This window comes from Geodermatophilus sp. SYSU D00705, from assembly GCF_054050135.1.
In genome coordinates this window covers 1-54,715 of sequence record NZ_JBJGYT010000029.1, presented here as the reverse complement: position 1 = coordinate 54,715, position 54,715 = coordinate 1, and the positions used below count along the sequence as shown (strand labels likewise).

Below are 54,715 nucleotides of genomic sequence, written 5' to 3'. Positions count from 1 at the left end.
GGGGGCAGGTGGCGGGGAGCGGGGGTGCCGGACGGGGCCCCCTACCCCTGCGTAAGCTGGGGCACGCCCCAGGGGGGGGGGCAGACCACGAGCTCCCCGGAGGACACGTCCGCCACGCGGCGGGTCCCCGCGGAGGGCGGGAGATCAGGCGGTGCCGGACTCCGCGAGGAAGGCGGGGTTCTCGCACGGCGCCCCGGGCTCCGGCGTGGTCTCCGGGTTGCCCGCGAGCAGGGCGGCGAACTCCGCCAGGCGCGGGTCGTCGACGTCGTCCAGGCGCAGGGCGTGGTTCCAGGCCTGCAGCGACACCGTCGTCCCCAGGCCCGGGTAGGGGGACAGCATCAGCCCGTACGTGCCCCGCACCAGCGCGGTGAGGGTCGAGACGTCGTCGGCGCCGGCCACCGCCGGGTCGTAGGTGATCCACACCGCGCCGTGCTCGAGGGCGTGCACGGCGTTCTCCGGAGGGACGGCGGCGGCGTAGACGCTGCCGGTGCAGTCGGCCCAGGCGGCCGCGTGCGGGCCGCCGACCGGTGGGTCCTCCGCGTAGTCGACCGGGCCGGTGAGGTGCGGCTGGCCCGCGGAGTAGGCGGCCACCCGGGTGTCGTCGAGCGTGACCGGCTCCGGCGCCGGGGACCCGGAGCCCGGAACGGTGCCGGTGCACCCGGCGACCAGCGCCGAGGTCAGGACGGCGACCGGCCCGCGGACGCGGTTCACGCCACGCTGATCGACTCGATGGTGACCGGCACGCGGGGGGCGCCGCCGCCCGGGCTGGGGTCCATCGAGCCGTCGTTGCCGTTGGCCGCCACGACGTCGAGCACCGCCAGGCCGGCGTCGTCCACGGTGCCGACGACGGTGTAGTCGGGGGAGAGCTGGCTGTCGCCCCACACGAGGAAGAACTGGCTGCCGTCGACGCCCTGCCCGCTGTTGGCCATCGCGACGGTGCCGCGCGGGTAGGTCTCCTCTCCCGTGACCTCGGTGGGGGAGGTGTAGGTGGGGCCGCCCGCGCCGGTTCCGGTCGGGTCGCCGCACTGGAGCACCTTCAGGCCGGGGCTGTCGACCTCCCGGTGGCAGGGGGAGTCGTCGAAGAACCCGGTCTGCGCGAGGTGCGCCAGGCTGGCCGCCGCGCACGGCGTCGCCGACTGGTCGAGGGTGAGCCGCAGCTCGCCCAGGTTGGTGGTGACGACCAGGTCGGTGGTGCCCTCGGCGGGGACCTCCTCCGGCGGGGTGTCGACCTCGATCAGGTAGGGGTTGGCCGTGGAGCCGGCGCCCCAGTCGCAGGTCGTCGTCCCGGAGGCGGACGCCGACCCGCCCGAGCCGCCACCGGAGCCGGAGCCGCCCGACGACGCCCCGCTGGAGTCGTCGCCGGAGCAGGCGGCCAGTGCCACCAGCGCACAGGCCAGGGCGCCTGCGGCGCGCAGCCGAGCGGTCACGCGACCACGGTCATCGACTCGATGGTCACCGGGACGTTCGGGGCGCCGCCGCCGGGGCTGGGCTCCATCGAGCCGTCGTTGCCCGCGGCCGCGATCTGGTCGAGGACGGCGAGGCCGGCCTCGTCGACGGTGCCCACGACGGTGTAGTCGGGGGACAGCTGCGAGTCGGTGAACACGAGGAAGAACTGGCTGCCGGTCGAGCCGGGGGTGCCGCTGTTGGCCATGGCGATCGTGCCGCGGGGGTAGGTCGTCTCCGGCGTGACCTCCTCGGCGAACCGGTAGGTCGGGCCGCCCTGGCCGGTGCCGGACGGGTCACCGCACTGCAGGACCCCGAACGCGTCGCCGTTGACCATGCGGTGGCACGGGCTGCCGTCGAAGAACTTCTGCTGCGCCAGGTAGCTGAAGCTGGCCGCGGCGCACGGGGCCTTGGCGCGGTCCAGGGTGAGGGTGAGGTCGCCCTGCGAGGTGGTCATCATGAGGGTGCCGGTGCCCTGGGTCGGGGTGGCTTCAGGGGTGGGCGGGGTGCCGACGTCGACGAGGTTGGTGTTGCCCGAGTCGTCCGGGGCGTAGGTGCAGCTCACGGTGCCGTCGGGGTTCGTCGTGGCGGCCGCGGCGCTGCTGGTGGGGGCGGCCGTCGTCGGGTCGGCGGCGGCGTCGTCGCTGTCGTCGCCGCTGATCCCGGTGATCAGCCAGATGGCGCCGAGCACCAGCAGCACGGCGACCGTGGTCACCCCGATCAGCAGGTTGCGGCGGCGCCTGCGGGCCAGCTCGGCGCGACGCTCGAGTTGGCGCTGCAGCCGCCGCTGGGCGGCCTGCCGCCGCTGCTTGTTGCTCGGCACGGGTCGGACTCCTCGGAACGGGTGCTGCGGCGGGGCGCGGGGGCTCGGCCGCGCGCGCCCACGCACCGCTGGTCGATCCGCGAGTCTAGGCGGCGTTCCTGGGCGATCCCTGGCACCGGGAAGCGACGGAGCGCCGCGCGGGCCCCGCGTAACCTGCACGGGTGCTCATCCGCTCGTTCCCGGCCGGCGCGTTCGGCACCAACTGCTACGCGGTCGCCTCCGGGCCCCGGCAGGAGTGCGTGGTGGTCGACCCCGGCATGGACGCCGTCGAGCCGCTGGCCCGCATGCTGGCCGACGACGGCCTCAAGCCGGTCGCCGTCGTCCTCACCCACGGCCACCTCGACCACACCTTCTCCGTGCTGCCGGTCTGCGACGGCTACGACATCCCGGCCTACCTGCACCCCGAGGACAGCGGGATGCTCGCCGACCCGATCGCCTGGCACGGGCCGCAGCTGGCCCCGCTGATCAGCGGCGTCCGGCTGCCCGACCCCGCCGACGTGCTGCCCCTGGACGACGGCGCGGTCCTGTCCCTGGCCGGGGTGGAGCTGACCGTCCGCCACGCGCCGGGCCACACCCGGGGCTCGGTGGTGTTCTCCCTGGACCTGGGCGAGGCCCCGGGCCTGCTGGCCGGCGACGTCCTGTTCGCCGGCTCGGTGGGCCGGGTCGACCTGCCCGGCGGGTCGTGGGAGGCGATGCTGGGCTCGCTGCGCGACGTCGTCCTGCCCCTGGACGACGCGACGGTGGTGCTGCCCGGCCACGGCCCGGCGACGACGATCGGCCGGGAGCGGGCCACCAACCCGTACCTGGCCGAGGCCGCCGCAGGCGTGGGGCCGGCACCGAAGGGCCGGGGCCTGTGAGCGGGCTGACCGCGCCGAAGGGGACGTTCGACACCCTGCCGCCGGAGTCGGCGCGCTTCCTCGCCGTCCGCGACACGCTGACCGCGCCGCTGCGGCGGGCCGGTTACGGCTACGTCGAGACGCCGGTGTTCGAGGAGACCGCCGTCTTCTCCCGCGGGGTCGGTGAGTCCACCGACGTCGTGACCAAGGAGATGTACACCTTCGAGGACCGCGGCGGCCGCTCCCTGACCCTGCGCCCCGAGCTGACCGCCGGGCTCATGCGGGCGTTCATCGAGCACCGCCTGCACACCGGCGCGCTGCCGGTGAAGCTGTGGACCGTCGGCTCGGCGTTCCGCTACGAGCGCCCGCAGGCCGGCCGCTACCGGCACTTCACCCAGGTGGACATGGAGGCCCTCGGCACCGACGACCCGGCGCTGGACGCCGAGGTGGTGGCGCTCGGCGTGCAGGGCTTCCGCGACCTCGGGCTGACCGACTTCGAGCTGCTGCTGACCTCGCTGGGCGACGCGACGTGCCGGCCCCAGTACCGCGAGCTGCTGGTGGCCTACCTGGACAAGCTGGACCTGGACGACGACACCCGCCGCCGGGCGGAGATCAACCCGCTGCGGGTGCTCGACGACAAGCGGCCCGAGGTGCAGGCGCAGCTCGACGACGCCCCGCTGATGGTCGACCACCTCTCGGACTCCACCAGGGCGCACTACGACGCCGTCCGCCAGCACCTGACCGACCTCGGCGTCACCTGGACCGAGGCCCCCAAGCTGGTGCGCGGGCTGGACTACTACACGAAGACCACCTTCGAGTTCGTGCACAACGGCCTCGGCGCGCAGTCGGCGATCGGCGGCGGCGGGCGCTACGACGGGCTGTCGGCGGCGCTCGGCGGTCCCGACGTCTCGGGCATCGGCTACGCCGTCGGCGTGGACCGGACGCTGCTCGCGGTGGAGGCCGAGGGCCTGGACATCGGCGCCGCCCCGGGGGTGCAGGCGTTCGTCGTCCCCCTCGGCGCGGAGGCCAAGCGGCTCGCGGTGCGGCTGGTCGGGCAGCTGCGGGGCGCGGGCGTCTCCGCGGACACCGTCTACGGCGACCGCGGGCTCAAGGGCGCGATGAAGGCCGCCGACCGGTCGGGCGCCTCGCACGCGGTCGTCATCGGGGAGCGCGACCTCGCCGACGGCGTGGGCCAGCTCAAGGACCTGCGCACCGGCGAGCAGACCGCCGTCCCGGTGGCCGAGCTGTTCGAGCGGCTGCGTGCGAGTGTGGACCGATGAGCATGGAACAGCGGCCGCTGGGCCGGACGGGGGCCGACGTCAGCGTCGTCGGCCTGGGCACCTGGCAGCTGGGCGGTGACTGGGGGGACGTCGACGACGACACCGCCGCCGACGTCCTCGACGCCGCGCTCGACGCGGGGGTCACGCTGCTCGACACCGCCGACGTCTACGGCGACGGGCGCTCGGAGGAGCGGATCCGCCGGGCGCTGGTCGCCCGCTCGGAGCGGCCGTTCGTCGCCACCAAGGCCGGCCGCCGCGCGGACCCGTTCGAGGCCGCCACGTACACCCCCGAGAACCTGCGCGCCTGGGTCGACCGGTCGCGGCGCAACCTCGGCGTGGAGACCCTCGACCTGGTGCAGCTGCACTGCCCGCCGACCGCGGTCTACTCCGACCAGCGGGTCTACGACACCCTCGACGGCTTCGTGGCCGACGGGTCGATCGCCGCCTACGGCGTGTCCGTGGAGACCGTCGCCGAGGGGCTGACCGCGCTGGAGCACCCCGGCGTCGCGACCGTCCAGGTGATCCTCAACGTCTTCCGGCGCAAGCCGCTGGAGGAGCTGCTGCCGGCCGCGGCCAAGGCGCAGGTCGGCATCCTGGCCCGGGTCCCGCTGGCCAGCGGCCTGCTGTCGGGCCGGTTCACCGAGTCGACGACGTTCGCGCCCGACGACCACCGGAACTTCAACCGGCACGGCGAGGCCTTCGACGTGGGGGAGACCTTCGCCGGGGTGCCCTACGAGGTCGGCGTCGCCGCCGCCCGCGAGTTCGTCGAGATCTGCGGCGACCGGGTGCCCAGCGCCGTCGCCCTGCGCTGGGTCGTCCAGCAGCCGGGCGTCACGTCGGTGATCCCGGGCGCGCGCACCGTCGCGCAGGCACGCAGCAACGCGGAGGCGGCCGACCTGCCCCCGCTGACAGACTCCGACCTCACCGACCTCGAGCGGCTCTACGACGAGCGCATCCGCGCCCACGTCCACGGCCGCTGGTGACGACGACTCCCCGAAAGGCTCTCCAGTGCTCCGCACCCACGACGCCGGCACGCTGCGCGCGTCCGACGCCGGTTCCACCGTCACCCTCGCCGGCTGGGTCGCCCGCCGCCGCGACCACGGCGGCGTCGTCTTCGTCGACCTGCGGGACGCCTCCGGCTACGTGCAGGTCGTCGTCCGCGAGGAGGAGGCGCACGCCCTCCGCAACGAGTTCTGCGTGCTGGTGACCGGTGAGGTGCGCCGGCGGCCGGAGGGCAACGAGAACCCGGAGCTGCCCACCGGCGAGATCGAGGTGGCCGCGGCCGAGCTGCGGGTGCTGTCGGCGTCCGCGCCGCTGCCGTTCCCGATCGAGACCGACCAGGCGGCGTCCGACGACGTCCGCTACCGGTACCGCTACCTGGACCTGCGGCGCCAGGGCCCGGCCCGCACCATCCGGCTGCGCAGCGAGATCAGCCGGATCGCCCGCGGCGTCATGGCGCAGCACGGCTTCGTCGAGGTCGAGACGCCCAACCTCACCCGCTCGACGCCGGAGGGGGCTCGCGACTTCGTCGTCCCGGTGCGGCTGCAGCCGGGCAACTGGTACGCGCTGCCGCAGTCGCCGCAGCTGTTCAAGCAGCTGCTGATGATCGGCGGGCTGGAGCGCTACTACCAGATCGCCCGCTGCTTCCGGGACGAGGACTTCCGCGCCGACCGGCAGCCGGAGTTCACCCAGCTGGACTTCGAGATGAGCTTCGTCGAGCGCGACGACGTCCTGGCCGTCGCCGAGGACGTCGTCCGGGCGCTGTGGCGGGAGCTGGCCGGCTACGAGGTGCCGGAGATCCCGCGGATGAGCTACCGCGAGGCGATGGACCGGTTCGGCTCGGACAAGCCCGACCTGCGGTTCGACATCGAGCTCACCGAGCTGACGTCGTACTTCGCGCAGACGCCGTTCCGCGTCTTCCAGGCGCCGTACGTGGGAGCCGTGGTCATGCCCGGTGGCGGGTCGCAGCCGCGGCGGGCGTTCGACGCCTGGCAGGACTGGGCGAAGTCCCGCGGTGCCCGTGGGCTCGCCTACGTGACCATCGCCGAGGACGGCACCCTCGGCGGCCCGGTGGCCAAGAACATCTCCGACGCCGAGCGCGAGGGCCTCGTGGCGGCCGTGGGCGCGCAGCCCGGGGACTGCGTCTTCTTCGCCGCCGGCGCCCGCCGCCCCTCGCAGGAACTGCTGGGTGCGGCCCGCAACGAGATCGCCCGCCGGCTGGAGCTCATCGAGCCGGGCTCCTGGTCGTTCCTGTTCGTCGTCGACTTCCCGATGTTCGAGGAGACCGAGGACGGCGAGTGGACGTTCATGCACCACCCGTTCACCTCGCCCACGCCGGAGTGGCGGGAGCGGTTCGCCGAGGACAAGGCGAACGCGCTGTCCGACGCCTACGACCTGGTGGTCAACGGCAACGAGCTGGCCAGCGGGTCGGTGCGTATCCACGACGCCGAGCTGCAGGAGCGGGTGTTCGAGACCCTCGGCATGTCCCGCGAGGAGGCCCGCGAGCGCTTCGGCTTCTTCCTCGAGGCCTTCGCCTACGGCCCGCCGCCGCACGCCGGGGCCGCGCTCGGCTGGGACCGGCTGACCGCGCTGCTGGCCGGCGTCGACTCGATCCGCGAGGTGATCGCCTTCCCAAAGACCGGTGCCGGGTTCGACCCGCTCACCGGCGCGCCGACGCCGATCACCGAGGCGCAGCGCAAGGAGGCCGGCATCGACGCCGTGCCGGAGGAGTCGGCGCTGCCCGCCGAGCCGGGTGCCCCGGGGCCGACGTCGACCGGGGTCGCCATCCGGCCGTAACGCAGGTCACGGCCCGCCGGTAGGTTGCGGGCATGCCGCTGCGTGCCCGCACCCTGCTCGGTCCCGGCCCCTCCAACCCGTACCCGGAGGCGACGGTCGCCCTGGCCCAGCCGTTGCTGGGGCACCTCGACCCGGTCTTCCTGGGCATCCTCGACGAGACCTCCGACCGGCTGCGGCAGGTCTTCGGGACGACGAACCGGCGGACCCTGCCGCTGTCGGCGACCGGGTCTGCGGGCATGGAGGCCTCGTTCGTCAACACCGTGGGCCCGGGCGACGTCGTCGTCGTGGCGGTCAACGGCCTGTTCGGCGAGCGGATGGTCGACGTCGCCGCGCGGTGCGGCGCCGAGGTGGTGCGGGTGGACCACGAGTGGGGGCAGCCGGTCGACGTCGACCGGGTGCTGGCCGCCCACCCGTCGCCGAAGCTGATCGCCGCCGTCCACGCCGAGACCTCCACCGGGGTGCGCTCGGACCTGGCGCCCCTGGCCGCGGGCAAGGGTGACGCGCTGCTGCTGGCCGACTGCGTCACGTCGCTGGGCGGCATCCCCGTGCAGCTGGACGAGTGGGGCGTCGACCTCGCCTACTCCGGCTCGCAGAAGTGCCTGGGCGTCGCGCCGGGCCTGGCCCCGTTCACCATCAACGACCGCGCCTGGGAGCGGCGCATCGAGAAGCCGCGCAGCTGGTACCTCGACCTCGGCATGCTCGGCGGCTACGCGGGGGAGGCGGCCGGCTCCGGCGGGCGCACCTACCACCACACCGCGCCGACCGGCATGGTCGTGTCGCTGCACGCCGGCCTGGGCCGCATCCTCGAGGAGGGGCTGGACGCCGTCCACGCCCGGCACGCCGAGGCCGGCCGGCTGCTGCACGCGGGTCTGCAGGAGATGGGCCTGGAGCTCTTCGCCGCCGAGGGGTACCGGCTGCCAGAGCTGACCACCGTCCGCGCGCCCGAGGGCGTGGACTCCGCGGCGGTGCGCAAGGAGCTGCTGGAGCGCTACGACCTGGAGATCGGCGGCGGCGTCGGCGCCTACGCGGCATCGGTCTGGCGGATCGGCCTCATGGGCCAGAACGCCCGGCCCGACACGGTGGCCCTGGTGCTGGCCGCGCTCCGCGAGGTCCTCGGCCGCTGACGTCGGCGCCTCGCCCGCGCCCGTCCGCGGGCTGCGGCCTGCTCGCGCCGCCGAGTGAGCAGTTGTGGTCGCCCGCCGCGGCGGGTCGTCGCGGGTCGGCGACCACAACTGCTCACTCGGACTCACCACCGGGCGCCGCGGCTGCGCAGGGCGCGGGCGGCGCGGTCCACCACCACGTCCCGCTGCCGCAGGTGGAGCGCGCCGAACCGGACCACGAGCCAGCCGTCGGCGGCCATGAGCGAGTACCGGTCGATGTCGCTGCCGAACCGTCCCGGCTCGGCGTGCTGCCGGCCCTCGTACTCGACGGCGACCTTCCACTCCGGCCAGCCGAGGTCCGCGTGGGCGACGACCCGGCCGAAGTGATCCTCGATCTCCACCTGAGGTAGAGGGTGTGGGAGGCCGGCCTCGATGAACCAGCAGCGGACGAGGCTCTCGGGGGGCGACATCGCGAGGGGCGACAGGAACGGCGCCCACTCCCGGGCCCGCACGACCCCACGGACCCCGTCCGCGCGCTCGAGCCGCTGCCGCAGCGACCCGTCGTCGAGGTGCCCGGCCCGGTAGAGGGCGTCGCCCGCCGCGACGAGCCGGTCGGGCGGCAGGACCGCGGCGAGATCGAGCCACGTCTGCGGCCCACTGGTGACCGGCAGTCCGAGGTGGCGGATGACGTCTCCGGGCGCCAGGTCGCGGACGTGCACCCGCAGTCGCCGGCGGCGGGGCCGGTACGAGCCCACGGGCACGACCACCTCGAGGGGCCAGTCGGCCGGCACCGGCGCACCGAGCAGCGCTGCCGCCGTGCGGTGCGACACGGCCGTGCCCGCGGGCAGCAGGGGCAGGACGGCGGTCGATGCGGTGTACACCGACAGCCGGACGGACCGGGAGACGTACGCGCCCCGCGAGACCCGGACGCCGTCGTCCCTGAGCTGCGCGCGGGTCATTCCTGCCTCGCGGGCCTGGGTGCGGGTGTACGTCGGCGGGAGGTCGTGGTCGGCCACCCGGCCACGGTCGGGTCGTCGTCCGGCTGCGCGTGGGCGCCGGCGGCATCCGTGGACAGCCGGGTCCGCTGTGGATCCGGCCGAGTGAGCAGTCGTGGTCGCTCGGTGCGGCGTGTCTCCGCGGGTCGGCGACCACAACTGCTCACTCGGCCCGGAGCGGGAGGGAGGAGAGCGGGCGGGCAGCCGAGAGCGGTCGGAGGAAGGAGGGCGGTCGGAGGAAGGAGAGCGGGCGGAGGAAGGAGGGCGGGCGGAGGGCGGTCGGTCGGTCGGTCGGCGTAGCGGTGGCAGCCGGGGTCAGGCGTCCAGGCGGGCCAGCTGGTCGGCGGTCAACCGGAGGTCGGCGGCCGCCGCGGAGTCGACGATGGACGCCGGCCGCGACGCGCCCGGGATCGGGATGACCGCCTCGGACTGCGCGAGGTGCCACGCCACGGTCACGCGGTACACCGAGACGCCCAGCTCCTCGGCGACCTCGGCGAACGCCGGCGCGGTGGCGTCGAGCGAGCCGGCCGCCGACACCCCGCCGAAGGGGCTCCACGGCAGGAAGGCCAGCCCGTGGGCCGCGCAGTGCGCCAGCTCGTCGGCGGAGTGGCGCCAGCCGGGGGAGAACTGGTTCTGCACGCTCACCAGCGCCGGCCCGATGATCGAGCGGGCGACGTCGATCTGCGCGATGTCGGCGTTGGAGATGCCCACCATCCGCACCAGGCCGTCGTCGGCCAGCGACCGCAGCGCCCCCATCGTCTCCTCCCACGGCGTCGCCGGGTCGGGACGGTGGAACTGGTACAGCCCGATCGCGTCCACCCCCAGCCGCCGCAGCGACCCCTCGCAGGCCTTGCGCAGGTACCCCGGCGTCCCGTCGAGTTCCCAGTCGGTGCCACGGCGGGTGTGGCCGCCCTTGGTGGCCACGAGGACGTCCCCGGCGCCAGGCCCGTAGGAGGCCAGCGCCGCGGCGACCAGCGACTCGTTGTGGCCGAACTCCGCCTCGTCGCGGGCGTAGGCGTCGGCGGTGTCGATGAGGGTCACCCCGGCGTCGAGCGCGGCGTGCACCACCGCCTCCGCGTCCTCCGGTGAGGGCCGGCCCTCCTTGGTCGACAGGGGCATCGCCCCGAGCCCGATGGCGCCGACGGTGGTGTCCCCGATGCGTCGTTGCTGCACGGGGGTGTCGTGCCCCGCGGGTAGCGTTCGCAAGCGTGAGCGGACAGGGGCGGAAGCCCGAGAGGGAGCGCCGGCGACCGAGGAGCGGAGCGACCCGCGGGAGCGAACCGAGGACGCCGTGAGTTCGCTGTTCGACGAGCCCGAGGTCGAGGGTGCGGCGGCGGTCGACCCCGGTGCCCCGCTGGCGGTCCGGATGCGGCCGCGCTCGTTGGACGAGGTCGTCGGCCAGCAGCACCTGCTGGGCCCGCGCTCGCCGCTGCGCCGGCTGGTCGAGGCCGACGAGCCGATGTCGCTGGTCCTCTACGGCCCGCCCGGCACCGGCAAGACCACCCTGGCGCACGTCATCTCGCTGGCCACCAAGCGGCAGTTCGTGCAGCTGTCGGCGCTGGACGCCGGGGTCAAGGAGGTCCGCGCGGTCATCGCCGGCGCCAAGCGGGAGCTCACCTACGCCGGACGGCGCACCGTGCTGTTCATCGACGAGGTGCACCGCTTCTCCAAGACCCAGCAGGACAGCCTGCTGTCGGCCGTCGAGGACCGGATCGTCAGCCTCATCGCCGCCACCACGGAGAACCCGTTCTTCTCCGTGGTGAGCCCGCTGCTGTCCCGCTCCCTGGTCCTCGCCCTGCAGCCGCTGTCCGACGACGACGTCCGCACGCTGCTGCGCCGGGCGCTGACCAGCGACCGCGGGCTGGACGGCGCCGTCACGCTGAGCCAGGAGGCCGAGGAGCACCTGGTCCGCATCGCCGGCGGGGACGGGCGCAAGGCGCTCACCGCGCTGGAGTCCGGCGCCGGCGCCGCGGTGGCGGCGGGCGCGGCCGAGATCGACCTGCAGACGCTGGAGACGGCGGTCGCGCAGGCCGCGGTCCGCTACGACCGGCAGGGTGACCAGCACTACGACGTCGCCAGCGCGCTGATCAAGTCGATCCGCGGCAGCGACGTCGACGCCGCGATGCACTACCTGGCGCGCATGGTCGAGGCGGGGGAGGACCCCCGCTTCATCGCCCGCCGGCTGGTCATCTCCGCCAGCGAGGACATCGGCATGGCCGACCCCACGGCGCTGCTCACCGCGGTCGCCGCCGCCGACGCGGTGGCCTTCATCGGCATGCCCGAGGGGCACTTCCCGCTCTCGCAGGCCGTCGCACACCTGGCCACCGCGCCGAAGTCCAACGCCCTGACCGTCGCGATCGGCGAGTCCACGGCCGACGTGCGGGCGGGGCTGGCCGGGCCGGTGCCGCCCGGGCTGCGCGACGCCCACTACGCCGGGGCCAAGAAGCTGGGGCACGGCTCGACCTACCGCTACCCGCACGACGCGCCCGACGGGATCGTCCCGCAGCAGTACCCCCCCGACGCGCTGGTCGGCCGCGACTACTACCGCCCGACCAACCGTGGCGCCGAGGGCCCGATCGCGGCGCGGCTGGCCAAGCTGCGGGCGATCGTCCGTCGCGGCCGCTGAGGTCCCGGCGGGGGACGGACGGGCGTCGGCGCCCGCGACTACTGTGACCACGCCGGGCCGACGCCCACCGGTGCGTACCGGCGGGTGGGGGCAGGAGCCGACGAGGAACAGGAGATCCCGCGTGTCCGCAGGAGAGTGGGCCGGATTGATCGCAGCGCTGGCCCTGGTGCTGCTGGTGGTGCTGCTCGCCGTCCCGATCCTCAAGCTGGGTCGCACGCTGGACGAGGCGACGCTGACCATCCGCCAGACGCGGGAGCAGAGCGGGCCGATCCTGAGCCAGGCCTCGACCACGGTCGCGCACGTCAACAGCAACCTCGAGCGGGTCGACGACATCACCGGCAACGCCGCGAACGTCTCCAGCAACGTGGCGGCGCTGAGCAGCGTGGTCGCCGCCACCCTGGGCAGCCCGCTGATCAAGGTCGCCGCCTTCAGCTACGGCGTCCGCAGCGCCGCCAAGAAGAAGCGGGAGGGGCAGGCCCTGGCCGACGCCGCCCGCCGCGACAAGGACGAGCGCCGCGCCCGCCGCGCCGCCCGGCGGGCCGCCTGATGCGCCGGTTGTTCTGGCTGGCCATGGGCATCACCATCGGTGCGCTCGTCGTCCGCAAGCTGTCCCGGGCCGCCGAGAAGATGACCCCGCAGGGCATCGCCGGCGCGCTCGTGGAGGGGCTGCGCGACCTCGCCGACGCGATCGGCGAGTTCGGGGCCGACGTGCGCGCCGCCGCCGCCGAGCGGGAGCAGGAGCTGCGCACCGGCACCGGTCTGGACGCCCCGCTCCCCACCGGGGAGCAGGTGCAGCTGCCCGGCCGGCACGCCGTCCGCCCGACCGACCGCTGACCCCTCACCACCCGCGGGAGGACGCCGCTCCGCCCGCCTCCAGACCCACGAGTAGGACCATGCAGACCGCCGAGATCCGCCGCCGCTTCCTGGAGCACTTCGCCTCCCGCGGCCACACCGTCGTGCCCAGCGCCTCGCTGGTCTCGCCCGACCCGTCGCTGCTGTTCACGGTGGCCGGCATGGTGCCGTTCATCCCGTACCTGACCGGCCGGGAGCCCGCGCCCTACCCGCGGGCCACCAGCGTGCAGAAGTGCGTGCGCACCCTCGACATCGAGGAGGTGGGCAAGACCACCCGCCACGGCACGTTCTTCCAGATGAACGGCAACTTCTCCTTCGGCGACTACTTCAAGGAAGGGGCCATCCAGCACGCCTGGGAGCTGGTCACCGGGTCAGTGGACGCCGGTGGGCTCGGCTTCGACCCGGAGCGGATCTGGGTCACCGTCTTCCACGACGACGACGAGGCCGCCGACGCATGGCGGCGCATCGCGGGCCTGCCCGAGGAGCGGATCCAGCGCCGCGGCTACAAGGACAACTACTGGCACACCGGCCAGCCGGGTCCCGGCGGTCCGTGCAGCGAGATCTACTACGACCGCGGGCCGGAGCACGGCCAGGACGGCGGTCCGGTCGTCGACGAGGACAGGTTCCTCGAGATCTGGAACCTCGTGTTCATGCAGTACGAGCTCGCCGACGTCCGGAGCAAGGAGGAGTTCCGGATCGTCGGCGACCTGCCGCGCAAGAACATCGACACCGGCATGGGCCTGGAGCGGGTGGCCTACCTGCTCCAGGGCGTGAACAACCTGTACGAGATCGACGAGGTGTCCCCGGTGCTGCGCCGCGCCGCCGACCTCGCCGGGGTCGACTACGGGCGCGCGCACGAGGACGACGTCCGGCTGCGCGTGGTCGCCGACCACGTGCGCAGCGGCCTGATGCTCATCGGCGACGGCGTCACGCCCGGCAACGAGGGTCGCGGGTACATCCTGCGCCGCCTGCTGCGCCGCGCCGTCCGCTCGATGAAGCTGCTCGGCGTCGACGAGGCCACCCTGCCCGAGCTGCTGCCGGTCTCCCGGGACGCGATGAAGGCCAGCTACCCGGAGCTGGAGACCGACTTCGCCCGCATCTCCAGCGTCGCCTACGCCGAGGAGGAGGCGTTCCGGCGCACCCTCACCGCCGGCACCACGCTGTTCGACACCGCCGTGGCCGGCGCCAAGCGGGCCGGGGCCGCCACGCTCTCGGGTGAGCAGGCCTTCTCCCTGCACGACACCTACGGGTTCCCCATCGACGTCACCCTCGAGATGGCCGCCGAGCAGGGCGTGACCGTCGACGAGGACGGCTTCCGCGCGCTCATGCAGCAGCAGCGGGACCGCGCCCGCGCCGACGCCCGCGCCAAGAAGACCGGCTCGGTCGACGTCCTGGCCTACCGCCGGCTGCTCGCCGACCACGGCCCCACCGACTGGCGGGCCTACGACACCCTGCGGACCGACTCCCGCGTGCTCGGGGTGGTCTCCGAGCTCGCCGACGACGAGGCGGGGGAGAGCGCCCCGGCCGGGCCGGGCGAGATCACCCGCGTCGTCCTCGACCGCACGCCGTTCTACGCCGAGTCCGGCGGCCAGGTCGCCGACGCGGGCACCCTGACCTGGGACGGCGGCCGCGCCGAGGTGCTCGACGTGCAGCGCCCGGTCAAGGGCCTGGTCGCCCACCAGGTGCGGGTGCTGGAGGGCCAGCTGCGCGAGGGCGCCGAGATCGTGGCCGAGGTGGACCGCGAGTGGCGGCTGTCGGCCTGCCAGGCGCACTCGGGCACGCACGTGGTGCACGCCGCGCTGCGCCAGGTGCTCGGCCCGCAGGCGCTGCAGTCCGGCTCGTACAACCGGCCCGGCTACCTGCGGCTGGACTTCGCCTGGCAGGGCGCGCTCACCGCGCAGCAGCGGCACGACATCGAGGACGTCGCCAACGCCGCGGTGCGCGCCGACCACAAGGTGAGCGCGAACTTCATGACGCTGCCCGAGGCCCGCGCCATCGGCGCCCTGGCCCTGTTCGGGGAGACCTACGGCGAACAGGTCCGCGTGGTGGAGATCGGCGGCCCGTGGTCACGGGAGCTGTGCGGTGGCACGCACGTGCAGGGCAGCGCCCAGATCGGCACGCTCGCCCTGACCGGCGAGTCGTCGGTCGGCTCCGGCTCCCGGCGCGTGGAGGCGGTCGTGGGCCTGGAGGGCTTCCGCTACCTGGCCCGCGAGCGGGACCTCGTCCGCCAGCTCGCCGACCTGCTCAAGACCCCCACCGACGGCCTGACCGAGCGGGTCAGCGGCATGCTGGCCCGGCTGCGCGACGTCGACAAGGAGCTCGCCGAGCTGCGCGCCCAGCAGACCCTCGCCGCGGCCGGGGAGCTGGCCGCCGGTGCGCGGGACGTCGGCGGGATCGCGGTGGTCACCGGCTCGCCGGCGGGCCTGGGCGGCGGGGACCTGCGCACGCTGGCCCTCGACGTCCGTGGCCGGCTGCCCGGCGACAGGCCGGCCGTGGTGTTGCTCGCGTCGGAGTCGGGGGGCAAGGTGGCTCTCGTGGCGGCCCTCAACCCGGCCGCACAGGAGCGCGGGCTGTCGGCGAACGACGTGCTGCGCGCGGCGGCGGCCCCGGTCGGTGGCCGGGGCGGCGGCAAGACAGACGTGGCCCAGGGGGGCGGGACCGAGCCCGCCGGCATCCCCGCGGCCCTCCAGACCGGCGAACAGGCGGTCGCGACCGCCGCAGGGAGGTGACCGAGGTGCCTGAGCAGCGCCCCGACGAGACCGGTCCGGTGGGCGAGCGCCGGGTGAGCCGCCCGGCGGTGCCGCCGCCCACCCGGCAGCGCCCCGCCGCCCCGCCCCCGCCGGTCCAGCACCGCACCGAGGCGATCGACCTGTCCGCCGGGTTCCCGCCGGTGCGGCACGAGACCAGCCAGATCGACCTCTCCGGCGGCCTGCCCGGTGGGCTGCCGATCCCGCCGCGGCGCCCGAAGCAGGGCCGCCGGCTGGGCATCGACGTCGGCTCGGTGCGGGTCGGCGTGGCGCTGTCGGACCCCACCGGCACGCTGGCCAGCCCCCTGGAGACGGTGCGGCGGGCCCGCGACGAGTCCGACCTGGACCACATCGCGGCCCTCGTGGCGGAACACGAGGTGACAGAGGTGATCGTGGGGGAGCCGAGACACCTCTCGGGTGCGTCGGGCGCCTCGGCGAAGGAGGCGCGCGCCTACTCTCGGGCACTCGCCGGGCGCATCGGGCCCGTGCCCGTGCACCTCGTCGACGAAAGGCTCTCCACCGTGACTGCAGCCAGTTCCCTCCGGGCGAACGGCCTCGACAGCCGGCAGCAGCGCCCGGTGATCGACCAGGCCGCCGCCGTGGTCATCCTCCAGGCCTATCTGGACGCCCAGCGGGAGCGCCCGTGAGCGATCCGACCCCGTCCGCGCGGCGGGGTCGGCACTCGGCGGACCACCCCAGCGGGGTCCCGGCCACCGCGTGGATGGCCTCCATGCCCCGTCAGGCGACCGACCAGCACCCGGCCGGCACGCCCGCGCCGGACCCGTACCGCGTCGACGCCCGGCTCGGGTCCGCCGGCGCCGCCCCCTACGCGGGCGCCCGCGGACGCCGCGCCGACGACGGCCGCAGCACCGGGCCGCTGATGCCCCGCGCCGAGGCCGGCGGCCTCCCCACCCCGCCCGCCGGCGGCTCCCAGGGCGGCACGCACCCGTCGGCGCCGCTGCCCGGCCTCCCGCCGCGGCCCGCCGGCACCTGGTCCCGCCTCCAGCGGCGCACCGACGTCCACCCCGACGACGCCCAGACCGTGGCCCAGCCCGTGGGCAGCCAGCCCGGCGTCCCCGGTGAGCGCCCCGACGTCGACCGCGACGCCGACGCGTTCGCCTGGGACGACGACCCCGACGACAGCGAAGCCACCGGCGGCCTGGAGGTGCTCGGCGCCTCCGGTGAGGAGCCGCGCGGTTCCCGGCGCCGTGCCGACGGCGGTGACGAACCGTCCAGGCGCAGGCGTCGCCGGCGCAGCCCGGTGGCCGTCGTCCTCTCCCTGGTGGTGCTCGCCGGCCTGGTCGGCGGGATCGTCCTCGGCGGCAAGGCGCTGATCAACCTGGTGAACCCGCCCAGCGAGGACTTCGTCGGCCAGGGCAGCGGCGAGGTGCAGATCCGCATCGCCGTCGGCGACACCCTCAGCGACATCGGCCGCACGCTCGAGTCCGCGGGCGTCATCGCCTCCGTCGGGCCGTTCGTCGACGCCGCCGAGCTGGAGCCGGCCGCCACCGGGATCCAGCCCGGCGTGTACGCGATGCGCCAGCAGATGAGCGGCCAGGCCGCCCTGGACCTGCTGCTCGACCCGGCCACCCGGCTGTTCGCCCGGGTCACCATCCCCGAGGGCTTCACCGTGCAGCAGATCCTGCAGCGGCTCTCCGAGGGCACCCAGAAGCCGGTCGAGGAGCTGCAGGCCGCGGCCGCCGACCCCGCCGCGCTCGGCCTGCCGGCCTACGCCAACGGCCAGCTCGAGGGCTTCCTCTTCCCGGCCACCTACGACTTCCAGCCCGACGACACCCCGGTCACCATGCTCCGGGCCATGGTCTCGCGCTTCACCGAGACCGCCACCGCGATCCAGCTGGAGCAGCGGGCCGCCGCGGCCGGCCGGTCGGTGTACGACGTCGTCACGGTGGCCTCCATGGTGCAGTCGGAGACCCGGCTCGACCAGGAGCGGCCCGACGTGGCCCAGGTGGTCTACAACCGCCTCGGCCAGGGCATCCCGCTCGGCATCGACGCCACCTTGGCCTACGGCCTGGGCAAGAACGGCAACGACCTCACCGTCACCGACCTGCAGACCGACAGCCCGTACAACACGCGCACGCGGGCCGGGCTGCCGGCCACGGCGATCAGCTCGCCCGGCGAGGCCAGCCTCGAGGCGGCGCTGGCGCCGACCACCGGCGACCTCCTGTACTACGTGCTGGAGTCCGACGACGGACGGCACTTCTTCACCGCCGACTACTCGGAGTTCATGGCCGCCCGGGAGCGGTGCGCCGCGGCCGGCCTCGGCTGCGGTGGCTGACGGGCCCGACGCGGGCACGGCGGTCGGTCTGCGGCGGGCGGCCGTGCTCGGCCGTCCGGTGGGGCACTCGTTGTCCCCGCTGCTGCACCGGGCGGCCTACGCCGCGCTGGGCCTGACCGACTGGACCTACGACGCCCTGGACGTCGGCGCCGAGGACCTCCCGGTGCTGCTGGCCGGCCTCGGTGAGGAGTGGCGCGGCTTCTCGGTGACCATGCCGTGCAAGCAGGCCGCGGTCGAGGTCGCCGACGTCGTCGAGCCGCTGCCGCGGCTGCTGCACGCGGCCAACACGCTCGTCCGCACCGACCAGGGGTGGCGCGCGGAGAACACCGACGTCACCGGCATCGGGATGGCCCTGCAGCTGGCCGGGGTCGACGAGGTGGACCGGGCGGCGATCCTCGGCGCGGGTGGCACGGCCGCGGCCGCCGCGGTCGCGCTGTCCTCTCTCGGCGCCCGGCACGTGGACGTCGTCGTCCGCGACCCCTCCCGTGCCGCGGACCTGCTGCGGGTGCTGGACACCCTCGCCGTGCCGACGACGGTGGTGTCGCTGCGGGAGGCGGTGGTGGACGCGACCACGGTGGTGAGCACCGTCCCGGTGGGCGGGCAGCCGGACGTGGCCGCGCTGCCGTGGCAGGCCGACCAGACCGTCCTCGACGTGCTCTACGACCCGTGGCCGACGCCGCTGGCCACCGCGGTCACCGACGCCGGGGGCACCGTCGTCGGCGGCCTGGACGTCCTGTTCTGGCAGGCCACCGTGCAGGTCGAGCTGATGACCGGGCAGCCGGCGCCGATCGAGGCCATGCGCGCGGCCCTGCACGCCCGCTGACGCCGGTGCCGGCACCGCTCCCCCCGGCCGCGGTCGCCGGTGTCGCGGTCGTGGCCGCCGTCCTGCTGGGGCCGTGGCTGGCCCGCGTGTCGGTCCGGCTGGCCCGGCGCGACGATCCGGCCCCGGCGTCCGCGGCGCGGGCGCTCACGACCACCGCCGTGCTCGCGGTCGCGCTGTCCGGCGCACTGGCCCTCGGCGGGCTGCGCCCGGCCACCGTGGCGTTCGGGTGGGCCGCGGCGGCCGGGGTGGTGCTGGCCGCGGTCGACCTCGCCGTGCACCGGCTGCCCGACCGGGTCACCTTCCCGGCCGGGGTCGCCGTCGCCGGGGCACTCCTGGTGGACGCCGCGGTGCTGGGGACCTGGCCGGAGCTGCTGCGGGCGGTGCTCGCCGCCGGGGCGGCGTTCGGGCTGGCGGCGCTGGGCGCCCTGGTCTCCCCGCAGGGGCTCGGCTACGGCGACGTGAAGCTGCTGGGCCTGCTCGGGCTGGTGCTCGGCTGGGTGGGCTGGGGTGCGCTGCTGGCCGGTGTGTTCCTCGGGCTGCTCACCGGGGCGGTCCTCTCCCTCGTCCTGCTGGCCACCGGCCGGGCCGGGTGGCGCACCGCCCTGCCGTTCGGCCCGCCGTTGCTCGTGGGTGCGGTGCTCGCGCTGGCTCTGGAGGGCCCACTCCCGGTGGCGTGACGGGCCCGGGACCGGAGGCTGGCAGAATCCGGGGCATGTTGCGCTGGCTGACCGCCGGTGAGTCGCACGGCCAGCAGCTCACCGCCATCCTCGAGGGCCTGCCCGCCGGCGTGCGGGTGCAGACCTCCGACCTCGACGTCGACCTGGCCCGGCGTCGGCTCGGCCACGGCCGCGGCGCCCGGATGTCCTTCGAGCAGGACGTCGTCACCCTGACCGGCGGGGTCCGGCACGGGATCACCCAGGGCGGCCCGATCGCCGTCCAGGTGGGCAACACCGAGTGGCCGAAGTGGACGACGGTCATGTCCGCCGACCCGGTCGACCCCGAGGTGCTGGCCGGCCAGGCCCGCAACGCGCCGCTCACCCGGCCGCGCCCCGGGCACGCCGACCTCGCCGGCATGCAGAAGTACGGCTTCGACGACGCCCGCCCCGTCCTGGAGCGCGCCAGCGCCCGGGAGACCGCGGCCCGGGTCGCGCTCGGCGCCGTCGCCCGCGCGTTCCTCCGTCAGGTGCTGGACGTCGAGGTGGTCAGCCACGTCGTGGGCATCGGGCCGGTCACCGTGCCCGACGGCATCGTCCCCGGCCCGCAGGACAACCCGCGCATCGACGAGGACCCGGTGCGCTGCGCCGACCCGGCGACCAGCGAGCTCATGGTCGCCGAGGTCGACGACGCCCGGAAGAACGGCGACACCCTGGGCGGGGTCATCGAGGTCGTCGTCCACGGGCTGCCGCCGGGCCTGGGCAGCCACGTGCACTGGGACCGCCGGCTGGACTCCCGGCTGGCCGGCGCCCTCATGGGCGTGCAGTCGGTCAAGGCCGTCGAGGTCGGCGACGGGCTGGAGACCGCCCGCCGCCGCGGGTCGGTGGCCCACGACGAGATCGTCCTGGCCGACGGCCGCGTGCAGCGGACGACCGACCGCGCCGGCGGCATCGAGGGCGGCATGACCAACGGCGAGGTGCTGCGCGTCCGCGCGGCGATGAAGCCGATCTCCACGGTGCCGCGCGCGCTGGCCACCGTCGACGTCGCCACCGGCGAGCCCGCGGTCGCCATCAACCAGCGCAGCGACGCGTGCGCGGTGCCCCGCGGGGCCGTCGTCATGGAGGCGATGGTCGCCCTCGTGCTGGCCGACGCGGCCCTGGAGAAGTTCGGCGGCGACTCGGTGCCCGAGACCCGCCGCAACGCGCAGGCCTACCTCGAGAACCTGGCCATCCGATGAGCCGGCCGGTCCTGGTCCTGGTCGGGCCGCCGTCGTCGGGCAAGACGACGGTCGGCACCGCCGTCGCGGAGCTGCTCGGCGTCCCGTTCCGCGACACCGACGCCGACATCGAGGACGTCACCGGTCAGACCGTGGCCGACCTGTTCGTCGAGCGCGGCGAGCCGTTCTTCCGCTCCCTGGAGGAGCAGGCGGTGGCCCGTGCGCTGGGCGCCCACTCCGGTGTCCTGGCCCTCGGTGGCGGCGCCGTGCTCAGCGCCGCCACGCGGGCGCTGCTGGTCGACTACACCCGCTCCGGCGGCACCGTCGTCTGGCTCGACATCGACCTGGCCTCGGCCGCCCAGCGCGTCGGGCTCGGGCGCGACCGGCCGGTGCTCGGCATGAACCCGAGGGCCACGCTGCGCAACCTCCTGCTGGCGCGTGCCCCGCTGTACGCCGAGGTCGCCACGCTCACGGTGCCCACCGGCGGCCGCGAGCCCGGTGACGTGATCGCCGACGTGGCGGCGGCCCTGCGCGCCGGGACGACGCCGTGAGCGGGCACGGGCGTCGGCACCGCAGCGAGGAACGGGCGAGGAGCGGAGCGCCCCGCAGGAGCGAACGGAGGGCAACGTGAGGCGGGTGACCGTCCCCGGCGGCAAGCCCTACGAGGTGGTCATCGGGCCGGGTGCCCAGGCCGAGCTCGCCCTGGTGCTCGCCGGCACGCCGCGGGTCGCCGTCGTCCACGCCCCGCCGCTGGCCGCCCTGGCCGGTGCCGCGGTGGAGACGCTGCAGACCGCCGGCGTGGCCGCGGAGGCGGTCGTCGTCCCCGACGGGGAGGCCGCCAAGACCGCCGAGGTCGCGGCCGGGGCCTGGGAGGAGTTCGGCCGGCTGGGGCTGACCCGGTCCGACGCGGTCGTCGGCGTCGGCGGGGGAGCGGTCACCGACCTGGCCGGCTTCCTGGCCGCGACGTGGGTCCGCGGCGTGCGGGTGGTCCACCTGCCCACCAGCCTGCTCGGCATGGTCGACGCCGCGGTCGGCGGCAAGACCGGCATCAACACGGGGGCCGGCAAGAACCTCGTCGGCGCCTTCCACCCGCCGTCCGCGGTGCTGGCCGACACCGACGTCCTCGCCGGACTCCCCGACGCGGAGTTCCGCTCCGGCCTCGCCGAGGTGGTCAAGTGCGGCTTCATCGCCGACGGGAGCATCCTCGACCTGCTCGAGGCCGACCCCACCGGCCGCCGTGACACCGCCGAGCTCATCGAGCGGGCGGTGCAGGTCAAGGCGGACGCGGTGGGCGAGGACCTCTTCGACACCGGGCGCCGCGAGTTCCTCAACTACGGGCACACGCTGGGGCACGCCATCGAGCGGGTGGAGGACTTCGGCTGGCGGCACGGCGAGGCGGTCGCCGTCGGCCTGGTCTTCGCCGCCGAGCTCGCCGGTCAGGCCGGCCTGCTCACCCGCGCCGAGGTCGACCGGCACCGCGAGCTGGTCGCTGCGATGGGCCTGCCCACCCGGTACGACGGCGACTGGACGCAGCTCCAGTCGGTCATGCGGGTGGACAAGAAGGCCCGCGGTGCCTCGCTGCGGTTCGTCGTCCTCGACGGGCTGGGCGACCCGCGGATCCTGGCCGACCCGGACCAGGCGTGGCTGGACGCGGCGTGGGCCGCGGTGTCGTCCACCCGGCCCACCGACGCGACGAACGGGGAGAACGCGTGACGATCCAGGTGCTCAACGGGGCCAACCTCGGCCGGCTCGGGCTGCGCGAGCCGGAGAAGTACGGCACGACGACGTACGCCGAGCTCGTGGAGCTGCTGGAGGCCACCGGCCGGGAGCTGGGCGCCGAGGTGCGGGTGCGCCAGACCGACTCCGAGGGCGAGCTGCTCGGCTGGGTGCACGCCGCGGCCGACGCCGGTGACCCGGTGGTGATCAACCCCGGCGGCTGGTCGCACACCTCGGTCGTGCTGCACGACGCGCTGGCCACCCTCAACGGCCCGCTGGTCGAGGTGCACATCACCAACATCCACCGGCGCGAGGAGTTCCGGCACTTCTCCTACGTCTCCCGGGTGGCCGACGGCGTGATCGCCGGGCTGGGCGTGCAGGGCTACGTGCTGGCGCTGCAGTGGCTGGTCGCCCGGGGCCACCGGTGAGGCGACAGGGAGTGAGCATCGCAGCGAGCTCTGCGAGCGAGGAGCGGAGCGACCGCGGAGCCGAACGGAAGGCGCGGTGAGGCACGGGGAGCGCCGGGAGCGGCTCCGGGCGACGGCGGCCGAGCAGGGGCTGGACGCCGTCCTGGTCACCGACCTGCTCAACGTGCGGTACCTGACCGGCTTCACCGGCTCCAACGGCGCCCTGCTGCTGCGCACCGACGGCGGGGACCTGTTCGGCACCGACGGCCGCTACACCACCCAGGCCGGCACCCAGGTGCCCGACGTCGAGCTGCTGGTCGACCGCGCCACCGTGCCGGCCCTGGCGCGGGAGGCGGTCCGGCGCGGTGCGGGGCGGATCGGCTACGAGAGCCACCACCTCACCGTCGACGGGCTGCGCGCGCTGGAGTCGGTGCTGGCCGACGCCGCGGCGGGCGGCACCGTGCCCGAGCTGGCCAGCGTGCGACGGGCGGTGGAGGCGCAGCGGGCGGTCAAGGACGACGACGAGGTCGACGCGCTGCGCCGGGCGTGCGCCGTGGCCGACGCCGCGCTGGCCGAGCTGGCGGCGGAGGGCGCGCTGCGCCCGGGCCGGACCGAGCTGCAGGTCGGCCGCGAGCTGGACGCGCGGATGCTCGCCATGGGCGCCGAGGCCCCGTCGTTCGAGACGATCGTGGCCACCGGCGCCAACTCCGCCATCCCGCACCACCGCCCCGACACCACCGAGCTGCGCTCCGGGGACTTCCTCAAGCTCGACTTCGGGGCGACCGTCGACGGGTACCACTCCGACATGACCCGCACGCTGGTCCTCGGGCACGCGGCCGACTGGCAGCACGAGGTCTACGAGCTGGTCGCGGCGGCGCAGGCGGCCGGGCGGGCGGCGCTCGCCGTCGGCGCCGACGTGGTCGCGGTCGACGCGGCGGCCCGCGACGTCATCGCCGCGGCCGGCCACGGCGAGCACTTCCCCCACGGCCTCGGCCACGGGGTGGGGCTGGAGATCCACGAGGCGCCGGGCATCGGGCAGCTCGGCGCGGGTACGCTGGCCGCCGGCATGGCCGTCACCGTGGAGCCGGGCGTCTACCTGCCCGGCCACGGCGGGGTCCGGATCGAGGACACCCTGATCGTCACGGATGACACGCCCGAGTTGTTGACCCTCACGAGCAAGGAACTGCTGGTCCTCTAGATGGCTACCACCAACGACCTCAAGAACGGCATGGTCCTCAACCTCGACGGCCAGCTCTGGACCGTCACCGAGTTCCAGCACGTCAAGCCGGGCAAGGGCGGCGCGTTCGTCCGCACCACGCTGAAGAACGTGCTCTCGGGCAAGGTCGTCGACAAGACGTTCAACGCCGGCACCAAGGTCGAGACCGCCAACGTCGACAAGCGGTCGATGACCTACCTGTACAAGGACGGCGCCGACTACGTCTTCATGGACGGCGACACCTACGACCAGATCCACGTGCCGGCCGAGACCGTCGGCGGCGGCGCGGACTACCTGCTGGAGAACACCGAGGTCGTCGTCGCGGTGCACGACGGCAGCCCGCTGTACGTGGAGCTCCCGGTGACCCTCGAGCTCGTGGTCCAGCACACCGACCCGGGCCTGCAGGGCGACCGCTCCACCGGCGGCACCAAGCCGGCCACCCTGGAGACCGGCGCGCAGATCCAGGTGCCGCTGTTCGTCAACACCGGCGACAAGCTCAAGGTCGACACCCGCGACGGCCGGTACCTCGGCCGCGCCAACTGACGACCCGTCCGGCGATGGCTGCCCGGTCCAAGGCGCGCAAGCGCGCCGTCGACGTCCTCTACGAGGCCGACCTCCGCGGGTCGGACCCGCTCGCGCTGCTGCGCGAGCGGGTGGCCGACGCCCAGCCGCCGGTGCCCGACCACGCCGTCCGGCTGGTGGAGGGGGCGGTCGAGCACTCCGGCCGCATCGACGAGCTGATCGACCGGCACGCCAAGGGCTGGTCGATCGACCGGCTGCCCGACGTCGACCGCGCGATCCTGCGGATGTCGGTGTTCGAGCTGCTGTGGGCCGACGACGTGCCCGACGCCGTGGTCATCGACGAGGCGGTGGAGCTGGCCCGGGCGCTGTCGACCGACGACTCGCCGGCCTACGTCAACGGGGTGCTGGGCGCGATCCTCGACGCCGAGGTGCCCACCAGCTGACCTGCGGAGCCGGCCGGGTCACACCGGCGGGCCGGCGGCGGCCAGCATCGCGCTGATCCGGGCCGTGGCCTGCCGGCGCTGCACCCGGCGCAGGGCCGCCCGGCGGCGGGCAGCCCGTTCGAGGTGCCCGTCCAGGACGACGGTGGCCGGCTCGGTCGGCTCCATGGGGGCTCCTCGGGTGGTCGGTGCGACGGCGCCGACGCTAGGACCCCCTGCTGACAGTTCTCATCCCCCAATGCGGGGCCCCGACCGGGCCCGGACACGCGAGAGGCCCCTGACCGCACCGGTCAGGGGCCTCTCGCGTACCCGGGCCGTCCCGAGGCCGCCCGCGAGCGGTGAGGAGGGTGGGGTGCAGCCTCAGCGGGGCGTGCGGCGGCGCTCCCAGTTGGGGTTGACCTCGTCCTCGTCCTCGTCGCCGCCGAAGCCCACGACGCTCTCCATGCCGGGGGAGAGGACGCCCCACTCGATGAGCCGGGAGGTCAGCTCGTCGGGGCTCATGTCGTAGATGATCGCCAGCGACTTGAGGTCCTCGGCGCGGATGGAGAGGACCTTGCCGTTGTAGTCGTGCCGCTGGGCCTGGATGGTCGAGGCGTAGCGCGCCAGCGGGCCGGCCTCGTCGGCGGGCAGCGAGCCCAGCGACTCGAGGTTCAGCACGATCTTCGTCGTCGAGGTGACCGCGGAGCTCGGGCGGGGGTCGGGCAGCAGCTCGGAGACCGGCACGCCGTAGAAGACCGCCAGCTCGGAGAGCCGCTGCACGGTCACCGCACGGTCGCCGCGCTCGTAGGAACCGACGACGACGGCCTTCCAGCGGCCGTGCGACTTGTCCTCGACTCCCTGGAGGCTGAGACCCTGCTGGTTGCGGATGGCGCGGAGCCGGGCACCGAGGGCCCGTGAGTAGTCGGTGCTCATCGCTTCCTGCTCACTGTCCGTCGTCGTGGGCGTTCTGTCGTCACGGAGCGTACTGGTCTCGCGGGGTCGGCGACACCAGGACAGCCCTCCGGGGTGACGAGGCCCCACATCGTGGCCCCTCGGGCCGCGGTGCGGGTCACATCCGGTCGTGCAGTACCGTCGCTCCCGGTCCGACCACTCCTTTAACGACCCGTCCAGTGAGGCGGGGAAGGAGGCCTCATGGCCGATTCGCCCGAGCCTGCCCTGGACGCCGCACCGGCCCCTGCCGGTCCGTCCGCCGCAGCACTCCTCTCCGCCGCCGACGTGGCCCGCGTCCTCGACCGGATGGCCCACCAGGTCATCGAGCGCGCCGCGGCCGCGAGCCCCGAGTCCTCTGACGGCGGCCTCTCGGACGTCGTCCTCATCGGCATCCCGACCCGCGGCGCCCCGCTGGCCCGCCGGCTGGCCGCCCGGATCGAGGCCTTCTCCGGGACGCCGGTCGACGTCGGCACCGTCGACATCACCCTCTACCGCGACGACCTGCGGAGACGCGGCGTCCGCGCGCTGGAGCCGACGACGCTGCCCGAAGCCGGCGTCGACGACCGCCTCGTCGTCCTCGTCGACGACGTCCTGTACTCCGGCCGCTCGGTGCGGGCCGCGCTCGACGCGCTGCGCGACCTGGGGCGGCCGCGCGCGGTGCGGCTGGCCGTCCTCGTCGACCGCGGCCACCGCGAGCTGCCGATCCGCGCCGACTACGTGGGCAAGAACGTGCCCACCTCGCGCACCCAGCAGGTGCGCGTCCACCTGACCGAGGTGGACGGCGCCGACGAGGTGCTGCTCATCGACGAGGAGGGCGAGCAGTGAAGCGCCACCTCCTGGAGGCCGCCGACCTCGACCGCGCCGACGCGACGCTGGTGCTGGACACCGCCGCGCAGATCGAGCAGGCGCTGGCCGGCCGCGAGGTCAAGAAGCTGCCGACCCTGCGCGGCCGCACGGTGGTGAACCTCTTCTACGAGGACTCCACCCGCACCCGCATCTCCTTCGAGCTGGCGGCCAAGCGCCTGTCGGCCGACGTCATCAACTTCTCCGCCAAGGGCAGCAGCGTCTCCAAGGGCGAGAGCCTCAAGGACACCGCGCTGACCCTGGAGGCGATGGGGTCGGACGCCGTCGTCGTCCGGCACAGCGCCTCCGGGGCGCCGCACCGGCTGGCGAACTGGGTGCGCGGCAGCGTGGTCAACGCCGGCGACGGCACCCACGAGCACCCCACCCAGGCCCTGCTGGACGCCTACACGATCCGGCACCGGCTGGGCCGGCTCGAGGGCGTGCGGGTGGCCGTCGTGGGCGACGTCCTGCACAGCCGGGTGGCCCGCTCCAACGTCCGGCTGCTGTCCACCCTCGGCGCGGAGGTCACCCTGGTGGCCCCACCGACGCTGCTGCCGGTCGGCGTGGGCAGCTGGCCGGCGGAGGTCTCCTACGACCTGGACGCCGTGCTGCCGAAGTCCGACGTGGTGATGATGCTGCGGGTCCAGGCGGAGCGGATGAACGCCTCGTTCTTCCCCAGCGCCCGCGAGTACAGCCGCCGCTACGGCCTGGACGGCCGGCGGATGGCGGCCCTGGCCGACGACGCGATCGTCATGCACCCGGGCCCGATGAACCGCGGGATGGAGATCGCCGCCGAGGTGGCCGACTCCGCCCGCTCCACGATCGTCGAGCAGGTCGGCAACGGGGTCTCCGTGCGCATGGCCGTCCTGTACCTGCTGCTGGGAGGCGCCCCCTCATGACCGTTCTCATCCGCGGGGCCCGGCCCTACGGCGAGGACGCCGCCGACATCCTGGTGCAGGACGGCCGCATCGCCGCGATCGGGCAGTCGCTGTCGGTGCCCGGCGCGGACGTCGTGGAGGCGGCCGGCCTGGTCGCCCTGCCCGGCCTGGTGGACCTGCACACCCACCTGCGCGAGCCGGGCCGGGAGGACGCCGAGACCGTGGAGACCGGCAGCCGCGCCGCCGCGCTCGGCGGGTACACCGCGGTGCACGCCATGGCCAACACCGACCCGGTCGCCGACACCGCGGGCGTCGTCGAGCAGGTGTGGCGGCTGGGCCAGGAGGCCGGGCTGGTCGACGTCGTCCCGGTGGGGGCGGTGACCGTCGGGCTGGCCGGCGAGCGGCTGGCCGAGCTCGGCGCGATGGCCGACTCCGCCGCCCGCGTGCGCGTGTTCTCCGACGACGGGCACTGCGTGGCCGACCCCGCGCTCATGCGGCGCGCGCTGGAGTACGTCAAGGCGCTGGACGGCGTCGTCGCCCAGCACGCCGAGGAGCCGCGGCTGACCGCCGGCGCGCAGATGCACGAGGGCGACCGGTCGGCGCGGCTGGGCCTGACCGGCTGGCCGGCCGCCGCCGAGGAGGCGATCATCGCCCGCGACGTGCTGCTGGCCGGCCACGTCGGCGCCCGGCTGCACGTGTGCCACGTCTCCACGGCCGGGTCGGTGGAGATCATCCGCTGGGCGAAGTCCCGCGGCGTCGAGGTGACCGCGGAGGTGACCCCGCACCACCTGCTGCTCACCGACGCCTGCGCCGAGAGCTACGACCCGGTGTTCAAGGTCAACCCGCCGCTGCGCACCGACGCCGACGTCGAGGCGCTGCGGGCCGGGCTGGCCGACGGGACGATCGACGCGGTCGCCACCGACCACGCGCCGCACGCGATGGAGGACAAGGAGACCGAGTGGGCCAGCGCCCGGCCCGGCATGCTCGGACTGGAACAGGCGCTGGCGGTGGTCGTGCAGACCATGGTCGAGACCGGCCGCCTGGACTGGCGCGGCGTCGCCGACCGCATGTCGGCCCGCCCGGCCGCGATCGGCCGGCTCGACGGACACGGCCGCCCGCTGGCCCCCGGCGAGCCGGCCAACCTGCTGCTGCTGGACCCGGGTGCCCGGTCGGCCGTCGACCCGGCGGCGCTGGCCAGCCGCAGCCGCAACAGCCCCTATGCCGGCCGGGAGCTCCCCGGCCGGGTGGTCGCGACGTTCCTGCGAGGGATCGCGACCGTGCTCGACGGAAAAGCCGTTCGGTGACAGCGAGTGAGCATCGCAGCGAGCTCTGCCAGCGAGGAGCGGAGCGAGCGCGGAACCGAACAGAAAGGGCAGTCAAGTGACAGAAGCGCTCCTGGTCCTGGAGGACGGGCGCACGTTCCGTGGCGAGGCCTACGGCGCGGTGGGGACGACGCTGGGTGAGGCGGTGTTCGCCACCGGGATGACCGGCTACCAGGAGACGCTGACCGATCCCAGCTACGCCCGCCAGATCGTCGTCATGACCGCCCCGCACATCGGCAACACCGGGGTCAACGACGAGGACGACGAGAGCCGCCGCATGTGGGTGGCCGGCTTCGTCGTCCGCGACCCCGCCCGCCGGCCGGCCAACTGGCGGGCCACCGGCAGCCTGGACGACGAGCTGGTCGCGCAGGGCGTCGTCGGCATCAGCGACGTCGACACCCGGGCGCTGACCCGCCACCTGCGCGAGCGCGGCGCGATGCGCGCCGGCATCAGCAGCGAGGGCCTGTCGGCCGACGAGCTGCTCCTGCGGGTGCGGGCGTCGGAGAGCATGAGCGGCGCGGACCTCGCGCCGTCGGTGACCGCCAACGACCCCTACGTCGTCCCGGCGCAGGGGGAGCGGCGGTTGACCATCTCCGCCCTCGACCTCGGCATCAAGACCGCCACCCCGCGGCACCTGGCGGCCCTCGGCGTCGAGACCCGCGTGCTGCCGGCCACGGCGACCGCCGAGGACCTGCTGGCCGCCGGCCCCGACGGCGTGTTCCTGTCCAACGGCCCGGGCGACCCGGCCGCCGCCGACTACGCGGTCGAGGCGGTGCGCGGCGTCCTCGACGCCCGCCGGCCGCTGTTCGGCATCTGCTTCGGCAACCAGATCCTCGGCCGGGCCCTGGGCCTGGGCACCTACAAGCTGCGCTTCGGGCACCGCGGGATCAACCAGCCGGTGCTCGACCGGGTCAGCGGCACGGTGCGGGTGACCAGCCACAACCACGGCTTCGCCGTCGACGCCCCGCTGGACCGGCCCACCGACACCCCCTACGGGCGGGTCGAGGTCAGCCACGTCGGCCTCAACGACGACGTCGTCGAGGGCCTGCGCTGCCTGGACGTGCCGGCGTTCAGCGTCCAGTTCCACCCGGAGGCGGCCGCCGGGCCGCACGACGCCGCGCCGCTGTTCCAGCGGTTCGTCGACCTGATGGAGACCGCCCGCGAGACCGGGGACGCCGTCGGTCCGCCGCCGGTCGTCGAGCACACGACCGGGGAGAAGAGCGCCTGATGCCCAAGCGGACCGATCTGCAGCACGTCATGGTGATCGGCTCGGGGCCGATCATCATCGGCCAGGCGTCGGAGTTCGACTACTCCGGCACCCAGGCCTGCCGGGTGCTCAAGGCCGAGGGGCTGCGGGTCAGCCTGGTCAACAGCAACCCGGCGACGATCATGACCGACCCCGAGGTCGCCGACGCCACCTACGTCGAGCCGCTCACCCCGGAGTTCGTCGAGAAGGTGATCGCCAAGGAGCGCCCCGACGCGCTGCTGGCCACCCTCGGCGGGCAGACCGCGCTGAACATCGCGATCGGCCTGTACGAGAACGGCGTCCTGGAGCGGTACGGCGTCCAGCTCATCGGCGCCGACGTCGACGCGATCAACCGCGGCGAGGACCGGCAGATGTTCAAGGACATCGTCCGCTCCATCGGCGCCGACGCCCCGCGGTCGAAGGTCTGCGCGAGCATCGACGAGGCGATCGGCACCGCCGAGGAGGTCGGCTACCCGGTCGTCATCCGGCCCAGCTTCACGATGGGCGGGCTCGGGTCGGGCATCGCCACCGACGAGCCGATGCTGCGCCGCATGGCCGGGCACGGCCTGGCCGACTCCCCGGTGCACACCGTCCTCATCGAGGAGTCGGTGCTCGGCTGGAAGGAGTACGAGCTGGAGCTGATGCGCGACCGCAGCGACAACGTGGTCGTCATCTGCTCGATCGAGAACATCGACGCGATGGGCGTGCACACCGGCGACTCGGTGACCGTCGCCCCGGCGATGACCCTCACCGACCGCGAGTACCAGCGGATGCGCGACATCGGTATCGCCGTGCTGCGCGAGGTCGGTGTGGACACCGGCGGCTGCAACATCCAGTTCGCCGTCCACCCCGACACCGGCCGGCTGGTCGTCATCGAGATGAACCCGCGGGTCTCCCGGTCCAGCGCGCTGGCGTCCAAGGCCACCGGCTTCCCGATCGCCAAGATCGCCGCGAAGCTGGCCATCGGCTACACCCTCGACGAGATCACCAACGACATCACCGGCGTCACCCCCGCCTCCTTCGAGCCGGCGCTGGACTACGTCGTGGTGAAGATCCCGCGCTTCGCCTTCGAGAAGTTCCCCGGAGCCGACCCGCGGCTGACCACCACGATGAAGAGCGTCGGGGAGGTCATGGCCCTGGGCCGCAACTTCCCCGAGGCGCTGGGCAAGGCCATGCGGTCCACCGAGACCTCGGTGGCCGGCTTCTGGACGGGCGGGGACGACGGGTCCACCGCCGAGGAGCTGCTCGAGGCGCTGCGCACCCCCGTCGACGGGCGGCTCTACCTCGCCGAGCGGGCGCTGGCCGCCGGCGCCACCGTCGAGCAGGTGGCCGCGGCCAGCGGGTTCGACCCGTGGTTCGTCGACCAGATCGCCCTGGTGCACGAGATCGGCGAGCAGGTGCGCGAGGCGCCGTCCCTCACCCCGGAGCTGCTCCGCCGGGCCAAGCGGTACGGCCTGTCCGACCGGCAGGTCGCCGCGCTGCGGCCGGAGCTGGCCGGGGAGGACGGCGTCCGGCTGCTGCGCTGGCGCATGGGCATCCGGCCGGTCTACAAGACGGTGGACACCTGCGCCGCGGAGTTCGCCGCCCGCACGCCCTACCACTACTCCTCCTACGACGAGGAGACCGAGGTCGAGCCGCGGGAGAAGCCGGCGGTGCTGATCCTGGGCTCCGGGCCCAACCGGATCGGCCAGGGCATCGAGTTCGACTACTCCTGCGTGCACGCGGTCATGGCGCTGCAGGACGCCGGCTACGAGGCGGTGATGGTCAACTGCAACCCCGAGACCGTCTCCACCGACTACGACACCGCCGACCGGCTGTACTTCGAGCCGCTGACCTTCGAGGACGTCCTCGAGGTGGTCGAGGCCGAGCGCGCGGCCGGCCCGGTGGCCGGGGTCATCTGCACCCTGGGCGGGCAGACGCCGCTGGGCCTGGCGCAGCGGCTCAAGGACGCCGGTGTCCCGGTCCTGGGCACCTCGCCGGAGTCGATCGACGCCGCCGAGGACCGCGGCGTGTTCTCCCGGGTGCTGCACGACACCGGGCTGCTGGCCCCCAAGCACGGCACGGCGACCACCTTCGCCGAGGCCCGGGAGATCGCCGCCGCCATCGGCTACCCGGTGCTTGTGCGGCCGTCCTACGTCCTGGGCGGGCGCGGGATGGAGATCGTCTACGACGACGCCACCCTCGAGGCCTACATCGCCAAGGCCACCGACGTCAGCCCCGAGCACCCGGTGCTGGTCGACCGGTTCCTCGAGGACGCCGTCGAGGTCGACGTCGACGCGCTCTACGACGGCACCGAGCTCTACCTCGGCGGCGTCATGGAGCACATCGAGGAGGCCGGGATCCACTCCGGCGACTCCGCGTGCGCGCTGCCGCCGATCACGCTGGGCTCCACCGACCTGGTGCGGATCCGTGCCGCGACGGAGAAGCTGGCCGCCCGCATCGGCGTCCGCGGGCTCATGAACGTCCAGTACGCGGTCAAGGACGACATCCTCTACGTGCTGGAGGCCAACCCGCGGGCCAGCCGCACGGTGCCGTTCGTCTCCAAGGCCACCGCCGTCCAGTTGGCCAAGGCCGCCGCCCGCATCGCGGTCGGGGAGACGATCGCCGACCTGCGCGCCGCCGGCGTCCTGCCCGCGACCGGGGACGGCGCGGACCTGCCCGAGGACGTCCCGATCGCGGTCAAGGAGGCGGTGCTGCCGTTCCACCGCTTCCGCACCGTCGAGGGGCAGAACGTCGACACGGTGCTCGGCCCGGAGATGAAGTCCACCGGCGAGGTCATGGGCCTCGACACCGGCTTCGGGACGGCGTTCGCCAAGTCGCAGGCCGCCGCCTACGGCTCGCTGCCGGTCGAGGGCACGGTGTTCGTGTCGCTGGCCAACCGGGACAAGCGCTCGGCGATCTTCCCGGTCAAGCGGCTGGCCGCGCTCGGCTACCGGGTGCTGGCCACCGCCGGCACCGCCCAGGTGCTGCGCCGCAACGGCGTGGCCTGCGAGGTGGTCGGCAAGTTCAGCGAGGGGCCCGGCAACGTGGTCGAGCGGATCCTCGCCGGGGACGTCGACATCGTGGTCAACACCCCGTTCGGGTCGCCGGGCAACAGCGGGCCGCGGCTGGACGGCTACGAGATCCGCACCGCCGCGGTCTCCGCCGGGATCCCGTCGATCACCACCGTGCAGGGGCTGGCGGCCGCGGTGCAGGGCATCGAGGCGCTGCGCCAGGGCGACGTCGGCGTCCGCAGCCTCCAGGAGGTCCACGCGGCCCTGACCGCCCAGGCCCCGGCCGCCGCCGCGGCGCGGCCGTGACCGCGGTCGTCGCCCCCGGCGCCGTCGCCCGGGTGCGGGAGGACCTCGTGCGGCGCGGGCTGCTCGACGGCCTGCCGGAGGCCTTCCTCGCCGGGGTGACCCGCTTCGCGCGGCCGCCGCAGCCGGAGCTGGACGCGCTGGGGGAGTCGGCCCGCGCGCTGGCGGCCCGGCTCGCGTCGGGCACGGCGGGGGACGACGACCTGCCGCTGCTGACCCGGGTGCTGTTCTTCGCGCGACGGGCCGGGGTGCTGGCCGCCGCCGGGCTCCGGACGCCGGCCTACGACGTCCTCGGCTCCTACCGGGACAACCTCGCCACGCCGCTCGGGCCGCGGCTGCCCGAGCGGCCGGTCGCGGGCGGACGCCGCTGGCGGGTGCTGGGGCGGTCGGTCGGCTTCCCGATCGGGGTGCCGGCGTGCGTCCTGAACGGCGGCGAGCAGTGGGTGCGCCACTTCGCGGGCAACGGCTACAGCGTCCTGACCTACAAGACGGTGCGCAGCCGCGCTCACGAGCCCAACCCGCAGCCCAACTGGGTGTTCGCGCCGCGGCAGACGTCGAGCCTGCCGCCGGGCGCGGCCGCCGACGTCACCGCCGACCCGTGGGACTGGGTGCCGCCCGGCTCCCCGGACGTCAGCACGGTCAACTCCTTCGGCGTCCCGTCCCTGGAGCCGGAGGAGTGGATGCCCGACCTCGAGCGCTCCCTGGCCGCGGTCGGGGACGACCAGCTGCTGCTGGTCAGCGTCATGGGGGAGGGCGACGGCACCGCCCTGGTCGACGACTTCGCCCGCACCGCGCGGATGACGGAGGAGGCCGGCGCACCCGTCGTCGAGCTGAACCTGTCCTGCCCCAACACGCTCAGCCCGTCGGCCGCCGGCGTGAAGCCGCCGCTGTGCCTGGACGCCGACGCGACCGTCGCCGTCGTCGAGGGCGTGCGGCGGGCGCTGGACGACCGCACCGGCCTGGTCGCCAAGCTCTCCTGGCTCGACGAGCCGTCGCTGGCCGCGCTGGTGCCCCGCCTCGCCCCGCTGGTCGACGGCGTCGCGGGGATCAACACCCTGCAGAGCCGGGTCCGCCGCAGCGACGGGACGGCGACGTTCCCCGGCCGTGAGCTGGCCGGCCTCTCCGGCGTCGCCGTCCGCGACTCCGCCCTGGACCTCACCCGGCGCCTGGTCGACCTGCGTGCGGCGGGCGGGTGGTCCTTCGACGTCCTGGCGATGGGCGGGGTGACCGACCCCGCCTCGTTCGAGGCGCTGTTCGCCGCCGGCGCCGACGCCGTGCAGTCGGCGTCCGGGGCGTTCGCCGACCCGTACCTGGCCCGGGACTGCGTCGCCGCGCTCGGGCAGACCCTGCCGCGCTCGGTGCCGGCGTGAGCGCCCCGTTCGGGCAGCGCCTGGCCGACGCCGTCGCCACCCGCGGACCGCTGTGCGTCGGGATCGACCCGCACGTCCCGCTGCTGGAGCGCTGGGGGCTCGGCGACGACCCCGACGGGCTGGCGCGGTTCACCGACACGGTCGTCGACGCCCTGGCCGGCACCGTCGCCGTCCTCAAGCCCCAGTTGGCGTTCTACGAGCGGCACGGCTCGCGGGGCCTGGCCGTGCTGGAGGACGCCGTCGCGCGGGCCCGGGCCGCCGGCGCGCTCGTGCTGCTCGACGCCAAGCGCGGCGACATCGGCTCGACGATGGACGCCTACGCCGACTACCTGCGCCCGGAGCACCCGCTGTCGGCCGACGCCCTCACGGTCAGCCCCTACCTCGGCCCCGGCTCGCTGCAGCCGGCCGTCGACACCGCGCGGCAGTGCGGCGGGGGCCTGTTCGTGCTCGCCCGCACCTCCAACCCCGACGCGGGCACCCTGCAGCACGCGCTGGTCGGCGAGCGCAGCGTGGCCCAGGTCGTCGTCGACACCGTGCGCGGCTGGAACACCCCGGGCTGGGTCGTCGGCGACCCCCTGCCCGACGTCGCCGCCGTCCGTGACCTCGCGGGCCGGTGGGGACCCACCACCGGCTCGTGCGGGGTGGTCGTCGGCGCCACGCTGCGCGAGTTGGACGTCGACCTGACCGGTCTCGGCGGCCCGGTACTCGCTCCCGGCCTGGGCGCCCAGGGCGGGTCCGTGGCCGACCTGCGCCGGCTGTTCGGCGCCGGCACCGCCGTCGTCCCCACCGTGTCCCGGGACGTGCTGGCCGTCGGCCCCGACCCCGCCGCGCTCCGTGCCGCCGCGGAGCGCTGGACCGCCGAGCTGGCGGGGTGAGGCGGGCGGCGCCCTGGCTGACCGCCGGGGCGGGGACGGCGCTGGTCCTCGCCGGCGTCGTCGTGTCCTGGTGGGCGAACACCGCCCGGTGGATCACCCACGGCGGCGGCCACGAGCCCCTGGTACCCGGCGGCGCCTCCGCCTACGAGAGCCGGCTCGTGCCCGGCGTCGACGGGGCCGTGCTCTGGACGTGGCGGCACACCTCGGGTGCCGGGCTGGTGGTGCTCGGTCTGCTGGTGCCGGCGGGAGTCGGCGGCTGGCTCCTGGGCCGCCAGGCGGGACGCCGCGCGGCGGGCTGACCAGCGGCGCCGGCCGGCCTCCCGGCGCGTCGACCAGCGGTTTCCGGGACGTGTCGGCGTGTCGTCCCCGGTGTGTCTGGACGGATCCGTCCGCTTTCTCCGCTGCTGCCATCGGTCCCTGTGCCCGCCTTGACCTGCGCAGATGACGGATGGTGACGATCAGCTCGTACGTAGAGTGATGGAAAAGTCACCGATTGCTGGCGAGCGGCGGTTCATCCGGGCGTGACCTGCGCATATACCGGGAACTAGGTTGGCCGGCAGGCTCAGCAGTGAGCTCTGCCCCCGACACAGCCCGAGCCCCGCCGGTCGAGAAGACGGCCGGCGACGACACGATTGGGTCGCACCATGCCCCTTCCTGACCTGACCCCCGAACAGCGCGCCGCCGCACTGGAGAAGGCCGCAGCGGCCCGCAAGACCCGTGCCGAGCTCCGCGAGCGCCTCAAGAGCAAGGGCGCCACCGTCGGCGACGTCCTCCGCCAGGGCGAGACCGACGAGGTGATCGGCAAGATGCGCGTCTCCGCGGTCCTGGAGTCCCTGCCCGGAGTCGGCAAGGCCCGGGCTGCCAAGATCATGGAGCGGCTCGAGATCTCCCCGACCCGCCGGGTGCGCGGCCTGGGTGCCAACCAGCGCAAGGCCCTGGAGGCGGAGTTCGGCGGCGAGCAGGTGGCCGCCGACCAGGTCTCCGCGGAGGGCTGACCCGCACGACCAGGCACCCGGAGGCCGAGGACGACGCGTGTCGAGTGCACCACCCCAGCGCCCCCCGGCGCGGCTGACCGTGCTGTCCGGTCCCTCCGGGGTCGGCAAGGGCACGGTCCTCGCCGAGGTCAGGCGCCGGTACCCCGAGGTCTGGGTGTCGGTCTCGGCCACCACGCGCAGGCCCCGCCCCGGGGAGGTCGACGGGGTGCACTACCACTTCGTCGACGACGCCGAGTTCGACCGGCTCATCGCCGAGGACGGACTCCTGGAGTGGGCCGAGTACGCCGGTAACCGCTACGGCACGCCGGTCGCCCCGGTGCGCGAACGACTCGCCACCGGGGCGCCGGCGCTGCTCGAGATCGAGCTGCAGGGCGCCCGGCAGGTCCGCGCCCGCGACGCCGACGCGCAACTGGTCTTCCTGGCTCCGCCGTCGTGGGCCGAGCTGGCCAGCCGGCTGGCCGGCCGCGGCTCGGAGCCGCCCGCCGTGCAGGAGCGGCGGCTGGCGATCGCGCAGGCCGAGCTGGACTCCTCCGGGGAGTTCGACGTCGTCGTGGTCAACGACGACGTGGCCAGGGCCGCGGACGAGTTGGTAGGCTTGCTGACTGCGCCGTCGCCCGGCCCCGCCCGGAGCAGCGACGCCCACGAGTAGCGGCCGCCTCCTCCGTGCCAGGAGCCCAGCCGTCCGCCACTCCCACCGAACGATCTGAGGAGCACGCCCGCCCGTGTCCGGAGTCGCACCCGCCCCCGAGGGCATCACCAACCCGCCGATCGACGAGCTGCTCGAGCGCACCAGCAGCAAGTACGGCCTGGTGATCTTCGCCGCCAAGCGCGCGCGGCAGATCAACGCCTACTACAGCCAGCTCTCCGAGGGCCTGCTCGAGTACGTCGGCCCGCTGGTCGACACCGCCCCCCAGGAGAAGCCGCTCTCGATCGCCCTGCGCGAGATCAACGAGGGCCTGCTGACCCACACCGCCGGCGAGAACTGAGGCCGGCTGCCCCCCGGGGCACCCAGAGTGATGAGAGCGCACCCGGCGGTTCCTGCCGGGTGCGCTCTCGCGTGTGGAGGATGAGGGCATGAGCCGGATCGTGCTGGGTGTCAGCGGCGGCGTGGCTGCCTACAAGGCCGCCCTGCTGCTGCGCGCGTTCACCGAGGGCGGGCACGACGTCCGCGTCGTCCCGACGCCCGCCGCCCTGCGCTTCGTGGGCGCGGCCACCTTCGAGGCGCTCTCGGGACACCCGGTCACCACCGACGTCTGGTCCGACGTCGACGAGGTGGCCCACGTGCGGATCGGGCAGACCGCCGATCTCGTCGTGGTCGCCCCGGCCACCGCCGACGTGCTGGCCCGCGCGGCCGCCGGTCGTGCCGACGACCTGCTCGCCGCCACCCTGCTCACGGCGCACTGTCCGGTCGTGTTCGCCCCGGCCATGCACACCGAGATGTGGCTGCACCCGGCCACCCAGGACAACGTGGCCACCCTGCGCCGCCGCGGCGCGATCGTGCTGCCGCCGGCGGTGGGTCGGCTGACCGGTCCGGACTCCGGGCCGGGGCGGCTGCCCGAGCCGGCCGACATCGCCGCACTGGCCTCGGTCGTGCTGACCGACGGCGTCGCCGCGCTCGCCCCCGACCTGGCCGGACGCCGGGTCGTCGTCAGCGCCGGGGGCACCCGGGAGCCGCTGGACCCGGTCCGCTACCTCGGCAACCGCTCCTCGGGGCGGCAGGGCTGGGCCCTGGCCCGGGTCGCCGCCGCCCGCGGCGCCGAGGTCGTGCTGGTCGCCGCCAACGTCGACCTCCCGGCGCCGTTCGGCGTCCGCGTCGTCCCGGTCGGGACCGCCGAGGAGCTCCGCGCGGCGATGCTGGCCGAGGCGGCGGACGCCGACGTCGTCGTCATGGCCGCCGCGGTCGCCGACTTCCGGCCGGCCGAGGTCGCCGCGACGAAGCTGAAGAAGGACAGTGCGGCCGAGCCCAGCGCGGTGCCCCTGGTGCGCAACCCCGACGTCCTGGCCGAGCTGGTCACCAAGCGGCCGCCCGGGCAGCTGGTCGTCGGGTTCGCCGCGGAGACCGGGGACGACGCCGGCGACGTCCTCTCCCACGCCCGCGCCAAGCTCGCCCGCAAGGGGTGCGACCTGCTCGTCGTCAACGACGTCTCGGGCGGGCGGGTGTTCGGCCGGCCCGACAACGCCGCCGTCGTCCTGGGCGCCGACGGCACCGCCACCGAGCTGTCCGAGGGCAGCAAGGACGCCGTCGCGGCCGGCATCTGGACCGCCGTCACCGCCCGGTTGCCCTGATCCGCCCCGCTGTCGCCGCCCGCCGGTAACGTGCACCCGGACGCACCTGCCAGCCGGCGGCACCGTCACACGCCGAACGTCCCCGACCCTAGGAGCCCCGAGTGCCACGCCGTCTCTTCACGTCCGAGTCGGTGACCGAGGGCCACCCGGACAAGATCGCGGACCAGATCAGCGACGCGATCCTCGACGCCATGCTCGCGCAGGACCCGCGCAGCCGGGTCGCCGTCGAGACGCTCATCACGACCGGTCAGGTGCACATCGCCGGCGAGGTCACCACGGCGGGCTACGTCGAGATCGCCGAGATCGTCCGCCGCACCATCCTCGGCATCGGTTACGACTCGTCCCGCAAGGGCTTCGACGGCGCCTCCTGCGGCGTCAGCGTGTCGATCGGCTCGCAGTCCCCCGACATCGCGCAGGGCGTCGACACCGGCTACGAGGCCCGCACCGGGGGCACCTCGGAGGACGAGATCGAGCGGCAGGGCGCCGGCGACCAGGGCCTGATGTTCGGCTACGCGACCGACGAGACCCCCGAGCTGATGCCGCTGCCGATCGCGCTGGCCCACCGGCTGGCCCGGCGGCTGTCCGCGGTCCGCAAGGACGGCTCGGTGCCGTACCTGCGCCCGGACGGCAAGACCCAGGTGACCGTCGTCTACGAGGACGACCGGCCGGTCGGCGTCGACACCGTGGTCGTCTCCTCCCAGCACGCGGAGGACATCTCCATCGAGCAGCTGCTCACCCCCGACGTCCAGGAGCTGGTGGTCGAGCCCGAGCTCGCCGCCCTCGGCCTGCCGACCACCGGGTACCGGCTGCTGGTGAACCCGACCGGCAAGTTCGTCATCGGCGGCCCGATGGGTGACGCCGGGCTGACCGGCCGCAAGATCATCGTCGACACCTACGGCGGGATGGCCCGCCACGGCGGCGGCGCCTTCTCCGGCAAGGACCCGTCGAAGGTGGACCGCTCCGGCGCCTACGCCATGCGCTGGGTGGCCAAGAACGTGGTCGCCGCCGGGCTCGCGCGCCGCTGCGAGGTGCAGGTCGCCTACGCGATCGGCGCCGCCCACCCCGTCGGCCTGTTCGTCGAGACCTTCGGCACCGGCACGGTGGCCGACGACGTCCTCGAGAAGGCGATCGGCTCGGTGTTCGACCTGCGCCCGGGCGCGATCGTCCGCGACCTGGACCTGCTCCGCCCGATCTACGCCCCGACGGCGGCCTACGGCCACTTCGGCCGCACCGACGTCGACCTGCCGTGGGAGCGGCTCGACCGCGTCGAGGCGCTCCGCTCGGCCACCGGGGTCTGAAAGAGGACCCCGCTGCCCCCCACGCCTCGGAGAAGGACCCTGTCCTCCCCACCCCTCGCAGGCTCAGGGCGGGACCCGGGACAGGGCCGGGGCCCCTGCAGCGGGGCCGTCGCCCGGGTCGTCGTCGACGTGCCCCTGGCCCACCTCGACCGGCCCTTCGACTACGCCGTCCCCGAGAGCATGGCCGCCGACGTGGCGCCGGGCTGCCGGGTGCGGGTGCGCTTCGCCGGCCAGCTCGTCGACGGGTTCGTCGTGGAGCTGGGCGACACCAGCGAGCACGGCGGGAAGCTCGCGCCGCTGGCCAAGCTGGTCTCCGCCGAGCCGGTGCTCACCCCGGAGGTGCTGGCGCTGGCCCGGTCGGTGGCCGAGCGCTGGGGCGGCACCGTCACCGACGTGCTGCGGCTGGCCGTCCCGCCCCGGCGGGCCGCGGCCGAGAAGCGCCCGCCGGCCGAGCGGCCGCCGGCCCCGGCTGCGCCCGACCCGGCGGGCTTCGGCCGCTACCCGACCGGTCCGGCGCTGCTGACCGCCGTCGCGGAGGGCCGGCCGGCGCGGGCGGTCTGGACGGCGCTGCCCGGCGAGGACTGGCCGGCCCGCCTGGCCGAGCTGTGCCAGGCGGCACTCTCGGGCGGCCGCGGCGCGCTGGTCGTGGTGCCCGACGGCCGGGACCTCGATCGGCTCGCCGCCGCGGCCGAGCAGCGGCTCCCCGCGGGCTCGTTCGTGGTGCTGCGCGGCGATGCCGCCCCCGATGCCCGCTACCGCCGCTTCCTCGAGGCCGCCCGCGGCAGCGCGACCGTGGTGCTGGGCACCCGCGCGGCGGCGCTGGCACCGGTGGCCGATCTCGGCCTGGTGGCCGTCTGGGACGACGGCGACGACCTGCACGCCGAGCCCCGCGCGCCCTACGCCCACGCCCGCGACGTGCTCGTCCACCGGGCGCACCTGGCCTCGTGCGCCGCCGTCGTCGCCGCCACCGCGCGCACGGCCGAGGCGCAGCTGCTCGTGGAGAGCGGGTGGGCCCACGAGCTCGTCGCCGACCGGGCCACCCTGCGGGCCGCGGCGCCCCGCGTGCAGGCCCTCGGCGCGGACGCGGAGCTCGCCCGCGATCCCGCCGCCCGGACCGCGCGGTTGCCCAGCCTCGCCCACCGCGTCGCCCGCCAGGCCCTGGCCGACGGCGCCCCGGTGCTGGTCCAGGTGCCCCGCGCCGGGTACGCGCCCGGCCTGGCGTGCGACCGCTGCCGTGCACCGGCCCGCTGCCCGGTCTGCTCCGGACCGCTGGGCATCTCACCGACCCCCGGCCCGGGCGGCTCCCGTGTGCCGGCCTGCCGGTGGTGTGCCCGCCCGGCGGCGACCTTCGACTGTCCCCACTGCCACGGCACGAAGCTGCGGGCCTCGGTGGTCGGGTCCGCGCGCACCGCCGAGGAGCTGGGGCGGGCGTTCCCGGGCGCGGCCGTGCGGGTGTCCGGCCGCGGGTCGGGGGTCCTGGCGTCGGTGCCCGCGGGACCGGCGCTGGTGGTCGCCACACCCGGCGCGGAGCCGGTCGCCGAGGGTGGGTACGGAGCCGCGCTGCTGCTGGACTCCTGGGCGCTGCTCGGCCGGGCCGACCTGCGGGCGGGGGAGGAGACGCTACGCCGCTGGATGAACGCCGCCGCGCTCGTGCGGCCCGCCTCCGCCGGCGGCCAGGTCGTCGTCGCCGCGGACGCCGCCCACGCCGTCGTCCAGGCGCTGGTGCGCTGGGACCCCGCCTGGCTGGCCGCCCGTGAGCTCGCCGACCGCCGGGAGCTGGGGTTCCCGCCCGCCACGCGCATGGCCGCGGTGGCCGGCACCCCGGCGGCCCTGGCGGAGTTCCTGGCGGCCGCCCGGCTGCCCGACGACGCCGATCTGCTCGGGCCGGTGCCCGAGCCCCCCAGGCCCGGTCAGGACGGCGAGCGGGAGCGCTATCTGGTCCGGGTGCCCCGCGCGGAGGGCGTCGCGCTGGCCACGGCGCTCGCCGAGGTGCAGGGGGTCCGCAGCGCCAAGAAGGCCGCCGAGCACGTGCGGGTGCAACTGGACCCGCTCGACCTGGTCTGAGCGCGGGGCGCCGGGCCCGGTACCGGGGGTCGTGGGCGGAGCTCCCGGTCGCCGGCCCCCGGCTCAGAGGGGGGTGTCGCAGGCGGGGGTGGCGGTCGGCTCGGGGGTGGCGGTCGGCTCGGGGGTGGCGGTCGGCTCGGGGGTGGCGGTCGGCTCGGGGGTCCGGTGTCCGTACTCCCCCCAGCCGCCGTCGCCACGGGACCCGGATCGGTGGTCCCCGTAACCGTCGCTGTCGTGCCCGTGGTGGTACCCGCCGTCGCCAGGGGGCCGGGCGTCAGGGGACGGGGTCGGGTAGCCGTGCGGGTCGTCGGGCGGGTCCCCGTCCTCACCGGGATCCGCCGGCGGCACGGACGGGGACGGCGCGGACGACGGCGGGACCGGTGAGGCCGGCGGAACCGGTGAGGCCGGCGGGGACGGGTCTGCCGGCGGGGTGGCGCGCGGCGGATCGGCCGCCCGGTCGGTCGCCGGGGGAGCGCTGGGCGCGTCCGGTGCGGGGACGGCTGGTGCGGGAGCGGCCAGACCCGGGGGGGTGGCGGGCGGCACCGCGTCGGCGGGGGTGGTGTCCGGGCCGCCGCCATCGGCGGGATCGTCGGCCGCGGCCGGTGGCGCGGCGGGAGGGGCCGGTTCGTCCTGCGACATCGGCTGCAGCGGTTCGGCCGGCTCCTGCCCGACGGCGGCGGCGTCGTCGTCGGCGACGTGCTCGGCCGGCGGGGGCGTCGGCGCCGGGTCCGCCTCGGGGACCGGCTGGGCGGGTGCCGGGCTGGGCAGCGCCGGCCCGGTGGCCGGGCCCTGCGCCAGCGGTGGACTCGCGGCGGAGCGTGGGGGTGTGCCGATCAGCGACAGGCCCGCCCAGCTCCCCGCCAGGGCCACCAGCACCAGGGCCGCGGCGACGAGGACGGCACCGGCGGCCCCGCGCACGTACGCCGTCCACCGCCGTTGCGTCGGCTCCGCCGCCGCCACGCGCCGCAACACGACCGGGCGGTGCCGCACGTCCGGGAGCTCGGGGAGGGTGCCGTGCCCGTCCCTCCGGTTGGCGCGGGCCATCAGCGGCCGCCCTCCGCGGGGCGTGGGCGGCGCAGGTGGCGTTCGGCCCAGAGGGCCGCCTGCGTCCGGTCGGCAGCGCCGACCCGATGGAGGATGTGGGTCACGTGCGTCTTCACGGTTGCCTCCGTGATCCGCAGCCGGCGGGCGATCACCTTGTTGGAATGGCCCTGCCGGAGGAGTTCGAGCACCTCGCGCTCACGCTCGGTGAGGGAGTCACCCTGGCCGCGGTCCCGCAGCGCCGAGAGCACCGCGGGCGCCACCTGGGGGTCGATCGTGGAGCCGCCGGCCGCGATCACCCGGATGGCGTCGAGGATGGCCTCGGCCGCGGCGTGCTTGAGCAGGTAGCCGTCGGCGCCCGCGTCGAGCGCCTCCAGCACCAGGGGCCGCTCGGCGTAGGAGCTGAGAACCAGCACGCGGACGCCGTTGCCGCGGCCCCGCAGACTGCGGATGACGCTGATCCCGTCCTGCCCGGGCATCGCCAGGTCGAGCATGACCACGTCGGGGGAGAGCTGGTCGATGAGCTCGACGGCGCCGTCGCCGTCGGCGGCCGTGCCCACGCACTCGAGGTCCCCGGCGGCGCCGAGGAGGCTGCGCAGCCCCTCCCGGACGACGGCGTGGTCGTCGACGACCAGCACTCGGATCACCGCAGGGCCCCCACGCGCGCGCCGACCGGCAGGGTGACGACCAGCCGGGTGCCCTGGCCGGGCGAGCTGTTCGCCGTCAGGGAGCCACCCGCACGGACGACGAGGTCGCCGAGGGTGTCCAGCCCCACGTGCCCGCCGCGGCGGCGCTCGGCCAGTTTCTCCTGGTCGAAGCCTCGGCCGTCGTCGTCGACGACCAGGGTGACCGTCGGCCCGTCTCGGGTGACGGTGACCTCCGCAGAGGTGGCCCGGCTGTGGGTGACGGCGTTGCGCAGCGCCTCGCGGGCACTGCGGTACAGCAGCCCGGCGACGGGGTCGGGCAGGCCGGCGGTCCCGGAGGCCACCACGGTGACGCTCAGGCCGGCGTCCTCCTGCTCGGCGGCCAGGCTGCGCAGCCGGCCGGCGAGGTCGGGCACCCGCTCCTGGCCCGGCCGGGGGCCGGACACCAGCCCGCGCAGGTCGTCGATGGCCCGGCGCACCGAGGTGACCACCCCGGGGGGCAGGCGCGCCTCCGAGGCGCCGGCGGCGTCGGCCCGCAGGCGGGCGGCGTCCAGCTCGATCGCCACCCCGGAGAGGACCGGCAGCACCGAGTCGTGGAGCTCCCCGGCCAGCCGCCGTCGCTCGGCCTCCGGTGCGTCGACCGCCGCCCGCAGCAGCACGGCGTCGTGGCGCTGGTGGGAGCGCACCTGGGCGGCCAGCCGCCAGGTCAGCGGCAGCACGACCACGACCAGCAGCAGCAGCGTCCCCAGCGCGGGCGGGACGAGGGCGAGCCACACCTGGCGGGGGGCGGAAGGGGCGTCGCCGGGGCGCTCGGTGAGGTCGAGGAGCACCGGCGTCCCGTGGACGTCCCGGATCCCGGCGTGGGCGACCAGCGGCGACCCCGACCCGGTCTCGTCGACGGTGCACACCACGGACCCGCTGTCGAGTGCGCGGCGGGCGTCGGCCGGCAGTGGGCTCACCTCGCCGATCCGGTCGGCGCGGTCGGACCACACCACCCGGCCGGAGGCGTCCCGGATCGACACCGCGGCGACCGGGCCGGCGCTCAGCACGCCCATGACCTGCCGGTCGAGGACGTCGGGGGCGGCGGGCGGGAGTGTGGGGTCGGCGTCCACGGCGGGGGCCAGGCCGGCGGCGGTCACGCGGGCCAGCTGCTCGAACGCGCCGACACGGAGCTCGTCGCCGACGTCGCGGGCGAGCGCCCCGCTGACGACGGCGAGGACGAAGACCAGTACGACGCCGGCGGTCGTCACCTGCGCGACCACCGTGGCCACGGAGACCGGTCGCACGCCCGGCCGTGGCCGCCGGCCCCCCGGTGTGACCCAGATCACCCCGGGAGCATAGGGCGGTTCCGGGCCGCCTTCGTCCACTTTGCTCGCGCCGCGTCCAAGGACAACAGGGACCCTTGGCGTACTCCCAGGGACGTATGGAGACTCACCGCCCCGGCGGGCCACCCTTTCCGCATGTCCTCGCACGCAGCGCACCGGCCCCCGGGCTCGCTGCGTGTCGCGGCGCCCTTCATCCGGCCGCAGGCCGGCCTCCTGGGCCTGGCGACCGGCGCCGCCGTCGTGGAGGTGGCCACGTCACTGCTGAGCCCCTGGCCGCTCGCGCTCGCGGTCGACCACGCTCTCGGTGGGAAGCCCCTGGACGGCCCCGCCGGCATCCTGTCCGGGCTCAGCCCGCTGGGCCTGCTGGTCGTCGCCGGTCTCGCGATGGTGGCGCTGGCGATCCTCGGAGCCGTGTTGGACACCGGCACCCGGATCTGGGCCGAGCGGGCCGCCGAGCGGATGGCCGGCGCCATGCGCACCGCGCTCTTCTCACGGGCGATCACCCTGTCGCTGCGCTGGCACGACCGGACGCGCACAGGGGAGATCACCTCCCGGCTCACCGCCGACGTCGGCCGGATGATGGACGCGGTGGTGGCCGTGTTCACGCAGCTGCTGCCCGAACTGCTGCTCCTGGTCGGCGCGCTGGTCCTGCTGTTCGCCCTCGACCCGGCCCTGGCCTGGCTCGGCCTGGTCGTCCTGCCCGTCCTGGCCTGGCTCACCGCCGTCCAGCGCCGCAGGGTCCGGGCCGCGACCCTCGCGGCGCGGGAGGCGGCCGGGCGGCTGTCCGGAGCGGCCACCGAGTTGCTGCGCAACGTGCGGGCCGTGCAGGCCTTCGCCCGCCAGGACCGGGCCGACCAGCTCTTCGGTGAGCCCAACGAGCGCGTCGTGGCGGCGCAGACCCGCGCGGCGGTCGTGGACGCCCGCTGGAGCCCGGTCCCCGGCATCGTGCTCACCGTCGGCTCGGGCATCGTGCTCGTCGCGGGCGGGCTCCAGGTGCGCGACGGGGTGCTGACCGTCGGCCAGCTGCTCGTCGTCCTCTCCTACCTGCGGTCGCTGCAGTCGCCCGTGCGGAGCATGGTGCGGCTGGTGGCGGTGCAGGCCAAGGCACATGCCAGCGCGCAGCGCATCGACCAGGTGCTGTCCTGCACCGAGGCGGTGCCCGAGCCCGCCGAGCCGCGGCCGGTGCCGCCGGTGCGGGAGGGCATCCGGCTGGAGTCCGTGAGCTTCTCCTACGGCCCGGACCGCCCGGTGCTGTACGACTTCGACCTCACCATCGGGGCGCGCGAGACGGTGTGCCTGTTCGGTCCCAGCGGAGCGGGCAAGAGCACGGTCCTGTCCCTGCTGCTGCGGCTGTACGACCCGGACTCCGGGCGGGTGACGCTCGACGGCGTCGACATCCGCGAGCTGGCGACGGTGGAGCTCCGACGGCAGCTGGCCTTCGTGCCGCAGGACCCGTGGCTGCTCGACGGCACGCTGGCGGAGAACATCGCCTTCGGGAACCCGGACGCCACCCGGGCCGAGGTCCTCGCCGCCGGCCGGGCCGCCTGGGTCGACGAGTTCGCGCTCTCCCTGCCGCAGGGCTACGACACCCCGCTCGGCGAGAGCGGAGCCATGCTCTCCGGCGGTCAGCGCCGCCGGGTGGCCCTGGCCCGGGCCGTGGTGTCGACCGCGCCGGTCGTGCTGCTCGACGAGCCGACGACGTCGCTGGACGCCGAGGCCGCACGGCAGGTCGTCGGCGCCATCCGCTCGGCCACCCGGGACCGCACGGTCCTGCTCGTGACGCACGACCCGGTCCTCGCGGCCATCGCCGACCGGACCGTGGCCGTCTCCGCCCACCGCCCGCCCGCGGTCCCGGCCGAGAGGACACCCGCCGGGACCGGCCCGTCCGACGGCACCCCCCGCGAGTCGGGTGCCCACCGGGACGGCGCCGCGGCCGGCACATCACACTCCGGAGGCCGTCGGCGCGGTCGTGCCCTCGCCTCCACCGCGCACCACGAGCCGGTCGAGAGGAGGTGAAACGCCATGACCACTTTCCGTCGCATCGTCGGTGAGGTTTCCGCCCCTGGGTACCGCAGGCGGAAGCGCCGCCACTGGTGGTGGAGCAGCACCACCAGCAAGACGTGGAAGAGCCACAGCCGCAGTCACTCCCACTCCAAGTGGTGACACGGCACGGGAAGGTCGCCGTCCCGCCGGCCGACATCCGGCGGGGCGGCGACGCCGTTCGCGGCCCCTGAGCGCCAGCTGGTACCCCGATCGATGCCGTCCAACCGCCGAGGAGCAGAAGTGGAACCGAGCGTGACCGGCGTGGCCCTCGCCGAGGAGGACGGCCGCCCCCGATGGGATCCTGAACCCGGCGGGCCGCTCGTCCCGGGACACCTCGCCTGGGACCTCCTCATGGTCGGGCACCACCGGGAGACCTGGCTGTGCTGGTCGGTGGACCTGTGGGCGCCGGCCGTGGTGAAGGTCGTCCGCCCGGACTGGAAGCCCCAGTACGTCACCGCGCTCGGCCGCGAGGTGCAGGCGCTCACCGCGCTGCACCACCCGGCCCTGCCGCGGCTCCTGCACGACGGGCGCACGGAGCCCGTGCCCTTCATCGCCGTCGAGTACCTGGACGGGGACAACCTCGCCGAGTGCGTCGAGGAGGAAGGTGCGTTCCGCGCCGACGACACCGCCACCCTCGGGGTGCAGGTACTGAGTGCGGTGCGCGCGCTCCACTCCCGGGGCATCGCGCACATGGACGTCGACCCGTTCAACGTGCTGGTCGTCGACCGGCGGCCGCGGCTGGTCGACCTCGGCTCCTCCCGTCGCCTCGGAACGCAACTGCAGGAGGACGAGGGGGTCGGCACGCAGGGGTTCGCCCCGCCGGAGGCGGATCGCACCCGGGTGCGACCGGTGACGCCCGCGTTCGACGTCTACGGCGTCGGGGCGACCCTGCGCGCGGTGCTCGACCCCGCGGCGGAGGGCGCGGACGGGGTCCGCTCGGTCATCGACCGGATGACCGACGACGACCCGGACCGCCGGCCGTCCGTCGAGGAGGCCATGAGCGACCTGGTCCGGCTCGCCGGCGACGAGGACGAGCGGCCCTGGCCGGACTGGGCCGACGGGCTGCTGACGCAGCGACCCGGCGCCGACCGCCCCGCGCCCGTCGCCGTCGGCTGACCCCGCGCCCGCATCCCGACAGGCTGAGGGGAGCCGCGGGGCGCCCCCTACGATCGACCGGTGAGCGTGACCCCCATCCGCCTCTACGGCGACCCGGTGCTGCGCACGCCCGCCGCCCCCGTCGTCGACTTCGACGCCGAGCTGCGCCGGCTCGTCGACGACCTCACCGACACCATGCTGGCCGCCGGCGGCGCCGGGCTGGCCGCACCGCAGATCGGTGTCGGCGTCCGGGTGTTCACCTGGCACGTCGACGGTCAGCTCGGTCACCTGGTCAACCCCGAGGTCGTGCTGGTGGGGGAGGAGACCGAGGAGGGGCCCGAGGGCTGCCTGTCCATCCCCGGCCTCGCCTACGACTGCCGCCGGCACCTCTACGTGGCCGCCACCGGCTTCGACGTGCACGGCGAGCCGGTCCGGGTGGAGGGCTCGCACCTCCTGGCCCGCGCGGTGCAGCACGAGGTCGACCACCTCGACGGCGTCCTGTTCGTCGACCGCCTCGCGCCGGGGGCCAAGGAGGCCGCGCTGGCCGCCATCGCCGAGGCCGAGTGGGCCGGCATGGGGGCCTGGGTCCCGCGCGTGGAGGTGAGCCCCCACTGAGGCTGCTGTTCGCCGGGACGCCCGAGGTCGCCGTCCCCTCGCTGGACCTGCTGCTGGACTCCGGGCACGAGGTGGCCGCCGTCCTGACCCGTCCCGACGCCCGCTCCGGCCGCGGCCGCCGGGTGAGCCGCTCGCCGGTCGCCGAGCGGGCCGATGCCGCCGGCGTGCCGGTGCTGCAGCCGCGGTCGCCGCGCGAGCCGGAGTTCCTGGCGCAGCTGGCCGACCTCGCCGTCGACTGCGCCCCGGTGGTCGCCTACGGCGCGCTGCTGCCGCAGGCGGCGCTCGACCTGCCCCGGCACGGCTGGGTCAACCTGCACTTCTCGCTGCTGCCGGCCTGGCGCGGGGCCGCCCCGGTGCAGCACGCGGTCATGGCCGGTGACGAGGTGACCGGCGCGTCCACCTTCCGGCTGGAGGCCGGGATGGACACCGGCCCGGTCTTCGGTGTGGTCACCGAGCCGATCGCCCCCCGCGACACCGCCGGGGACCTGCTGGGCCGGCTGGCCCGGAGCGGTGCCCGGCTGCTGCTGGCCACGCTCGACGGCATCGCGGCCGGCACCGTCGTCCCCGAGCCACAGCCGGCCGAGGGGGTCAGCCTCGCGCCGCGGATCGAGCCAGCCGACGCCCGCGTCGACTGGGCCCTGCCCGCGCACGTCGTCGACCGGCGCGTGCGGGGGGTGACCCCGGCCCCGGGCGCGTGGACCACCTGGCGCGGTGACCGGCTGCGCCTGGGCCCGGTCGAGCCGCTGCCGACGTCCCTGGGCCTGACGCCCGGGGAGCTGTCGGTGGGGCCGACCGGGGTGCTCGTCGGCACCGGCCGCGGCGCGGTCCGGCTCGGCGAGGTGCAGCCGGCGGGCAAGCGCGTGCTGCCCGCCGCCGACTGGGCCCGCGGCGCCCGCCCGGCGCCGGGAGAGAGGCTCGGGGAGCCGTGACCCGCCCGCCCCGCCGGCCCGGCCGGCCCCGGCCCGGACACCGGAGCGGACGCCGTCCGGCCCGCCCGCGGCTCGACGGTGCCCGGCTGACCGCCTATGACGTCCTGGACGCCGTCTCCTCCCGCGCCGCCTACGCCAACCTGCTGCTGCCGCAGCTGCTGCGCGAGCGCGAGCTGGACCAGCGCGACGCGGCGTTCACCACCCAGCTCGCCTACGGCACGCTGCGCGCGCAGGGCACCCTCGACGCGGTGCTGGCCGGGCTGGTCGACCGTCCGCTGAGCGAGCTGGACCCCCGGGTCCTCGACCTGCTCCGGCTGGGCACCCACCAGCTGCTGGACCTGCGAGTGCCGGCCCACGCGGCGGTGGACACCACCGTCGACCTCACGCGCGCGATCGTCGGCGCCGGTGCCTCCGGGCTGGTCAACGCCGTCCTGCGCAAGGTCGCCGCGGGCGGGGACCGCGCCGCCTGGCTGGACCGGCTCGACGCCGAGGGCGACCGGCGGCTGGCCCTCGCCACCGACCACCCCGGCTGGATCGTCGAGGCCTGGCGCGAGGCGCTGGGCGGTGACGCCGAGCTGGAGGCCGCGCTGCTCGCCGACGACGCCGCGCCGGAGGTGCACCTGGTGGCCCGGCGGGTGACCCGCGAGCGGCTGGCCGAGGAGTCCGGCGGGACGCCGGGCCCCTGGTCGCCGTACGCGGTGCGGCTCGGCGGCGGCGACCCGGGGCGCGTGCCCGCGGTCCGGGACGGCGCCGCCGCCGTGCAGGACGAGGGCAGCCAGCTGGCCGCGCTCCTGCTGACCCGCGCCCCGCTCGAGGGCCCGGACACCGCCTGGCTCGACGTGTGCGCGGGGCCGGGCGGGAAGGCCGGCCTGCTGGCCGCGGTACGTCCCGACGGCGTCGCGCTGACCGCGGCCGACCGCTCCCCGCACCGCGCCGAGCTGGTGCGGTCGGCGCTGGCCGGGCAGGCCGGCACCGAGGTGCTCGTCGCCGACGGCCGGCAGCCGCCGTGGGCGCCCGGGTCGTTCGACCGGGTGCTGCTGGACGCCCCGTGCACCGGCCTGGGGGCGCTGCGCCGCCGGCCCGAGGTCCGCTGGCGGCGCACCCCCGAGGACGTCCCCCCGCTGGTGGAGCTGCAGACCGCACTGCTCGAGGGGGCGCTGGCCTCGGTGCGGCCCGGGGGAGTGGTCGCCTACGTGACCTGCTCCCCGCACGCCGCGGAGACCGTCGCGGTGGCCGACGCCGCCGCCGCGCGCGACGACGTCGAGGTGCTGCCGGTCGCCCCGCTGTTCCCGGAGGTCCCCGGGCTGGCCCGCGGCCGGTACGGGCAGCTGTGGCCGCACCGGCACGGCACCGACGCGATGTTCATGGCGCTGCTGCGCCGCACCCGCTGACGGCGGGCGGTCGGCGAGGCCGGCGACCCCGTGACGGCGCGGTCACGCCCGGGTGCCGCGTCGGGGGTCCGGGGAACCCGACAGCCCGCCGGAGCGACTACAGGGACGTGACCTCCCGCAGCGCGGCCCTGCGCCGATCCCTGGCCACCGGCGTGCTGGCCGCCGTCCTCGTCGGCGCCGTCCCCGGGGCGGCCGCCGCACACGTCGAGGTGAGCGCTCCGGGCGCGACGGCCGGCACCGGGCCGGTCACCCTCACGTTCTCCGCCGAGTCGGAGGCGCCGACCGGGATCGTCGCGATGCGCACCCAGCTGCCCGCCGGGCTCGCCCCCGCGGACGTGGCGCTGGCCTCCGGCCCGGCCGGCTGGACGCTCGCGCCCACCGCCGACGGCTTCGAGGTGGGTGGCCCGGCGCTCCCGGCGGGTGGGGACGCCGAGTACGCGGTGACCGTGGCGCAACTCCCGGCCGGGACCACCGAGCTGGTGTTCAAGACCCTGCAGCGCTACGCCGACGGCCGCGAGGACGCCTGGATCGAGCTGCCGGCCGCCGGTGCTCCCGAGCCCGAGCGGCCCGCACCGGTGCTGACCGTCGCCCCGGGCGCGCCGGCACCGGCCGCCACCGCCGCGTCCGGCCCGCCGTCCGGCGCACCGCAGTCGGGGCCCGCGACCGACGCGGCCCCGGCGACCACCCCGGCCGCCGTCCCGGCCGACGAGGAGGGCGGGGTCAGCGGCGGCTGGCTGGCCGCGCTGGGGGTGCTCGCGGCCGCCGCGGTCGCCGCCGGCCTGTGGTTCCGCCGCGCCCGCGCCGGGCGGCCCGGAGGGCCTGCCTAGACTCGGCAGCCGTGCCCCGGACCCCGATGATCGCGCCCAGCCTGCTGTCGGCGGACTTCGCCCGGCTGGCGGAGGAGTCGCGACGGGTGGCCGACGCCGACTGGCTGCACTTCGACGTCATGGACGCGCACTTCGTGCCGAACCTGACCTTCGGCCTCCCGGTGATGCAGGCCGTGCAGGCGGTCAGCCCCGTGCCGCTGGACTGCCACCTGATGATCGAGGCCCCCGAGCGCTGGGCGCCGGGCTACGCCGAGGCCGGGGCGCGCAACGTCACCGTGCACGCCGAGGCCTGCGCCGATCCCCGCGCCGTCGCCCGCGACCTGCGCGCCGCCGGGGCCCTGGCGGGGCTGGCGCTCAAGCCGGGGACCCCGCTGGAGGAGTACCTCGACGTCCTGCCCGCCTTCGACACCCTGCTGGTCATGACCGTCGAGCCCGGGTTCGGTGGGCAGGAGTTCATGGCCGAGGTGCTGCCCAAGGTGCGCCGGGCCCGGGAGCTGGTCGACACCGGCCACCTGCACCTGGTCGTCGAGGTCGACGGCGGCATCAACGCCGACACCATCGAGGCCGCCGCCGAGGCGGGAGCCGACGTCTTCGTGGCCGGCTCGGCGGTCTACGGCGCCGACGACCCCGCCCGCGCCATCGCCGGCCTGCGGGCGCAGGCCGCCGCGGCGCTGGTCGGGTGAGCCCCGGCCCGGCCGGGGAGCGGGTCGCCGGCCCCGCCGCCGACGGCGAGGCGACGGCACCGGAACGGCGCGCGATGGCCCGCGCCCGGGAACTCGGCGCCGGCGTGCTCGGCGCCACCAGCCCCAACCCGCCGGTCGGTGCCGTCGTGCTCGCCGCCGACGGGACGCCGGTGGGGGAGGGCGCGACCGCCCCGCCCGGCGGGCCGCACGCGGAGGTCCGCGCGCTGGCCGAGGCCGGGGACCGCGCCCGCGGCGGCACCGTCGTCGTCACCCTCGAGCCGTGCGCGCACACCGGCCGCACCGGTCCCTGCACCGACGCCCTGCTGGCGGCCGGGGTGGCGCGGGTCGTCGTCGCCGTCCCCGAGCCCACCGAGCTCGCCGGTGGCGGGGTCGCCCGGCTGCGGGCGGCCGGGGTCGAGGTGGTGCTCGGCGTGGAGCAGGCCGAGGCCGAGGACGGCGCCCTGGGTGCCTGGCTGACCGGCGTCCGTGAGCACCGGCCGCAGGTGGTGTGGAAGGTCGCCGGCACGCTGGACGGCCGCGTGGCCGCCGCGGACGGCAGCAGCCGCTGGGTCACCGGCCCCGAGGCGCGCGCCGCCGTCCACCGGCTGCGCGCCACCTGCGACGCGGTCCTCGTCGGCTCGGGCACGGTCCTGGCCGACGACCCCCAGCTCACCGTCCGTGACGCCGAGGGGCGGGACGCCGAGCGTCAGCCCCTGCGGGTCGTGCTCGACCGCCGCGGCCGGCTGCCGCGCGCGGCGCGCGTCCTCGACGACGCGGCTCCCACGCTGGTCAGCGCCGCCCCCGGACCCCGCCAGCTGCTGGCCGAGCTGTTCACCCGCGACGTCCGCCGGGTGCTGCTCGAGGGCGGCCCGACCCTCGCCGCCGCGTTCCTGCGCGAGGGGCTGGTCGACGAGGTGGTGGTGCACCTGGCGCCCAAGCTCCTGGGCGCCGGTGCACCACTCGTCGGTGACCTGGGAATCACCGGGATCGGCGACGCGCTGACCCTGTCGGTCGCCGACGTCACCCGCTTGGGCGGGGACGTCGGCATCCGCCTGCGTCCGAACCGGCACACTGGTGGCAGTCGGTCTGCGGTCAGCCCGGCCGCGACCGGAGGGAGTTGATCGTGTTCACCGGGATCGTCGAGGAGATCGGCACCCTGCTCGTCCGCGAGGACCTCGCGGACGCCGCCCGGCTGCGCATCCGCGCGCACCGTGCGCTGGAGGGTGTGGCGCTGGGTGACTCCATCTCCGTCAACGGGGTCTGCCTCACCGTGACCGACGTCGACGGCGACGTCTGGGCCACCGACGTGATGGCCGAGACCCTGCGCCGCAGCAGCCTCGGCGCCCTCCAGGACGACGACCCGGTCAACCTCGAGCGCGCCGTCACCCCGCACACCCGGCTCGGCGGCCACCTGGTGCAGGGGCACGTCGACGGTGTCGGCACCGTGCTCACCCGCACCCCGGGCGAGCACTGGGAGGTCGTGCGGATCGCGCTGCCCCGCGAGCTGGCCCGCTACGTGGTCGAGAAGGGGTCGGTCGCGGTGGACGGCGTCTCGCTGACGGTGAGCGCCGTCAGCGCGGTCGGCGACCCCGAGCCCTGGTTCGAGATCAGCCTCATCCCCACCACCCTGCGCGAGACGACGCTCGGCGCGGTGCCTCCGGGGAGCCCGGTCAACCTGGAGGTGGACGTGATCGCGAAGTACGTGGAACGGCTGTTGGGAGAGCGCTCGTGAGCACCTCGACCCGGCTCGACACCATCGAGGACGCCATCGCGGCCATCAAGCGTGGCCGTCCGGTCGTCGTCATGGACGACGAGGACCGGGAGAACGAGGGCGATCTGATCTTCGCCTCGGAGCTGGCCACGCCGGAGCTGGTGGCGTTCATGGTGCGCTACACCTCGGGCTACATCTGCGTGGCCGTGACCGAGGAGGA

Annotated in this window: 54 protein-coding genes; 44 read left to right on the top strand and 10 right to left on the bottom strand. The window is 75.6% G+C overall.

Features of this window, described 5'->3' with window-relative positions; translation table 11 throughout:
• Nucleotides 1-144 precede the first annotated feature (144 nt).
• The 3 genes from ACI78Q_RS18845 to ACI78Q_RS18835 are packed head-to-tail and all read right to left on the bottom strand — an operon-like array spanning nt 145 to nt 2,266.
• A complete protein-coding gene (locus ACI78Q_RS18845; protein WP_456924967.1) occupies nt 145-711 on the bottom strand; it encodes a DUF3105 domain-containing protein in 567 nt (188 codons plus the stop codon).
• The gene (locus ACI78Q_RS18840; protein WP_456924966.1) at nt 708-1,427 is read right to left on the bottom strand and encodes a peptidylprolyl isomerase; all 720 of its coding nucleotides are present in this window, start codon (nt 1,425-1,427) and stop codon (nt 708-710) included. Before ACI78Q_RS18840 ends, ACI78Q_RS18845 begins: the two co-directional genes overlap by 4 nt.
• Nucleotides 1,424-2,266, bottom strand: a complete 843-nt coding sequence (locus ACI78Q_RS18835) for a peptidylprolyl isomerase (protein WP_456924965.1) — start codon at nt 2,264-2,266, stop codon at nt 1,424-1,426. Before ACI78Q_RS18835 ends, ACI78Q_RS18840 begins: the two co-directional genes overlap by 4 nt.
• A 161-nt stretch (nt 2,267-2,427) precedes the next feature.
• Between ACI78Q_RS18835 and ACI78Q_RS18830 the strand changes: the two genes are divergently transcribed.
• The 5 genes from ACI78Q_RS18830 to ACI78Q_RS18810 are packed head-to-tail and all read left to right on the top strand — an operon-like array spanning nt 2,428 to nt 8,302.
• Entirely contained in the window at nt 2,428-3,123 is a 696-nt protein-coding gene (locus tag ACI78Q_RS18830; RefSeq protein WP_456924964.1) for an MBL fold metallo-hydrolase, read from the top strand.
• A complete protein-coding gene (hisS, locus tag ACI78Q_RS18825) occupies nt 3,120-4,382 on the top strand; it encodes a histidine--tRNA ligase (RefSeq protein ID WP_456924963.1) in 1,263 nt (420 codons plus the stop codon). Before ACI78Q_RS18830 ends, hisS begins: the two co-directional genes overlap by 4 nt.
• Entirely contained in the window at nt 4,379-5,365 is a 987-nt protein-coding gene (locus tag ACI78Q_RS18820; RefSeq protein ID WP_456924962.1) for an aldo/keto reductase, read from the top strand. The genes hisS and ACI78Q_RS18820 overlap by 4 nt, the downstream gene beginning before the upstream one ends.
• A 25-nt stretch (nt 5,366-5,390) precedes the next feature.
• The gene (gene aspS / locus ACI78Q_RS18815) at nt 5,391-7,178 is read left to right on the top strand and encodes an aspartate--tRNA ligase (protein ID WP_456924961.1); all 1,788 of its coding nucleotides are present in this window, start codon (nt 5,391-5,393) and stop codon (nt 7,176-7,178) included.
• A 32-nt stretch (nt 7,179-7,210) separates the two neighbouring features.
• Nucleotides 7,211-8,302: a pyridoxal-phosphate-dependent aminotransferase family protein gene (locus ACI78Q_RS18810; RefSeq protein WP_456924960.1), complete on the top strand. Its 1,092-nt coding sequence runs from the start codon at nt 7,211-7,213 to the stop codon at nt 8,300-8,302.
• Nucleotides 8,303-8,424: 122 nt separating this feature from the next.
• Here ACI78Q_RS18810 and ACI78Q_RS18805 read toward each other — a convergent pair whose 3' ends face one another.
• Both ACI78Q_RS18805 and ACI78Q_RS18800 read right to left on the bottom strand, forming a co-directional pair.
• Nucleotides 8,425-9,294 (bottom strand): endonuclease domain-containing protein, encoded by an 870-nt coding sequence (locus ACI78Q_RS18805; protein ID WP_456924959.1) that lies wholly within the window; start codon nt 9,292-9,294, stop codon nt 8,425-8,427.
• A gap of 294 nt (nt 9,295-9,588) precedes the next feature.
• Nucleotides 9,589-10,446, bottom strand: coding sequence for an aldo/keto reductase (locus ACI78Q_RS18800; RefSeq protein ID WP_456924958.1), 858 nt, complete (start codon nt 10,444-10,446; stop codon nt 9,589-9,591).
• Between the two features lie 118 nt (nt 10,447-10,564).
• Between ACI78Q_RS18800 and ACI78Q_RS18795 the strand changes: the two genes are divergently transcribed.
• From ACI78Q_RS18795 to nusB, 15 genes are all read left to right on the top strand, one after another.
• Nucleotides 10,565-11,899: a replication-associated recombination protein A gene (locus ACI78Q_RS18795; RefSeq protein WP_456924957.1), complete on the top strand. Its 1,335-nt coding sequence runs from the start codon at nt 10,565-10,567 to the stop codon at nt 11,897-11,899.
• A 121-nt stretch (nt 11,900-12,020) separates the two neighbouring features.
• Nucleotides 12,021-12,446: a DUF948 domain-containing protein gene (locus tag ACI78Q_RS18790; protein WP_456924956.1), complete on the top strand. Its 426-nt coding sequence runs from the start codon at nt 12,021-12,023 to the stop codon at nt 12,444-12,446.
• Nucleotides 12,446-12,733: a hypothetical protein gene (locus tag ACI78Q_RS18785; protein WP_456924955.1), complete on the top strand. Its 288-nt coding sequence runs from the start codon at nt 12,446-12,448 to the stop codon at nt 12,731-12,733. Before ACI78Q_RS18790 ends, ACI78Q_RS18785 begins: the two co-directional genes overlap by 1 nt.
• A gap of 59 nt (nt 12,734-12,792) precedes the next feature.
• Entirely contained in the window at nt 12,793-15,480 is a 2,688-nt protein-coding gene (alaS, locus tag ACI78Q_RS18780) for an alanine--tRNA ligase (RefSeq protein ID WP_456924954.1), read from the top strand.
• Between the two features lie 5 nt (nt 15,481-15,485).
• On the top strand, nt 15,486-16,145 hold the full coding sequence (gene ruvX, locus ACI78Q_RS18775; protein ID WP_456924953.1) for a Holliday junction resolvase RuvX: 660 nt from the start codon (nt 15,486-15,488) through the stop codon (nt 16,143-16,145).
• A gap of 83 nt (nt 16,146-16,228) precedes the next feature.
• On the top strand, nt 16,229-17,794 hold the full coding sequence (gene mltG, locus ACI78Q_RS18770; protein ID WP_456924952.1) for an endolytic transglycosylase MltG: 1,566 nt from the start codon (nt 16,229-16,231) through the stop codon (nt 17,792-17,794).
• Nucleotides 17,787-18,617 (top strand): shikimate dehydrogenase, encoded by an 831-nt coding sequence (locus ACI78Q_RS18765; RefSeq protein WP_456924951.1) that lies wholly within the window; start codon nt 17,787-17,789, stop codon nt 18,615-18,617. Before mltG ends, ACI78Q_RS18765 begins: the two co-directional genes overlap by 8 nt.
• A 5-nt stretch (nt 18,618-18,622) precedes the next feature.
• Nucleotides 18,623-19,294: a prepilin peptidase gene (locus tag ACI78Q_RS18760; RefSeq protein WP_456924950.1), complete on the top strand. Its 672-nt coding sequence runs from the start codon at nt 18,623-18,625 to the stop codon at nt 19,292-19,294.
• Nucleotides 19,295-19,329: 35 nt separating this feature from the next.
• A complete protein-coding gene (aroC, locus tag ACI78Q_RS18755; protein WP_456924949.1) occupies nt 19,330-20,508 on the top strand; it encodes a chorismate synthase in 1,179 nt (392 codons plus the stop codon).
• Nucleotides 20,505-21,038 carry a shikimate kinase gene (locus tag ACI78Q_RS18750; protein WP_456924948.1) on the top strand — a complete coding sequence of 178 codons (534 nt, stop codon included), beginning with the start codon at nt 20,505-20,507 and terminating at the stop codon, nt 21,036-21,038. Before aroC ends, ACI78Q_RS18750 begins: the two co-directional genes overlap by 4 nt.
• Nucleotides 21,039-21,114: 76 nt before the next feature.
• Nucleotides 21,115-22,200, top strand: a complete 1,086-nt coding sequence (gene aroB / locus ACI78Q_RS18745; protein WP_456924947.1) for a 3-dehydroquinate synthase — start codon at nt 21,115-21,117, stop codon at nt 22,198-22,200.
• Nucleotides 22,197-22,631, top strand: a complete 435-nt coding sequence (gene aroQ / locus ACI78Q_RS18740) for a type II 3-dehydroquinate dehydratase (protein ID WP_456924946.1) — start codon at nt 22,197-22,199, stop codon at nt 22,629-22,631. Before aroB ends, aroQ begins: the two co-directional genes overlap by 4 nt.
• Before the next feature lie 76 nt (nt 22,632-22,707).
• Nucleotides 22,708-23,808, top strand: a complete 1,101-nt coding sequence (locus ACI78Q_RS18735; protein WP_456924945.1) for a M24 family metallopeptidase — start codon at nt 22,708-22,710, stop codon at nt 23,806-23,808.
• A complete protein-coding gene (gene efp, locus ACI78Q_RS18730) occupies nt 23,809-24,369 on the top strand; it encodes an elongation factor P (RefSeq protein WP_456924944.1) in 561 nt (186 codons plus the stop codon).
• Nucleotides 24,370-24,383: 14 nt separating this feature from the next.
• The gene (gene nusB / locus ACI78Q_RS18725; protein ID WP_456924943.1) at nt 24,384-24,791 is read left to right on the top strand and encodes a transcription antitermination factor NusB; all 408 of its coding nucleotides are present in this window, start codon (nt 24,384-24,386) and stop codon (nt 24,789-24,791) included.
• 18 nt (nt 24,792-24,809) lie between these two features.
• On the opposite strand, the gene ACI78Q_RS18720 is transcribed toward nusB, so the two are convergent.
• Nucleotides 24,810-24,956: a hypothetical protein gene (locus tag ACI78Q_RS18720; protein ID WP_456924942.1), complete on the bottom strand. Its 147-nt coding sequence runs from the start codon at nt 24,954-24,956 to the stop codon at nt 24,810-24,812.
• Nucleotides 24,957-25,148: 192 nt separating this feature from the next.
• Entirely contained in the window at nt 25,149-25,700 is a 552-nt protein-coding gene (gene bldD, locus ACI78Q_RS18715; protein ID WP_091217936.1) for a transcriptional regulator BldD, read from the bottom strand.
• Between the two features lie 219 nt (nt 25,701-25,919).
• On the opposite strand from bldD, the gene pyrR reads away from it, so the two are divergent.
• The 14 genes from pyrR (at nt 25,920) to ACI78Q_RS18645 (ending at nt 42,191) form a co-directional block, all read left to right on the top strand.
• A complete protein-coding gene (gene pyrR / locus ACI78Q_RS18710; RefSeq protein WP_456924941.1) occupies nt 25,920-26,543 on the top strand; it encodes a bifunctional pyr operon transcriptional regulator/uracil phosphoribosyltransferase PyrR in 624 nt (207 codons plus the stop codon).
• On the top strand, nt 26,540-27,460 hold the full coding sequence (locus ACI78Q_RS18705) for an aspartate carbamoyltransferase catalytic subunit (RefSeq protein ID WP_456924940.1): 921 nt from the start codon (nt 26,540-26,542) through the stop codon (nt 27,458-27,460). Before pyrR ends, ACI78Q_RS18705 begins: the two co-directional genes overlap by 4 nt.
• Nucleotides 27,457-28,743, top strand: a complete 1,287-nt coding sequence (locus ACI78Q_RS18700; protein WP_456924939.1) for a dihydroorotase — start codon at nt 27,457-27,459, stop codon at nt 28,741-28,743. Before ACI78Q_RS18705 ends, ACI78Q_RS18700 begins: the two co-directional genes overlap by 4 nt.
• A 76-nt stretch (nt 28,744-28,819) precedes the next feature.
• Entirely contained in the window at nt 28,820-29,989 is a 1,170-nt protein-coding gene (gene carA / locus ACI78Q_RS18695; protein ID WP_456924938.1) for a glutamine-hydrolyzing carbamoyl-phosphate synthase small subunit, read from the top strand.
• The gene (gene carB / locus ACI78Q_RS18690; protein WP_456924937.1) at nt 29,989-33,306 is read left to right on the top strand and encodes a carbamoyl-phosphate synthase large subunit; all 3,318 of its coding nucleotides are present in this window, start codon (nt 29,989-29,991) and stop codon (nt 33,304-33,306) included. The genes carA and carB overlap by 1 nt, the downstream gene beginning before the upstream one ends.
• Nucleotides 33,303-34,673 (top strand): dihydroorotate oxidase, encoded by a 1,371-nt coding sequence (locus ACI78Q_RS18685; protein WP_456924936.1) that lies wholly within the window; start codon nt 33,303-33,305, stop codon nt 34,671-34,673. The genes carB and ACI78Q_RS18685 overlap by 4 nt, the downstream gene beginning before the upstream one ends.
• Nucleotides 34,670-35,548, top strand: a complete 879-nt coding sequence (pyrF, locus tag ACI78Q_RS18680) for an orotidine-5'-phosphate decarboxylase (RefSeq protein WP_456924935.1) — start codon at nt 34,670-34,672, stop codon at nt 35,546-35,548. Before ACI78Q_RS18685 ends, pyrF begins: the two co-directional genes overlap by 4 nt.
• A complete protein-coding gene (locus tag ACI78Q_RS18675; RefSeq protein WP_456924934.1) occupies nt 35,545-35,847 on the top strand; it encodes a hypothetical protein in 303 nt (100 codons plus the stop codon). Before pyrF ends, ACI78Q_RS18675 begins: the two co-directional genes overlap by 4 nt.
• Before the next feature lie 345 nt (nt 35,848-36,192).
• Nucleotides 36,193-36,543, top strand: coding sequence for an integration host factor, actinobacterial type (mihF, locus tag ACI78Q_RS18670; protein WP_456924933.1), 351 nt, complete (start codon nt 36,193-36,195; stop codon nt 36,541-36,543).
• A gap of 37 nt (nt 36,544-36,580) precedes the next feature.
• Nucleotides 36,581-37,192, top strand: coding sequence for a guanylate kinase (gene gmk / locus ACI78Q_RS18665; RefSeq protein ID WP_456924932.1), 612 nt, complete (start codon nt 36,581-36,583; stop codon nt 37,190-37,192).
• Nucleotides 37,193-37,265: 73 nt separating this feature from the next.
• Nucleotides 37,266-37,529 (top strand): DNA-directed RNA polymerase subunit omega, encoded by a 264-nt coding sequence (gene rpoZ, locus ACI78Q_RS18660; RefSeq protein ID WP_012949163.1) that lies wholly within the window; start codon nt 37,266-37,268, stop codon nt 37,527-37,529.
• An 88-nt stretch (nt 37,530-37,617) separates the two neighbouring features.
• Nucleotides 37,618-38,829: a bifunctional phosphopantothenoylcysteine decarboxylase/phosphopantothenate--cysteine ligase CoaBC gene (gene coaBC, locus ACI78Q_RS18655; RefSeq protein WP_456924931.1), complete on the top strand. Its 1,212-nt coding sequence runs from the start codon at nt 37,618-37,620 to the stop codon at nt 38,827-38,829.
• A 101-nt stretch (nt 38,830-38,930) separates the two neighbouring features.
• Nucleotides 38,931-40,127 (top strand): methionine adenosyltransferase, encoded by a 1,197-nt coding sequence (gene metK / locus ACI78Q_RS18650; RefSeq protein ID WP_456924930.1) that lies wholly within the window; start codon nt 38,931-38,933, stop codon nt 40,125-40,127.
• Nucleotides 40,128-40,139: 12 nt separating this feature from the next.
• On the top strand, nt 40,140-42,191 hold the full coding sequence (locus ACI78Q_RS18645) for a primosomal protein N' (RefSeq protein WP_456924968.1): 2,052 nt from the start codon (nt 40,140-40,142) through the stop codon (nt 42,189-42,191).
• 63 nt (nt 42,192-42,254) lie between these two features.
• On the opposite strand, the gene ACI78Q_RS18640 is transcribed toward ACI78Q_RS18645, so the two are convergent.
• From ACI78Q_RS18640 to ACI78Q_RS18630, 3 genes are read right to left on the bottom strand one after another with little or no spacing between them, the layout of a single operon-like run.
• Complete coding sequence (locus ACI78Q_RS18640; RefSeq protein ID WP_456924929.1) at nt 42,255-43,235, bottom strand: hypothetical protein; 981 nt, start codon at nt 43,233-43,235, stop codon at nt 42,255-42,257.
• Nucleotides 43,235-43,879: a response regulator gene (locus tag ACI78Q_RS18635; RefSeq protein ID WP_456924928.1), complete on the bottom strand. Its 645-nt coding sequence runs from the start codon at nt 43,877-43,879 to the stop codon at nt 43,235-43,237. The genes ACI78Q_RS18640 and ACI78Q_RS18635 overlap by 1 nt, the downstream gene beginning before the upstream one ends.
• Nucleotides 43,876-45,162 (bottom strand): sensor histidine kinase, encoded by a 1,287-nt coding sequence (locus ACI78Q_RS18630; RefSeq protein WP_456924927.1) that lies wholly within the window; start codon nt 45,160-45,162, stop codon nt 43,876-43,878. The genes ACI78Q_RS18635 and ACI78Q_RS18630 overlap by 4 nt, the downstream gene beginning before the upstream one ends.
• Before the next feature lie 174 nt (nt 45,163-45,336).
• Between ACI78Q_RS18630 and ACI78Q_RS18625 the strand changes: the two genes are divergently transcribed.
• The 10 genes from ACI78Q_RS18625 to ACI78Q_RS18580 form a co-directional block, all read left to right on the top strand.
• Entirely contained in the window at nt 45,337-47,217 is a 1,881-nt protein-coding gene (locus ACI78Q_RS18625; protein WP_456924926.1) for an ABC transporter ATP-binding protein, read from the top strand.
• A 267-nt stretch (nt 47,218-47,484) separates the two neighbouring features.
• Entirely contained in the window at nt 47,485-48,360 is an 876-nt protein-coding gene (locus tag ACI78Q_RS18620; RefSeq protein WP_456924925.1) for a protein kinase domain-containing protein, read from the top strand.
• 60 nt (nt 48,361-48,420) lie between these two features.
• A complete protein-coding gene (gene def / locus ACI78Q_RS18615) occupies nt 48,421-48,954 on the top strand; it encodes a peptide deformylase (protein ID WP_456924924.1) in 534 nt (177 codons plus the stop codon).
• Nucleotides 48,903-49,883 (top strand): methionyl-tRNA formyltransferase, encoded by a 981-nt coding sequence (fmt, locus tag ACI78Q_RS18610; protein WP_456924923.1) that lies wholly within the window; start codon nt 48,903-48,905, stop codon nt 49,881-49,883. Before def ends, fmt begins: the two co-directional genes overlap by 52 nt.
• A complete protein-coding gene (locus tag ACI78Q_RS18605; RefSeq protein WP_456924922.1) occupies nt 49,880-51,274 on the top strand; it encodes an RsmB/NOP family class I SAM-dependent RNA methyltransferase in 1,395 nt (464 codons plus the stop codon). Before fmt ends, ACI78Q_RS18605 begins: the two co-directional genes overlap by 4 nt.
• A 107-nt stretch (nt 51,275-51,381) precedes the next feature.
• Nucleotides 51,382-52,101, top strand: a complete 720-nt coding sequence (locus ACI78Q_RS18600; RefSeq protein ID WP_456924921.1) for a DUF1775 domain-containing protein — start codon at nt 51,382-51,384, stop codon at nt 52,099-52,101.
• An 11-nt stretch (nt 52,102-52,112) separates the two neighbouring features.
• A complete protein-coding gene (rpe, locus tag ACI78Q_RS18595; protein WP_456924920.1) occupies nt 52,113-52,784 on the top strand; it encodes a ribulose-phosphate 3-epimerase in 672 nt (223 codons plus the stop codon).
• The gene (gene ribD, locus ACI78Q_RS18590; protein ID WP_456924919.1) at nt 52,781-53,905 is read left to right on the top strand and encodes a bifunctional diaminohydroxyphosphoribosylaminopyrimidine deaminase/5-amino-6-(5-phosphoribosylamino)uracil reductase RibD; all 1,125 of its coding nucleotides are present in this window, start codon (nt 52,781-52,783) and stop codon (nt 53,903-53,905) included. The genes rpe and ribD overlap by 4 nt, the downstream gene beginning before the upstream one ends.
• A gap of 2 nt (nt 53,906-53,907) precedes the next feature.
• Nucleotides 53,908-54,516 carry a riboflavin synthase gene (locus tag ACI78Q_RS18585; protein ID WP_456924918.1) on the top strand — a complete coding sequence of 203 codons (609 nt, stop codon included), beginning with the start codon at nt 53,908-53,910 and terminating at the stop codon, nt 54,514-54,516.
• A partial coding sequence (locus ACI78Q_RS18580; protein ID WP_456924917.1) for a 3,4-dihydroxy-2-butanone-4-phosphate synthase occupies nt 54,513-54,715 on the top strand: 203 nt, incomplete at its 3' end. The genes ACI78Q_RS18585 and ACI78Q_RS18580, both read left to right, overlap by 4 nt.

Bases quoted from the DNA above. Each gene is read 5' to 3' on its own strand.
- nusB (WP_456924943.1), top strand. From the start codon at position 24,384: ATGGCTGCCCGGTCCAAGGCGCGCAAGCGCGCCGTCGACGTCCTCTAC.
- carB (WP_456924937.1), top strand. From the start codon at position 29,989: ATGCCCAAGCGGACCGATCTGCAGCACGTCATGGTGATCGGCTCGGGG.
- mltG (WP_456924952.1), top strand. From the start codon at position 16,229: ATGCCCCGTCAGGCGACCGACCAGCACCCGGCCGGCACGCCCGCGCCG.
- coaBC (WP_456924931.1), top strand. From the start codon at position 37,618: ATGAGCCGGATCGTGCTGGGTGTCAGCGGCGGCGTGGCTGCCTACAAG.
- ACI78Q_RS18640 (WP_456924929.1), bottom strand. From the start codon at position 43,235: ATGGCCCGCGCCAACCGGAGGGACGGGCACGGCACCCTCCCCGAGCTC.
- ACI78Q_RS18700 (WP_456924939.1), top strand. From the start codon at position 27,457: ATGACCGTTCTCATCCGCGGGGCCCGGCCCTACGGCGAGGACGCCGCC.
- ACI78Q_RS18750 (WP_456924948.1), top strand. From the start codon at position 20,505: ATGAGCCGGCCGGTCCTGGTCCTGGTCGGGCCGCCGTCGTCGGGCAAG.
- ACI78Q_RS18820 (WP_456924962.1), top strand. From the start codon at position 4,379: ATGAGCATGGAACAGCGGCCGCTGGGCCGGACGGGGGCCGACGTCAGC.
- ACI78Q_RS18810 (WP_456924960.1), top strand. From the start codon at position 7,211: ATGCCGCTGCGTGCCCGCACCCTGCTCGGTCCCGGCCCCTCCAACCCG.
- bldD (WP_091217936.1), bottom strand. From the start codon at position 25,700: ATGAGCACCGACTACTCACGGGCCCTCGGTGCCCGGCTCCGCGCCATC.
- efp (WP_456924944.1), top strand. From the start codon at position 23,809: ATGGCTACCACCAACGACCTCAAGAACGGCATGGTCCTCAACCTCGAC.
- ACI78Q_RS18785 (WP_456924955.1), top strand. From the start codon at position 12,446: ATGCGCCGGTTGTTCTGGCTGGCCATGGGCATCACCATCGGTGCGCTC.
- mihF (WP_456924933.1), top strand. From the start codon at position 36,193: ATGCCCCTTCCTGACCTGACCCCCGAACAGCGCGCCGCCGCACTGGAG.
- alaS (WP_456924954.1), top strand. From the start codon at position 12,793: ATGCAGACCGCCGAGATCCGCCGCCGCTTCCTGGAGCACTTCGCCTCC.
- pyrR (WP_456924941.1), top strand. From the start codon at position 25,920: ATGGCCGATTCGCCCGAGCCTGCCCTGGACGCCGCACCGGCCCCTGCC.
- ACI78Q_RS18625 (WP_456924926.1), top strand. From the start codon at position 45,337: ATGTCCTCGCACGCAGCGCACCGGCCCCCGGGCTCGCTGCGTGTCGCG.
- ACI78Q_RS18720 (WP_456924942.1), bottom strand. From the start codon at position 24,956: ATGGAGCCGACCGAGCCGGCCACCGTCGTCCTGGACGGGCACCTCGAA.
- aroC (WP_456924949.1), top strand. From the start codon at position 19,330: ATGTTGCGCTGGCTGACCGCCGGTGAGTCGCACGGCCAGCAGCTCACC.